We start from the raw sequence: 56,841 nt of genomic DNA, 5'->3' as shown, positions 1-56,841 counted from the left end.
GCGCCTGGCATGCCTGTGCGCACGCCCGGACTCCGTCGAACTGGACGACGGGGCGCTGCTCACCACCGTGGCCTGTGAGCTGTGGCTCCGTAGCCTGGAACACGCATAGCACAGACAGGAGACAGTCATGGGTTTCACGCTGCATGACCACATCTCGATGGTGCCCACCGAATACGGATCGGTCCTGCTCGACGAGCGCACCGGCGCCTACTTCCAGCTGAACCCCACGGGCACGGAAGTAGTGACGGGCCTGATCGAGCAGCACGACGCGGCGCACGTCGCGAGGAAGCTCGTGGCCGAGTACGACATCGGCGAAGAGCAGGCGGCCTACGATGTCGCAGCGCTCATCGCCCAGCTGCGTGAGGCGGAGCTGGTCCGGCCGTGAGCGCCGGAATGACCATGCCCGCCCGAGAGCCGGGCGGTTTATGGCGACGGGCGAAGGTAAGGAGCGCCGTCCTGGCCGGGTTGCTCCTGGCGCTCATGGCCCCGCACCGTATCCGCTCCTTCATGCGGCGGGCGGCGGGCGGAGCCCGGCAGGCGAAGTACGAGACGGTGGAGCGTCATTACCGTGCCGTAGTCGCGGCCAGCCCCCGCTGTGCCGGGTGGCAGGGATGCCTCCCCCGCTCGATCGCGGTGGCGCTCCTGTGCCGGGCTGAGGGCAGGTGGCCGGAGTGGAACGTCGGTGTCCGCCGGACGCCGCCCTTCGCGGCCCATGCCTGGCTCGAAGCGGATGGAAGGGTCGTCGCCGAGCCGGGGACGCCGACGGCCTACGGGGTGCTCATGCACGTGGGGGTTGCTGATGTCTCCTAGCCGGGACAAGGCCAAGCCCGTGGGGATCGCGGCACTCCTTCACCTGCTCCGGCCGCACCGAGGTCTTGTCGCCGGCGCGGTCACTCTGGTGATCGCCGCCTCCGTGCTCGGTCTCGCGCAGCCGGTGCTCGCCGGCCGGATCATCGACCGCGTCCGCACGTCCGAGCCCATCGCCGGTCTTGTGCTGACCCTCGCCGCCCTCTTCGTGGCGCAGACGCTGGTCGACACCGCCGGCCGCTATCTCCTCGAGCGCAGCGGCGAGAGCGTCGTCCTCGGGATACGGCGGCTGCTGGTTCAGCGACTGATCCGCCTGCATCTGCCCGTACTCCACACCCATCGCACCGGAGACCTGATATCCCGCGCCACGGGCGACACCCAGGCACTGCGCGACAGCATCACGCGCAGTCTCGTGGAGATCGCCGTGGGAGCCCTCACCGTCGCGGGCGCGACCGTGCTCATGGCCGCCATCGACCCTGTCCTGTTCCTCGTCGTGCTGGGCGTCTTCGCCGTCGCCGCGCTGGGGGTGGCGGTCGTCCTGGACCGCATCCGACAAGCGGCGGAGCAGTCCCGAACCGCGGTGGGGGTGCTGACCGCGGATCTCGAAAGGAGCCTGTCGGCGATCAGGACCATCCGGATCCACCGGGCGGAGCAAGTGGACACGGACCGGCTCCTGGCATCGGCCGAGGCGGCCTTCGCCGCAGGGATCAGAGGCGCACGGCTCGCCGCCACCGCCCAGCCCGCGATCCAGCTCGCCGCTTCTGGCTCCTTCCTCCTCGTCCTCGTGGTGGGCGGCATGCGCGTGGCCTCCGGGGATCTCCAACTAGGCGACCTGGTCGCTGTACTGCTCTACGCCACCTACCTGGTGATGCCCCTCGGCAACCTGCTGGAAGGTCTCACCACGCTCAAGCGGGCCATGGGAGCACTTCAGCGCGTACAGGAGGCCCTGGACCTGCCCACCGAATCCGACGAAATCACATCGAGCGCGATCGCGGCAGCCGTCCCAGGCGCACCAGCGCTCGCGTTCGCCGACGTCCGCTTCTCCTATGACGACCGTCCCGCGCTGAACGGAGTCAGCTTCGAGCTCGCCCGCGGGTCGAGGACGGCGTTGGTCGGTGCCTCCGGATCCGGCAAGTCGACGATCCTCTCCTTGATCTGCCGGTTCTACGAGCCGGAGAGTGGCACCATCACCTATCTCGGCCACGACGCAGCCACTTTGACCCGCGCCCAATGTCGTCAGCTCGTGTCACTTGTCGAGCAGAGTGCCCCGGTACTCCACGGAACGATCCGGGAGAACCTGTGTATGGGCCGGCCCTCGGACGCGGCCGGCATGGACAGGGTGCTCCGCCAGGTCAACCTTCACGAATGGGTCGAGACCCTGCCCGACGGCGTCGACACCCAGGTGGGTGAGCACGGGTCTCAGCTGTCCGGCGGCGAGCGCCAACGCCTGGCGATCGCACGGGCTCTGCTGACCCGGCCCGCCCTCCTGCTTCTCGACGAGCCGACCTCCAGCCTCGATGCGGAGAACGAAAGGACGGCGATGGCCGGACTGCGCCGCATCCACGGGGACTGCGTCACCGTGTTGATCGTTGCCCACCGCCTCTCGACCGTGCGCGATGCCGACCACATCCTTGTCGTCGACGAGGGAGAGGTGGTCGCCGCAGGCAGCCACCACGAACTGGTACACACCAGCGAGCACTACCGGCTCCTGCTGGGCAGCCAGATCAGGGACGACGACCACGCCGACTTCCCGGGAGTGCAGAAGTGACCGCCGAGCTCGAGTTCGCAGAGGCTGCGAGCGGACTCGCCCCCCATCGCGCTCCGCGCTGCCGCCACTCTGCGGATGGCCGACCACATAGCCGCAGGCCACGACACCGTCCTGTCGCTGGCCGAGCGGACGGGCACCGACCCGGACCTGCTCGGTCGCGTGCTCCGGTTCCTGGCGTGCCGTGGCGTGTTCGCCGAGCCCCGCCCGGGAACGTACGCCCTCACCCCTCTATCCCTCACCCTCCTGGAGGGCCACCCCTCGGGCCTACGCGAATGGCTCGACGCTTCAGGGGCCGGGGCGCGCATGGACGCCGCTGTCGGAGACCTCCTCGGCGCATTGCGCAGCGGCGAGCCCTCCTACCCCAGGCTGCACGGGCGGCCCTTCTACGAGGACCTCGCCCTGCACAGCAGGGGCCCGGCCTTCGACGGTCTGCGCCACACGCACGCCGAGAGCTACGTCGCGGACCTGCTGGCCGCGTATCCCTGGGAGCGCGTCAGGCGCGTGGTCGACGTGGGTGGTGGCACAGGAGTCCTCGTCGAAGCCCTCATGCGCACCCACGCCACCCTGCGCACCGTGCTCGTGGACCTCCCGGGCGCGGTGGCCACCGCCACCGCCCGTATCGCAGCCGCGGGCTTCGGCAATCGTTACACCCCGGTAACCGGCAGCTTCTTCGACCCCCTTCCGGCCGGCGCGGATGTGTACACGCTTGTCAACGTCGTCCACAACTGGAACGACGAACGGGCATCCGCCCTTCTGCGCCGGTGCGCCGATGCCGGCCGAAGGGACTCCACCTTCGTCATCGTGGAGCGACTCGCGGACGACGCCGACCCCCGAGCGATCACCGCCATGGATCTGCGCATGTTCCTGTTCCTCGGCGGAAAGGAACGGACCGCGGCCCAGATCCGCGAGGTCGCAAGCGCAGCCGGCATGGCACACCAGTCGACGATCAAGACCCCATCGGGACTGCATCTACTCGTGTTCCGCAAGAAGCGTTTTGCGGCTCGGGGTCACGGGCGGCGGATGGTGACGTGAGGTCGAGCTGATCGTTCCGGTGGGGCCACGCCGAGTCCGACGAAGGAGCTTCCAGGTGATGACGGCGGGCATTCCCGGTCCACCTCGCACACCGCGTTTCCCGGCTCGTTGGCCGCACCCTCTCCGGGCTGACGTCTGCGCGGTATCGAGCCCGGGGACTGGACGGCGTTCGTGGGCTTCGCCGTCGACGAGGAGCGGTGGGGAGACCTGCTGCATCCACCTCGGACCGCCGAGGGGTTCCGCGCCTGAGCGAAGGAACAGGACGCCGTGAAGTCCGACGGAGACTCCTTCGGGTCGACCATCGAAGCTGCACTCGATGCGCGAAGTCGAGTGAATGCCGCGGCGGGTGGTGCATGTCTCGACCCTTGGCGGCCTCGGGCTGCTGTCCCGGGCCTGGGTGCAGCAAGCGTCTCAGGTCTCAGCGGGGCGGCGGGCCGGTCTGTCTGCCGGGAATCGGATGGCCGTCGACGGGGTTGGTGGGGGACGAGCCGATCATTGGAGAGTCATGCGAGCGATTCAGGTGTACGAAGTGGGCGGTCCCGAGGTGCTGCGGGAGGCCGAGGTGGACCAGCCGCGGCCGGGGCCGGGCGAGGCGGTCGTGGAGGTCGCCGTGTCCGGGGTCAACTTCCTCGACGTCTACCACCGCGAAGGCCGCTACAGCCTTCCGCTGCCGTTCACCCCGGGCGCTGAAGGCGCCGGCACGGTTGTCGAAGTGGGGCCCGGTGTCGCTGACGTCACGGTCGGGGACCGGGTCGGTTGGGTGGAGATTCCCGGCACGTACGCCGAGCGCGCCGTCGTGGACTCCTCCCGGCTGGTGCCGCTGCCCGACGACATCGACTTCGAGACGGCCGCCGCCGTGCTTCTCCAGGGCATGACCGCGCACTATCTCGTCAAGGACGCCTACCCGGTTCAGGAGGGCGACACGGTGCTCGTGCACGCGGCCGCCGGTGGCATGGGGCTGCTTCTGACCCAGCTCATCGCCCATCTCGGCGGCAGGGTGATCGGCACGACGTCGACCACGGCGAAGGCCGAGCTGGCGAAGCGTGCCGGGGCCGCCGAAGTGATCCTTTCCTCCGCGGTCGACGATCTCGCCGCCGAGGTGAGGCGGCTCAACGGCGGTCAGGGACTGCCGGTCGTCTTCGACGGCGTCGGCGCGCACACCTTCGACGCGAGCCTCGCCAGCCTGCGTCCTCGCGGCCATCTCGTGCTCTTCGGCGCGGCAAGTGGTGCCGTGCCGCCGTTCGATCCGATGCGGCTCGCCAGCGGCGGTTCGCTGACCCTGATCCGGCCCAGCCTCGGGGACTTCATCGCCGATCGGTCCGAACTGCTCCGACGGGCCGCCGATGTGTTCGCGTGGGTGCGCTCCAAGGCGCTTGAGGTCACCGTGACGGGCCGCTACGCCTTGTCCGAGGCCGCCCGGGCCCACAGCGATCTGGAGGCTCGACGTACCACCGGCAAGCTGCTCCTCATACCCGATGCGGCCGCCATGGGGCGCCGCGAGGAGACGCAGCGCTGATCGCGGGTGACGAGGGCGGGGATCTTGGTGTATCGGGGTCACACACCGTCAAGATCCCTCGGCCGGTCGGCCGGTCGGCCGGTCGGCCGGTCGCTCGGTCGGCCGGCATGCAGCAGCGAGGCGGGGGCGTGGGGTCGGGTCGCTCATGAGGGGGTGCTCCTTTCCCGGACCGAGGGACTGCGTCACCTCGGAGTTGTATTCCAACGTTTATATGGGTTCTTTCGTGTGTCCTGTCGGGAGGGGGAGAAGCGGCTGCCCGTCAGCCGCTGTGGCGGAACCCCTTGCCTGAGCGGTCGAGCGGGTCGGGCGACAGGCTCAGGAAGCGGGCGCGGAGGGTGTCCCACGCGGCGAGGCGGGTGAAGTCGGGGGTGTCGAGGATCTCTTGGCGGTCGGTGAGGAACGGGTTGGGCAGCAGGACGGTCATCATCTGCTCGTCACGGCCGTTGAACAGGCGGACGCCCCAGCTGACGGGGGAGCCGTCGGAGCCGAGGCCGCGGTAGAGCTCGGCGCGGGAGCAGCGGCGGATGCGGCCGAGTTCGGGGCCGGAGGCGGTGTGTTCGCCGATGCACAGGTGGAAGTGCCAGGCGCCGAAGTCGATGGTGGCGTAGCCGTCGTTCATGGTGATGGCGGTGGGGGCGTTCGGGGCGCCGACCTCCCAGGCGGCGCCTTCGATGAGGGGCCCGAAGTGGATGTGCTGCCAGTGGTCGGTGAAGACGGTGGTGACGAGGTCGAGGAGGGTGGGCTCGTCGACCGGCAGGGGCCAGACGTGCTGGGTGCCGCCGCCGGGGGTCTCGACGACGGTCGGCTCGGTGGTGGTCATGCGGTTTTCTCCTTGAGGTTGAGGACGCAGTCGCCGCAGGTGCCCGCGCCCGGTACGCGGTAGTACAGGCAGCAGCTGTGTCGTTGGTAGGCGAGCGGCTCGGCAGGGGTGGCGTGGTGGGTGGTGCCCGCTCCCGCCAGTGGAGGCCGGTCCAGCAGGGCCCGCACGAGGGGTACGACAGGGAGGACGGTGCGCGGCGTTCCGGCGAGAAGGACGCGGTGGGCCCCGATCAGCGCGGACGCGGCGTTGCCCCGCAGCGTGTGCGGGGACACGCCGGAGACGCGCCGTATCGCGTCGGCCCAGGGCGTCAGGTTCTCGGCGATGACCGTGTGGTGCAGGGCCGGGTGCGGTTCCCGGTCGACCTCTCGCGGGTCGGGGAGCCACAGGTCGAGAGGGCCGGACGGCGGCAGTCGCCACCACAGCCGTTCGGGCGCCAGATCGGGGACCCGGCCGGTGAGCGCGGCGCAGGCCAGGGCGATGGACCAGAGCCGGGACGCGGTGCCCAGGTGCAGGGCGGACGCGGCCACCCGGGGCTGGTCGCCGCCCAGACGCCCGGCGACGACGCGTACGCCGTCCGCGAGCACCTCGGGGTCGGTGTACAGGTCGGTCATCGGGCGAAAGCCCGGGCCGCCGGGGTGGGGGCCGGTGGCCACCGCGAAGTAGGGACCGATCGCGGAGACGCGCGCCAGGGCGCCGGAGGTGACGACCGCGGTCACCATGTCCGCACCGTCCGCGTCAGCTCGTGGAATCCGCGGACGCGGACGACCTGCCCGTCCGGACCGGTGAGGGTGAGCCGCTCGGCTCCGTCCCAGGTCACGGTCCTGCCGGCGGTCGGTCCTGCCGGGGCCGCGACGGCCAGCCCCTCGCGGGCGAGGGCGCGTTCGAGGAGCGGGAACACGTCGGCCGGCGCGTCCACCGTCACGCCGGCGCGTGCCGTGCGCCGCAGGCCGAAGGTGCCGGAGGCCGCGTCGAAGGCGAGATGGTCGGCGTCGAACGCGGCGGCGACGGCACCACTGCGGATCAGGTCCTCGGGCGCCCCGGCGTGGACGCCGGAGTCCCGGTCGACGAGCCAGACCGCGTCGGCCACCCGCAGCGCCAGCTCCAGGTCGTGGGTGCTGACCACGACGGTCAGGCCCTTGTCCCGGGCGAGGTCGCGCAGCAGTACGGTGAGCGCCACCCGCGAGGGGACGTCGAGGAAGGCGGTCGGCTCGTCGAGGAGGACGACCGCGGGCTCCTGGGCGAGGGCTCGGGCGGTCAGGACGCGCTGGCGTTCGCCGTCGGAGAGCTCGGAGGCCGGCCGGTCGGCCAGGTGTCCCGCGCCCACGGCCTTCAGCGACCATGCGACGGCCGCGTGGTCCGCGGCCGTGAGGCGGCCGGTGAATCCGGTGTGCGGGTGGCGGCCGAGCCCGGCCAGTTCCCGTACGGACAGCAGTCCGGCGTCCACGCGGTCGGTCAGGACGACCGCCAGGCGCCGGGCGAGAGCGGCCGGCGGCTGGTGTGCGAGGTCCACCCCGCCGATGTGCACCCGGCCGCCGAGCGGTGGCAGGAGCCCGCACAGGGTGCGCAGCAGCGTGGACTTGCCCGCGCCGTTGGGGCCGAGGAGCACGGTCAGCTCGCCGGCCCGCGCCTCCAGGTCGAGCCCGGACAGCACGGCCCGCGCAGCTCGGTGGCCGCGTCGCGGCGACCGGGTGCGGTAGCCGACGGCGAGTCCCTGCGTGACCAGGCCGCCGGGGCGGTCGGGCCGGCGGGCCGTGTCCGCGACGGGTTCGGTCATCGTGTCGCTCACGAGGCCACTCCTTGTACACCACGACGGCTGCGGATCAGGAACGCGATGACGACGGGGGCGCCGAACAGCGAGGTGACGGCGTTCAGCGGCAGCACGGCATCCGTGCCGGGCGGCTGGCTCAGCAGCGCGCACGCAAGCGCGAGGAACGCCCCGGCGAGCATGGACGCAGGGATGAGCGCCCGGTGGTCCGAGGTCCCCAGCGCCACCCGCGTCAGGTGCGGGACGGCCAGGCCGAGGAAGGCGATCGGCCCGCAGAACGCGGTGGCCGTGCCCGCGAGCAGCGCCGTGCCGAGCAGCGCCAGATCGCGGCTGCGCCGCACGTTCAGGCCCATGGTGCGGGCGTAGTCCTCGCCGAGCAGCAGGGCGTTGAGGCGTTTGGCGGTCAGCAGCGCGGTGAGCAGGCCGGCGCCGATGACGGGCAGCATGACGTGGAGGTCGGGCCAGGTCGTGGCGCCGAAGCTGCCCAGGCCCCACAGGACGAACTGCTGGGCGCGTTCGGGCCGGGCGTAGACGAGCATCACGCCGACCATGGCGGTGGCGGCCGAGCCGATCATGACGCCGATGACGAGCAGGGTGACGGCCGACCGCACCCATCGGGAGAGGAGCAGGACGAGGGCCAGTACGGCGGCGGCGCCGAGCGAGGCGGCGATGACGACGCCCACGCGCCCGAGGCCGGCCAGGTCTCCGGTGAAGCTGCCGGCGACCCCGCCGGTGCCGACCACCACGGCGGCGACGCCCATGCTCGCGCCCGAGCTCACCCCGAGGGAGAACGGGTCGGCCAGCGCGTTGCGGAACAGCGTCTGCATCTGTACGCCTGCCACCGCGAGCGCGGCGCCGACGGCGGCGGCGGTCAGCGCGCGCGGCAGCCGGACCTGTTCGACGATCACGGTCCACCGCGGGTCCTCGGCAGTGCCGCCGAACAGCACCCGCACCACCTCCGCGACCGGCACGGGATGGGAGCCGGTGGCGAGGGCGAGGACGAACAGCAGGGCGGTCCCGGCCGCGAGGGCGAGGACGACCACGAGGCGCCGACGCACCGGCCGCGCAGCGTCCGATGCCGGATCCGGTTCCAGTGCCGGCTCTAGTGCCGGATCCGGTGCCAGTGTCGGTTCCAGTGCCGTTTCCGGTGTCGGTGTCGGTGTCGGTGTCGGTGTCGGAGCCGATGCCGGATCCGGTTCCGGCTCCAGTGCCGTTTCCGGTGCCGTCAGGGGTGTCCTATGTGTCGTCACGCCGTGGGCACCTGCTGGTAGAAGGTGAAGGCGTGGCCCTTGGCCTGGTCCGGGTGCATCAGCGCGAAGAGGTCGGCGAGGACCAGGTCCGGGCGCAGCACACCGCGCTCGAAGTAGTCGTTGCCGCCGCCGGGGCCGAGCGCCTTCTGGTTCGTCCACACCGCTCCGCCGGAGACGGCCTTCAGCTGTCCGTACCGGCTGTCGGCCTTCACGGCGTCGGCGGTGGACTTCCACTGCTGGTCGGCGATCCAGACCGGGGCCTGGCCGGCCTTGGCGTACACGCCCTCGAAGTTCAGCTGCAGGTTGCCGGTGCCCGTCTCGCCGGCCCACGGGTAGGTGCCGCCCGCGTCCTTGATGAGCCGGGCGGCGTAGCTGCCGCCGGCGGGCATGCTCCAGGTGCCCTGGTACATCGTGCCGGGCAGGACCTCGACGGGCTTGCCCGCCTCGGCCGCCCGCGCGCCCTTCTCGGCGACCTTCCGGTAGTCGCCCTCGATGGTGTCGAAGACCTCGCCCGCCTGCCTTTCGGCGCCCGTGAGCGCGGCCATCGCCTTGACCCACTCGGCCCGCCCGAGCGGACTGGCCTCCAGCCACTCGGCGTTGGCGACCACGGCGATGCCGGCCTGACGCAGCTTCGGGTACTGGGGGTCGTCGGTGCCCTGGGTCATCAGCACGTCGGGCTTGGCCCCGATGACGGCTTCGGTGTCGAGGACGCGGTCCTTGGCGTACTCGGCGACCTTGCCGCCCTTCACCCGCTCGATCACCTCGGCGGAGGAGACGGCCGCGGCGCTCGCGACACCGGTCAGCACGTCCAGGGTGCCGGTCTCGGTCAGCAGCGGCAGGTGCGTGGTGGAGGCGGAGTACAGGCTCCTGACGGGTACGGTGACCTGCTGCGCGGACGCCAGCTCGCCGGTCAGCTTCGGCTTCGGCGCACCGCACTTGACCAGTACGTACGACTCGGGCTTCCCCTTGGGGAAGGGCTCCTTGACGGTGAGGACCTGGTAGCTCTTCTCGTACCGGAGCGTGAAGTTCTCGGCGTGCCTCACCGTCGACTTGACCGGGAAGTAGTCCTCGGCCGGGTCGAAGTCCTCGATGCACCCCTCGCCCTCGGCACGCGTCCTGGTGTCGGCTGTGGTGCCGGCGTCGCCGCCGCATGCGGTGAGCGTGAGGGCGACGGCGAGGAAGGCCGCCGCGGCGGCCTGACGGCGTCCGGGCATGACGGATCGTACGGGCAAAGGTGACTCCTGGTGGCGTGCGTGAGCATCCGCGCACGGGCATGACGGTGCGCGGATGTGGCGTACGAGAAGGAACCCGCCGAAGGCGGGGGTGGTCAGGCCCTCGGGGAACGGGCCGGTGCGTCAGGCCGGGCAGGCCGGCTCCGAAGGGACGCGGGCAGCGCGAAGCTGCCACCACACATACGCAGGCACATGGGTGCCACCGCCTCTCCTGGGGAAATCCGCCCCGTACTTCGAGGTGCGACGGCGTGAGTCTCCTGACTCGGGATCACAGCTTCTCCGGCCTTCCCGCCCCGGACGGGGCGGTGGCCATGGGCGGAGTCGCTCCCCCTACACAGTGGCGGTACCGTGCCGGAATCTCACCGGCTTCCTCGTTCCGCCGTCGCTTGACGGTCCGAAGCATCGCAGAACCGACGCCGTCCCGCCAACCCCACCGTCGGCCACGGGACTTCCCAGAGCGACCTCGACGGTGGGGCGGGCGGTGGCCGGGGCGTCCGCGTCGGGCGGCGTGAGCCGGCCACCTCCCTTCGTGCTTCAGGGGGTGAGCACGAGACGGATCGGGTCTCCGGTCTTCTTCTCCAGCCGGGCGACGGCGTCCGCGGCTTCCGCCAGCGGGATGTGGGCGCTGACGGAGGGGCCGAGGTCGATCCGTCCGGCGGCGGCCAGTCCGACGAGCTGCTCCACGTGCTCCGGCTCGGAGCCGTAGTGTCCGCGGATCTGCCGGACGTTGAAGCAGAAGTCGATGCTGTCGGCGACGGTGACCGGCTCCGGGGTGAGGCCGGCGAGCACCAGGACGCCGTTCGGGCCGAGGACGGTGCCGGCCTGGGCGCGGGCCGCTCCGACGCCGGCGAAGTCGAAGGCGACGTCGATGCCCCGGCCTGCCGTGGCCTCGCGCACCGCCTCGGCGAAGTCCGCGGCCATGGGGTCGAGGGCGTGGTCGGCGCCGAACAGGAGGGCGCGCTCGCGGGCGGAGGGCAGCGGGTCGACGGCGATGACGGGGGCGGCTCCGACCAGGCGGGCGAGCCGGATGCCGTGGGCGCCGAGGCCCCCGGCTCCCCAGATGCCGACGGCCTGGGCGGGGCGGACCGCGCCGGTGTCCACGATCGCGGCGTACGGGGTGGAGACGGCGTCGGGGATGATCGCGGCCTGGTCGAACGGGAGGTGGTCCGGGATGGGGAGCAGGGTGTCCTCCCGGGCGAGGGCGTACTGCGCCCAGCCCCCGTCGTAGTCCACTCCCCGGGTCAGGGGTTGGCGGCAGAGCATGTGGCGCAGGCAGTCGCCGCACTCGCCGCACGCCTGCCCGGCCTGGAGCACGACCCGCCGGCCGGGGGTCCAGTCGCCCTTCACGTCGGGACCGACGGTGTGGACGACGCCGGCCACCTCGTGGCCGGGGGTGATGGCGCCGGAGTCCTTGACGGCGTCGACGGGGTGGAAGGGGCTCAGGCTGCCGTCGATCAGATGGATGTCGGAGAGGCAGACGCCGGCCGCCCGCACCTCCACGAGGACCTCGCCCGGGCCGGGAACCGGGATCGGGACCTCCTCGACGACGAAGGTGCGGGTGTCCAGGCGCAGCCGTCCGGCCAGCATGGTGTTCATGCGGAAACCTCGATGTGCTCGGTGGAAGAAGCGCGCACGCAGATGATGCGCTCGACATGGTCGACTGACCATGTCGATTAACCGTGTCCAGTGACGAGGTCGTCTGTCAAGCCGCCTCGGTGGGACGTTCGGAGGGTGGACCGAGTTCCGTCGCATGACTGTGTCGTTCCATACAGTCACTCGACATGTTCACCCGACAAAGTCGCATGTAAGTTGGTGGGCGACTGCTGGAGTGCAACGAAAGGCACGCTCATGACTCAGGTGTCCGTAGGTGCGGCGCGGGCGATCCCCGAGCGCCCCCCGCTGCCCCTCGTAGGCCACGCGTTCAACGTTCCCGCGGGCGCGGACTTCCTGGCCTACCTGCTGAAGGAGTTCAGGGAATTCGGGCCCGTGTACCGGCTGCGGCTCTTCGGGAGGGACACCGTCATGGTCGGCGGCCTGGACCTCGTGACCGAGCTGTCGGACGAGAGCCGCTTCCGCAAGCACGTCCACCAGGACCTGGTCGAGGTCCGTGCCCTGGCCGGGGACGGCTTGTTCACCGCCTACAACCACGAGCCGAACTGGCGCAAGGCGCACGACATCCTGATGCCCGCGTTCTCGCTCGGCTCGATGCGCAGCTACCACGCCCCCATGCTCCAGGTCGCCCGGTCGCTGATCGGCAAGTGGGACCGGCTGGCCGGGGTGCAGTCGGTGGACGTGCCCGACGAGATGACCCGGCTGACCTTCGACACGATCGGCCTGTGCGGCTTCGGCTACGACTTCCAGTCCTTCCGCCGCGACGACCTGCACCCCTTCGTCGAGGCGATGTCCCGGGCCCTCGTCTTCGCCCAGGAGAAGGGCGAGTCCATCCCGGGCTCCGAGATCTTCAAGAGGAAGAAGGTCGAGCAGTTCCGCGCGGACATCGACCTGATGACGGACCTCGTCGACGACGTGATCCGGGAGCGCCGCGCCTCCGGCGACACCGGCACGGACGACCTGATGGGGCTGATGCTGCACACGAAGGACCCCGTCACCGGTGAGCCGCTGGACGACGTCAACATCCGGCACCAGGTGATCACCTTCCTGATCGCCGGCCATGAGACCACCAGCAGCGCGCTCTCCTTCGCCCTGTACTACCTGACCAAACACCCCGAGGTGCTCGCCCGGGCCCAGGCCGAGGTGGACGCCCTGTGGGGCGACACCGCATCCCCGGACCCGCAGTACGGCGACATCGGCAAGCTCACCTACATCCGCCAGGTGCTCAACGAGAGCCTGCGCCTGTGGCCGACGGCGCCCGCGTACGCCGTCGAACCGATCGAGGACACCGTCATCGGCGGCAAGTACCCCGTCCGCAAGGGCGAGTCGCTGATGGTGATCACCTCCGCCCTCCACCGCGACGCGGCCTGGGGGGAGAACGTCGAGCTGTTCGATCCCGAGCGCTTCACGCCCGAGCGGGAGGCGGCCCGCTCGGTCCACGCCTTCAAGCCGTTCGGCAACGGCGAACGGGCCTGCATCGGCCGCCAGTTCGCGCTGCACGAGGCCACCCTGCTGCTCGGCCTGCTGGTGCACCGCTACCGTCTGATCGACCACACCGACTACCAGCTGAAGATCAAGTCGACACTGACCATCAAGCCCGACGGGTTCAGCCTGCGGCTCGCCCGCCGTACCAGCGACGAACGACGCCTGCCCGCCGCGACGGCGGCGGACCCGGCCACGGGCCGCGCCGCGACCGTGACGCGCCGGGCGAGCGGCACCGCGCTGACCCTGCTGCACGGCTCCAACCTCGGAACCTGCGCCGGCATCGCCCGCGACCTCGGCACCGACGGCGAGGAGCACGGCTTCGCCCCGACCGTCGCCTCCCTCGACCAGTACACGGAGAGGCTGGCCGGCTCCAAGGGCCCCGTCGTCATCGTCGCCGCTTCCTACAACGGCCGTCCCACCGACGACGCCGCCGAGTTCGTCGCCTCCCTGGAGGACCTCGCCCCCGGCTCGCTCGCCGGGCTGCGCTACGCCGTCCTCGGTGTCGGCGACCGCAACTGGGCCGCCACCTACCAGCGGATCCCCACCCTGATCGACGAGCGCCTGACCGCCGCCGGCGCCGTCCCGCTCCTGGGACGCGGCAGCGCCGACGCCTCCGGCGACTTCGGCGGAGCGGTCGACCAGTGGACGGAAGAGCTGTGGAAGGCGCTCCTGGAGGAGTACGGCGAGGCGGCAGCCGGTGAAGCGGCCGCCCCCGCCCCCGCACCCGAAGCGGAGGGGGAAGGGCTGTACGAGCTGGAGGACACCTCGGAGTCGGTCCTCGGCGGACTCGCCGCGCGCCACGGCGTCCAGCCGATGGAGGTCCTCGAGGCGTACGAACTCGTCGACACCGACCACGAACTGGGCCGCTCCAAGCGCTTCCTGCGACTCCGGCTGCCCGAGGGCGTCACCTACCGCACCGCCGACCACCTGGCCGTCCTCCCGAGCAACCCCGAGGACCTCGTCCGGCGCGTCGCCGACCGCTTCGGCCTCGACCTGGACCGCACCGTCCGGCTGCGCGCCCGCCGCCGGAGCCGGGGCGCCCTGCCCGTCGACCGGCCGCTGACCCTGCGCCGCCTCCTCACCGACTTCGTCGAGCTCCAGGACGCGGCCACCCGGGAGCAGGTCGCCGTGCTCGCCGAGCACACCGCCTGCCCGCCGGAGAAGCAGCCGCTCACCGCCCTCGCCGGCGCCGATCCCGAGGCCTTCCGGGAGCGGGTGACCGGCGCGGGGCTCAGCGTCCTGGACCTCCTGGAGCGCCACCGCGCGTGCGAGCTGCCCTTCGAGCGCTTCCTGGAACTGCTGCCGGTGCTGCGTCCCCGGCACTACTCGATCTCGTCGTCCGCCGCGGCCCGGCCCGGCGAGGCCGACCTGATGGTGTCGCTGCTCGCCGCGCCCCACCGGTCGGGCGAGGGCACCTTCCGGGGCATCGCCTCGCACTTCCTGCAGACCGTGAACAAGGGTGACGTGATCCAGGCCCGGGTGCTGCCGTGCAGCGAGTCCTTCCGCCTCCCCGAGGACACCTCCGTACCGGTGATCCTGGTCAGCGCGGGCACCGGCCTCGCGCCCTTCCGCGGTGCGGTCCTCGACCGTCACCACAGCGCCTCGACCGGCACCCTGCTCTGCTACTTCGGCTGCGATCACCCGGACGTGGACTACCTCCACCGGGAGGAGTTCGAGGCGGCCGAGGCGGCCGGCGCGGTGAGCATGCGCCCCACCTTCATGCACGCGCCCGAGAACGGCGCCCGCTTCGTCCAGGAGCGCATCGCCCGCGAGAGCGAGGAGGTGTGGTCGGTCCTGGAGGCCGGCGGACGCGTCCACGTCTGCGGCGACGGCCGTCGCATGGCCCCCGCCGTACGGGAAGCGTTCATGGCGATCTACCGCGAGCGCACCGGCGCGAGTGACGAGCGGGCCGTGGCCTGGCTCGCCGCGCTCGTCGGGTCCGGACGCTACGTCGAGGACGTCTGGGCCGGCTGATCCTCACGAGGAGACGGAAACGGTGGTGGGGGCACCTGGGAAGGTGTCCCCACCACCGTTGTCGCGTGGTGTCAGGCCATCGGTACGTCCGGGAGGTCGAGGCTCCCGTCGGCCAGCGCCACGGTCGCGGCCACGAGCGCGCTGAGGCCCGTCCGCTCGGTGGTCTCGTCCGGCAGGCACTGGAGGACCTGCATGGTGAGTCCGTCGAAGCCGGAGAGGAAGAACCGGGCCACCGTCTCCGGGGGCTCGGCCAGTTCCTGCCCCGTCCTCCTGGCCGTCTCCGAGATCACCTGCGCGGTCACCTCTATGACCCGCCGGTAGTGGCTCTGCCGGGCCTCGTTGAGGCCGGGCACGCGCAGGGCGAACATGGTCAGCTCGCTGAGCAGCTGGTGGTGCGACGACGGCTCGCGCACGGTGCCCCACAGGGCACCCGCCAGGGCGCTGAAGGTCTCCTCGAAGCCCGCGTCCTCCGGCGCCGCCCGCCGCACCTGCGCGACCAGCTCGTCGGTGATCTGGTCCATGACCGCGCGGTACAGGTCCTCCTTCGTGCCGAAGGTGTAGTGGACGGTGGCCTGCGCGACACCGAGCTCCGCGGCGATGGCGCGGGTGCTCCCCGCGGCGACGCCTTCCCGGGTCATGAGGTCGATGGCCGCCTTGATCAACTGGGGGCGGCGCTCCGCCGCGGAAACATGAGCCATGCGCCCACTATATCGACTTAGTCGATCGATCAAGTCGGCGTGGAGCAGGCACTACGGCACGTCGGCGGTCGACGCGCCGTCCGCGGGCAGAGCCTGCTCCGCCCAGATGACCTTTCCCTCGCGACCGTGCCGCGTGCCCCAGCGCTGCGCGCACTGGGCCACCAGGAGCAGACCGCGGCCGCCCTCGTCGTAGATCCGGGCGCGGCGCAGGTGCGGGGCGGTGCTGCTGGCGTCCGACACCTCGCAGGTGAGCGTCGACTGGAGGATCAGCCGCAGCTGGATCGGGCTCCTGCCGTAGCGGATCGCGTTCGTCACCAGTTCGCTGACGACCAGCTCCGTGGTGAAGGAAAGATCGTCCAGCCCCCAGGCCGCCAGGACGTCGGAGGCGAAGCGGCGGGCCCCGGACACGGCCGCCGGATCGGACGGGAGGTCCATCGTGGCCACGTGGTCCGGATCGAGGGCACGGGTCCGGGCGACGAGCAGGGCGACGTCGTCGGCGGGGCGGCCGGGCAGCAGCGCGGCCAGCAGCCGGTCGCAGATCTCCTCCGGCGACTCCGGCGCCGAGGCGAGGACCTCGCGCAGCGTGGCGAGTCCGCGGTCCACGTCACGCCCGCGGCCGGCGATCAGCCCGTCGGTGTGCAGGACCAGCAGGCTGTCCTCCGGCAGCTCGAACTCGCCCGTCTCGAAGGGGAGTCCGCCCAGGCCGAGGGGTGGCCCGACGGGCATCTCGGGCAACCCGGCCGGCCTGGCGGCCCCGCCGGAGGCCGCGGGGGTCACCACGGTCGGCGGGACGTGGCCGGCACTGGCCAGGGAGCACCGGCGGGAGACGGGGTCGTAGACCGCGTACAGACAGGTGGCGCTGGTCTCCCTCTCGTCCGGCGACTCCTCGCGCTGCATCCGGATGACCACGTCGTCCAGGTGGGTGAGGAGTTCGTCGGGCATGAGGTCGATGTCGGCGAAGGCGCGGACGGCCGTGCGGAGCCGGCCCATGGTGGCGGCGGCGTGCAGGCCGTGACCGACCACGTCGCCGACGACCAGGGCGACACGGGCCCCGGACAGCGGAATGACGTCGTACCAGTCACCGCCCACACCGGCGCGGGACCCGGCGGGCAGGTAGCGCGAAGCCGTTTCGACGGCAGCCTGTTCCACCGTGCCGCGCGGCAGCAGGGCCCGCTGGAGGGTGAGCGCGGTCGCACGCTCCCGGGTGTACCGGCGGGCGTTGTCGATGGACACCGCCGCCCTGGAGGCGATCTCCTGGGCCAGGAGGAGATCGTCGTCGTCGAAGGGGGCCGAGGTGCGGTGTCGTACGAACTGCACCAGGCCGAGGGTGTCCCCGCGGGCGTGCAGGGGCACGAGGAGGACGGAGTGCAGGCCGAGGTCGCGCAGCACGCGGCCGTGGGACGCGGACGGCGCCACCCACGGGGGCATCTCGGTCCCCGCGATGCGCTCGAGGACGGAGCGTCCGGTGGCCAGCGCGCGCACCGGCTCCGATCCGTCGGGGTAGGCGTGGGCCTCCCCGACGCGGAGCGGGGAATCCGGACAGCCGTCGAGGACGGAGCGCTGGGCGACGCGGCGCTGTGTCCGGGCCTCCGGCGGGCCGGTGCCCGCTTCGTCCAGGGCGGAGTCGAGGAGGTCGACGGCGACGAGGTCGGCGAAGTCCCCGGTGCAGACCTCCGTCAGCTCCTCCGCCGTGCGGGTGATGTCGAGGGTGGTCCCGATGAGCTTGCTGGCCCTGTCGGTGAGGAGGAGCCGGCGCTGCAGCAGACGGTCGCGTTCCTCCTGGTAGGCGGCGACGACCGCCTCCGAGGAGTGGTCCACGTAGTCGAAACCGAGCGTCACCAGCCTCATGGAGGCCTGGTGGATCAGGTGCCAGTCGCCGGTGCGGCGGGCGGCCTCCGTCTGCACCTGTTCGAGCAGGCCGAGGTGGCCGAGCCGGTAGGCGCGCAGGAGCCGGCTCACCGGGATTCCCCGCCGGGCGAAGAGGCGCCCCAGGTCCAGGGCGGTCGGGGGAGCCTCCGGCACGCTCGCGCCGGGGCGGGTCTCCAGGAGGTCCAGCAGCGCGGTGACGTGCTGGATCGTCTCCTCCAGGCTCAGGGCTTCGATGTCCGCGTCCTCCCACAGCTCGGGGAGTTCGCCGTTCAGGCGCCGGAGCAGCAGGCCGGCCAGCTTCGTCACCTGCGGTCGGAGGTGGCGGGCCAGCTGTCCGAGGAACGCGTCGACCTCGGTTCCCATAGGGCGAATGTACGGGAAAGCCATGACGTGCGCTCCTCGGACAGCCGCGGCGGCCCCTGGCCGGTCCGGGTCTCAGAGGCCGAGGTGGTCGCCCAGATCGGCGTAGTCGACCTGCCACAGGCCGGGCGAGCCCGTGGGGTACTGGGAGCGGAAGCCGAGCATGCGCTGGACGCGCGGCGAGAGCGTCCTGGCGAGCTCCCTGTCGACCAGGAAGGGGTACGCCTCCTCGCCGGTGAGGAAGCCCGCGTTGAACGTGAAGGCGAGGCCGCGCCGGTACGCGTCGCCGGTCCGGTTCGCCCCGCCGCCGTGCGCCGTCTTGCCGCTGATGAGGAGGACGTCTCCCGCGTCCATGACCGCCGGAATCGTCTGCTCGGGCGTCCCGCGGTCCTCGAAGTCGCTCCAGTGGTTGCTTCCGGGGATCACGCGGGTGGCGCCGTTCTCCTCCGTGAAGTCGGTCAGGGCGACGAGGAAGTTGATGGTGACTTCCGGCCCGGCGGGCCCCATGCCGATGAACGGGAACCAGTTCTCCAGGTCACGGTGGAGCATCTGCGCCTTGTTGCCGGGGCCGATCTCGATCACCTGGGCGGTGGTCATCCAGTACGTGCCCGACTCCTGGAGGAAGACCCGGTCGCTGATCTCGTGGACCAGGGGGTGGTCGATGACCTCGCCGCGGAACGTGGCGCTGTGCGTCACCAGGTTCGTGAGGCGCTTGGTGTTGCTGCCGTGGAACGCGGCCACGATCTCGTCCTCGTGGGTGGAACCCGGGTCGAGCGCCCGCAGCGGCTGCTCGATCTCGGCGTTGAAGCGGGCGATCTGCTCCTGCGTCAGGAAGCCCTTGACGATGACGCCGCCGTCACGGGTCACGATCGCGAGGATCTCCTCCGCCGGCGTGTCGTTCGCCACGGACGTCAGGGCCCGGGTCGTCTTCTGGGTCGTCATGTGCGTCCTCTTCCTCGATCCGCGTCGCGGTTGACCGGCCGTACGCTCAGCCGCGGGCGTTCCGTCTTCTCGGATCTCGCCGCGCGTCGTCCGCGCGGCCGTCGGGCGGGTGCGATGGTTCCGGGGTTTCCCTGTCGTTCGTGTGGTGGTGGTCTCACTGTCGCGGCCGGGACCGCGGGCGAGAACGGCGGCGGGCACCTGCTTCGCCCGGGCTCGGTGCACGGTGCACCAAGCGGGCCGCGGGCACGGCGGAGCTATCCGCTCGCGACGTTCCTGCCGGAGTCGACGCGCGCTCCGGGGGCGCTGCGGTCGGGAGCCGGTCGCGGCACCGTGTGCCGGTCGCGCGTGATCCGTTCCCAGGGGCGTGCGCTGCCGAGCCATCCGAGGAGGAAGGCCGCCGGTACGGAGACCAGGCCGGGGGTGTGGAGCGGGAACAGGTTGAAGTCCCGCTCCGGCAGCAGCGCGTACGTCGTCCCGGACACGGCGGGGGACGCGAGGGTCAGGAGGGTGCACAGGGACAGCCCTCCGTGGACGAGCCACAGCAGTCCGTGGCGGTTGAAGCCGCTCCAGAGGAGGGAGTAGACGACCGCGGGGAACACGCATGTGGCCGCGAGACTCAGGGAGAACGCGAGGAGGAACTCGATGGGATAGCGGTGCACGGCGGTGGTGAGGAGAAGGCTCACGGCGCAGAGCGCGACGACGGACAGCCGCAGGACCGCCGTTTGGCCGATCCTGATCCGGGCCCGGCCCTTCCGCCCGAGCAGGTCGCGGGTCACGGAGACGGCGGCGGCGAAGGTCACGCTCGCCACGGCCGTGAGCACCGCGAGGAAGGCGACACAGGCGACGAGGGTGATGAGCACGACCCGGCTGGTGGAGTGGTGGGGGAGGACCTCCGACGCCAGGAGGATCGGGGCTCCCTGCCCCTTCACGTCGACCGCTCCGATCGGTCCGCTGCCCACGACCGCGGCCGCGGCGAAGCCGGTCGTGATCAGCAGCAGGTAGAAGAGGCCGGTCAGTCCGACGGCGATGCTCAGTGAGCGCCGGGCGGCGGGCACGTCCCGGCTGGCGCTGACGCGCAGGATCAGATGGGGCATCATCGCGGTGCCGAGGACGAGGACGATGTGGTCACTGAGCGTGTTGAGCGGACCGGAGCCGGTGACGTGCCCCCACAGCCCGGGGCCGAGGTACTCGTCCGGGGACATGCTCTTGTCCACGGCGGCCGACAGCAGAGACGCGGGACTCCAGTCGAACAGGCGCAGCGCCACCAGGATCACCGCGGTGAGCGTCGCCAGGGCCACGGGCACCTTGGCGGCCTGCACGAACGTGGTGCCGCGCAGATCGGCCACTCCGGCGAAGCACATGATGAGGCATCCCATCATCACCGTGCACACCACCTGGGCCGTCTCGGTCGGCATGCCGATCAGGAGAGCGGCGGTGATGCCGCCGGCACGCAGTTGGACCATGAGCAGAGGTACGGCGATGCACAGCGTCACCACCGCGCCGGCGGCCCGCGTTCCCGGTCCCTCGGCACGCAGGGAGAACAGCTCACCGAGGGTGTAGCGCCGGGTCGCGCGAATCCTGGGGGCGAGGAGCAGGAAGACACCGAGCGCGAGGGCGCTGTCGACGGCGGTCGAGACTCCGTCGTAGCCGAAGAGGGCGATCGTTCCCGGCATCGAGACCAGGATGACGACCGTGATCTGTTCGCCGGCCATCGCGACGCCGTTGAGGACGGGCGGGAGGGACCGGCCGGCGACGTGGAGGCGTTCCGGGTCGTCGTCCTGAGTGGCGAGGGTGAAGACCCACAGCAGGCAGAGGCCGATGAAGACGAGGAAGGCGACGATGACCGCGCCCCTCGCGGCGGGACCGATGAGGTCGGGCGAGCCGGCGCTCAGGAGGTACGTCGTCACCTCGCGCCCCCGGCCGTACGAGAGGGGGCGGTCGTCGTCGGCGCCGGTTCGCGGGAGGACACGGCCCGGCTCTCGTACCACCACGTCCCGCCGACGAGGACGACGAGCTGCGTGAGCGCCCATCCCATGGCGAGGGTGAGACGGCCGTACACGGAGGTCTCTCCGAGGCGCGTGGAGCAGGAGAGCAGGATGCCGACGGCGAGCGGCAGCGCGTTGATCGTGACCAGGACCCGTGTGTCGTCGGGTGAGGGCGGGGAGGGAGCGGAGGGCACGGTACCTCTCTGGGGAGAAGGAGGACGGAGACGAGGAGGAACGGCATGCCCGCGACCGCGGCGTGGGAGGGGACAGCCCGGCCGCGGCGGGGTCGGTCGAGACCCGTACCGGTCGCGTCGGGGTGTCAGCGGCGGCGCGCGGTCGCCGTCAGGTCGGCGTATTGTCCGGCCCGCTCCAGCAGACGGGGGACACCCGTTTCGAGCGAGGGGCCGAAGGTCGTGTCGTCCGGGCGCTCGCCACGCCGCCAGCGCGTGTAGATGGCCTCGCAGAAGATCGCCGCCTTCCACAGGGCGAGGGTCTGGTACCAGGGCAGCGGGGTGAGATCGAGGCCCGTGCGGGACCGGTAGCGCTCTGCCATCTGGCGCTGTGTCAGGTAACCGGGCGACCTGGTCACCGTGGTGAGTTCGAGCGGGGTGGTGGGGCGGCCCGCCTCGGACCAGGTGGCGGTGAGGTACCCCAGATCCGCCAGCGGGTCACCGAGCGTCGCCATCTCCCAGTCCAGGATCGCGAGGACCCTGGCAGGCGCCCGCGGAGCGAACATGAGGTTGCCCATGCGGTAGTCGCCGTGGACCACCGAGGCCGCCTGACTCGCCGGCAGGTGCCGGGCGAGCCAGTCGGAGATGCGCTCCACCGCGGGCAGGCTGCGGGTGGTGTTGACCTCCCAGAGCCCGCGGAACCTGTCGACCTGGCGCCGGAGGTACCCTTCGGGCCGGCCCAGGGAGGCGAGCTCTCCCCGGGTCACGTCGATGCCGTGCAGGGCGACGAGGGTGTCGACGACCGCCTCGCTGGTGGCCCGGCGCTCGGCGGCGGGGGAGAGGTGGGCCGGAATCGTGTCCGTGACGACCGTGCCGTCGAGCCGGGACATGAGGTAGAACGGCACGCCCAGGACGTCCTCGTCCGTGCAGACGGCGAGGATCTCCGGCACCGGCACCCCGTGCCCGTGGAGAATCCTCTGGATGCGGGCCTCGCGCACCATGTCGTGCGTCGACTTCGGCAGCGGCGGGCGCGGGCCGCGGCGCAGGACGACGGACTCGCCGCCGCGTTCGATCAGGTAGGTGACGTTGGAATGGCCGTCGCCGATGCGTTGCCACGCGAGCGGACCGCTGCCGATGCCGTGGGCGTCGAGGAAGCCGGTGACCGCGTCGAGGACCAGGAGCGGAGGGCTGCCGAGGCGGCGGGCCCGCTCCCGGCTCGCGACGACCTCCACGCCGTCGGGGACGGTGTGCATCACGCGCCTCCGTCCCGGCCGACGACGGCGTCGCCCCGGTACCGCTCACCGGCCTGGACGGCGGCGTGCCGGCCGGCCGAGGCCCGGCGGGCGATCGCCCACCGGTGGGTCTCGTTGGAGCCGTCGTAGATGCGGAACGGTCGGACCTCGTTCAGGTACTGGGCCAGCGGGAGTCCGTCGGAGACGCCGTCGCCGCCGCAGATCTGGACGGCACGGTCGATCACCCGGAAGATCGCCTCCGAGCAGTGGACCTTGGCGACCGACGACATCGCCGAGCCCGCCTTCGGGTCGCCGTGCAGCAGCGCCGCGGTCTTGGCGATGATCGCGTCGGAGGTCTCGATGTCGATCACGGACTCGGCGATCAGGTGCTGCGCCAGGCCGAGCGAGTCGATCGGACCGCCGAACAACTCCCTCTTCCCGGCCCGGTCGAGAGCGATGTCGTGCGCCCGGCGCGCCAGTCCGAGCCACCGCATGCAGTGGGTGAGACGGGCCGGTCCGAGCCGTACCTGCGCGTAACGGAAGCCGAGCCCGACCTCACCGAGCACCGCCTCGTCGGGGACGAAGCAGTCCTCCAGGTACAGGTGCGGGTGGCCGCCGTCGATGGCGCGGTCGACGGTGTGGATCGCCTCGCCGACCCGGATGCCGGGGTTCGTCAGGTCGACGAGGAACATGGTGGCCCCCTCGGGGGAGCCGCCGACGGCCGGGGTCCGCGCCATCACGATGCAGAACGCGGCACCGACGGCGCCGCTGGTGAAGCGCTTGTGGCCGTCGATGATCCAGCCGCCGTCGGCGCGCACGGCGGTGGTCCGCAGCGCGGCCGGGTCGGATCCCGCGCCGGGGTGGGGCTCGGTCATGCCGAAGCAGGACCGGATCTCGCCCGCGGCCAGGGGCGCGAGGTAGGTCTTCTTCTGCTCCTCGGTCGCGATGAGGTTGAGCATGTGCATGTTCCCCTCGTCGGGGGCCATGCAGTTGAGCGCGCTGGGGCCGATCGGCGAGTATCCGGCCTCCTGGAGGATCGGCGACCAGTGCTCGACGGGCAGTCCCTGGCCGCCGTACTCCTTCGGCACGAGCGGCGCGAAGACGCCGGCGGCCTTCGCCGCCGTCTGCAGCCGGTCGCGGGTTCCCTGGTCGAGGCGTCCGCCGGGTGCGGGCTCGGCGTCGATGACGACCTCGCGGACGAACCGGCGGGTGCGCTCGCGCAACTCCGCGATCTCCGGGGGAAGGTGAGGGTGAGTCATGGTAGTCCTTCGTGGGGTGGGCGCGGTCGTTACGCGGTGCCGCCGGCGACCGTGAGGCCGCCGTCGACGGTGAGCACGTGGCCGGTGACCCAGGAGGAGTCCTCCGAGGCCAGGTACGCCACGGCGGAGGCGATGTCGGAGGGCACGCCCAAGCGCCGCAGGGGGTAGTCCGCGGCGACCTCGGCCTCCCTGCCCTCGTACAGGGCCTCGGCGAACCGCGTCTTCACCACGGCGGGGGCCACGGCGTTGACCCGGATCTCCGGGCCGAGTTCGACGGCCAGGGTCCTGGTCAGGTGGGACACCGCCGCCTTGCTCACCCCGTACAGGCCGATGCCGGGGGCAGGGGTGTCGCCGGTGACGGAGGAGAGGTTCACGACCGTGCCCCGGCGCTCGGTGAAACCGAGCTTCGGGTGGGCCACCGCGTCCTGCACCCAGGCGAGGGTGGCGAGGACGTTGACCTCAAGCACCTTGCGGGCGACGTCGAGGTCCAGGCCGACGACGGGACCGTACGCCGGGTTGATGCCCGCGTTGTTCACGAGGACGTCCAGCCCGCCGAACTCGCGCGCCACGGTGTCGAAGACCTCGCGGCGGTGCCCGGGATCGTCCGCCTTGCCGGCGACGGTGACGACGCTGCCCGGGGGAAACGTGGCGGCGGCCTCTTCGAGGGGTCCGGCCTTGCGGGCCGTGAGGCATACGCGCGCACCTTCGGCGACGAGCCGTTCCGCGACGGCGAGACCGATGCCCCGGCTCGCTCCGGTCACGACGGCGGTGCGGCCCGGGAATCGGCCTCGGCCGGTGTGGTTCTGGTTCATGGATCAGTCCTTCGCTGGGGTAGCCGGCCCGGAGCCGTCGCCGCCGCGGAGCTCGGCCCGCCGGATCTTGCCGCTCTGGGTCTTGGGCAGGTCGGTGAGGAAGTGGATCGCGCGGGGGCACTTGTAGGCGGCCAGCCGGTCACGGGCGAAGGCGATCAGCTCCTCCGCCGTGGCGTTCAGCCCCGCCTTGAGCGAGACGTAGGCGACGACGGTCTCTCCGCGGTACGCGTCCGGCTGCCCGACGACCGCGGCCTCGAGGACCGCCGGGTGTTCGTACAGCGCGTCCTCGACCTCGCGCGGCCAGACCTTGTACCCGGACACGTTGATCTGGTCCTTGAGCCGGTCCACCAGGTAGACCCAGCCCTGCTCGTCGATGACGGCGACGTCGCCGGTACGGAGCCGGCCCTCCGGCATCGTGCGACGCGTGGCCTCGGGCTTGCCCCAGTATCCGGGCACCACCTGCGGCCCGCTCAGTTCGAGCTCGCCCTGCTCCCCGCCGGGCACCGGGACGCCGTGGAGGTCCACGACGCGTGCCGTGACGTGCGGCAGTGGCCTGCCGACGGACAGCGTTCCGCTCGGCAGGTGGACGGGGGCCCTGCTGCCCGGCGGCACCGCGATGACGGCGGACGTCGTCTCGGTCATCCCGTAGCCGTTGTGGAGGTAGACGCCGAACCGCTCCCGGAACCGCTCGACGGTGGCCGGCGGTATCGGCGCGCCGCCCGAGTACAGGGCCTTCGCCGACGCGAAGTGCTCCGGTCCGGCCTGCGGCAGCTCGTAGATCGCGTTGTACGCGGTGATCGAGCCGATCGTGTAGGTCACCCCGTGCTCGGCGAAGGCCTCCAGGGCGACCTCGGGGTGGAACCGGCCGGTGAGGACGAGCGTGGTGTCGGTGAGCAGGGAGAGCGCCGCGTTGACCACCGCCCCGGTGACATGGAACAGCGGTGCCATCGCGAACACGACGTCCCCGTCGCCGACACCCATCCACGAAGCGCAGGTCGCCACCACGCTCAGGACGTTGCCGTGGGTGTTCATGGCGCCCTTCGGCGGCCCCGTCGTTCCCGAGGTGTACGTCAGGAACGCGACGTCGTCGCGGGCTGTTTCGACGGGCGAGGGAGCGCGGCCCTCGAACTCGCCGATCAGCGCCATCAGGTCGCCGTCCGGCGCCGGGGCGTGGCGGCGCGTCGTCGCGAAGACCCGTGGATCGTCGCGGGACTGGTAGTCCAGCGCCGACGTGCTGACCAGCCAGCGCACCGTGCTCCCCGCCAGCGTGCCGAGCGTCTCGTGGACGTCCTCGTCCGCGCAGACGACGCCGACCGCTCCGGAGTCCTCGATGATCCGGCGGAGTTCCCGGCGCCGGTACATGGGGTTGAGTCCCAGTGCCGTCGCCCCCAGCTTCCACAGGGCCAGCAGCACCAGCGTGTACTGCGGAACGTTCTGCAGGTACACCCCGACGCGGTCGCCCCGGCCGGTTCCGCGCGCCTCGAACGCGGCGGCCAGGGCGTCCGACGCCTCGTCCACCTCCCGCGCGGACAGAGCCCCGTCGAAGAAGCGGAGGGCCGTGCCCTCCGGGTTCTTCGCCACGCGTGCCTTCCAGGCGGCCACGAGCGAGCCGGGTGCCGCGTCCGCCCCGGCACCGTAGCCGTCGGGGACCGCATCCGGCCGCCTGCCCTCGTTCACTGTCATCTGCCGTCCTTCCCGCCGTGCCGGCGCGTTCGGTGTGCCGGTCACGCGAGTTCGCGCTTGAGGATCTTTCCGGTGGAGGTCATCGGCAGGGTCCGCACGATCTCCACGACGCGCGGGTACTTGTAGGCGGCCATCCGCTCCCTGCCCCAGGCGACCAGCTCGTCCGGACCGGCCTCGGCGTCGCGGTCGAGGATGACGAACGCCTTGATCTCCTCGCCGTGGCTCTCGTGCGGCACGCCGACGACCGCGGCCAGGCTGACCGCCGGGTGCGTCATCAGGACCTCCTCGATCTCGCGCGGGTACACGTTGAAGCCACCGCGGATGATCAGGTCCTTCGCCCGGTCGACGATGTAGTAGAAGCCGTCCTCGTCCCGGCGGGCCAGGTCGCCGGTGCGGAACCAGCCGTCCCTGACGGCTTCGGCGGTGGCCTCGGGGCGGCCGTGGTAGCCCTTCATGACGTTGTGGCCCCTGACCGCGATCTCCCCGACGGCGCTGCCCGTGCCGTCGTCCTCGACCTCGGACCAGTCGGAGTTGACGAGCTTGACCTCGACGCCCCAGACCGGCACGCCGATGGAGCCGGGCCGGGGCTCTCGTGCCGGATCGCTGAAGGTCACCACCGGCGAGGTCTCGGAGAGGCCGTAGCCCTCCAGGACCTGGACGCCCAGTCGCTCCCTGACCTGCTTGACGAGCTCCGCGGGGAGCGCGGCACCGCCGGAGACGCCGACGCGCAGGTTCCTCGCGATCCGCTCGACGTCGACGTCGTCGGTGAGCGCCTGCAGGAGACCCCACCACATGGTGGGGACGCCCGCGAAGACGGTGATGTCCTCCCGCTGCATCAGGGACACCGTCTGCCGGGCGTCGAACCGTGGCAGCAGCACCAGGGTGCTCGCCGTCGAGAAGCCGGCGTTCATCTGCACGGTCGCGCCGAAGGAGTGGAACAGCGGCAGCACGACCAGATGGGTGTCCTGGGCCGCCCGGTTCTCCAGCAGCCGGTTGCAGGCGAGGGCGTTGAGGACCAGGTTGGCGTGGCTGAGCTCGGCGCCCTTCGCCTGCCCTGTCGTACCGCTCGTGTAGAGCAGCACGGCCGGGTCGTCCCCCGACGTCCCGATGCTGTCGAACGTCGCCGCGGTGTCCCGCAGCGCGGCGCCCAGGGTCTCGACGCCCTCGATGGGGCTCTTCGCCGCGGGGTCGGCGGTGACGAGGAAGAAGTGCTCGCAGTCCGGGGACTCGGTGAACCCGGCGTGTCCCTCCGCGCCCATCGGCAGGCCCTCGCCGCCCTCGAAGCAGAAGTACGCCTTCGCCCCCGAGTCGGCGAGGTGATAGGCGACCTCCCGGCCCTTGAGCAGGATGTTGAGCGGTACGACGACGGCGCCGGCCTTGAGGATCCCGTAGTAGACGATCGGGAACCAGGGCACGTTCGGGCAACTGAGCGCGACCTTGTCGCCGGGCCAGATGCCGCGGTCCACCAGGAGGTTGGCGACCCGGTTGGCGGCGGCGTCGAGCTGGGCGTAGGTGAGACGCGTCGTGCCGAGGACGACGGCGTCCCGGTCCGGGTGCGTGCGGGCGGAGTCCTCGAGCAGGACCGAGAGGTTCAGCATGGTGTCTTCCGGAAAGGTGGACCGGGCCGGGCCGCGGGGGATCGGAACACGCGGCCCGGCTCGGGGCGGGTGGGGTTGTGCACGCGGCTCGACGCGGGACGTCAGAGCTGCCGCAGGAGCCGGTCGAGGGCCTCGGCCGTCGCCTCGACGTCGGCACTGGTGTGTGCCGTGCTGAGGAAGACCTTGCCGGACGGCATGAACAGGAAGCCCTGGCGCAGCATCCCTTCGAGGATCGCCCTCCAGAGCCCGCTCGTTCCATGGAGCCCGGTGGCGCCGCCGGCGGGGACGTACTGGAGGAGCGAGCCGACCCGGTTGAGGCTGCCGAAGTCGGCCGAGGAACCGAGAACGGCACCGACGAGGGCTTCGAACTCGCTGGAGATCTCCTCGAGTTGCTCGTGGACCGCGGGATCGGCCAGCACGCGCATCGTCGCCGCGACGGCGGCCAGGGCGATCGGGTTGGCGTTGAAGGTTCCGGCGTGCACGACGCCCGACGTCACCTGGTCGACCAGATCGGCCCGGCCGACGACGGCGCTCTGGGTGAAGCCGCCGGCCATCGCCTTCCCGAAGACGGACAGGTCGGGCAGGACGCCGTACTTCTCGGCCGCCCCGCCCCGGGCGATCCGGAACCCGGCGATCACCTCGTCGAAGACGAGGACCACGCCGTGCCGGTCGCAGAGGGTCCGCAGCGTCGACAGGAAGAGCGGTGAGGGCGTTTCGACGCCGGCGTTGCTCATCACCGGGTCGACGAGCACGGCCGCGATGTCGCGCTCGACGGCCTCGCCCAGCAGCCGCTCGGCCAGCCGTACGTCGTTGAAGCGCGCCACGACCAGGTCGTCGAGCACGCTGGCCGACTGCCCCGGCCCGCCGGGGGTGGCGGGGCGGTCGCAGTCGTCCTCGGACATCCCGGCGTACACGGTGTCGTGCCAGCCGTGGTAGCTCTTCGCGAACTTGAGGACGCGGCGCCGGCCGGTGGCGGCGCGCGCGAGGCGCAGCGCCACCTGCACCGCCTCGGTCCCGGTGTTGCTCCACAGCAGTCGCTCGCCGTGCGGCACCGCTTCGAGGACCGCTTCGGCCGCCAGGTACTCCAGCGGGTGGCCGGTGCCGACGACCTGCATCCTCGTCGCGACCTCGGAGACCGCCGAAAGGACGCGCGGGTCACCGTGGCCGAGGACGAGCGGCCCCCAGGCCATCACGTAGTCGACGTAGCGGTCGCCGTCCAGGTCCCAGACGTGTGCGCCCCGCGCCTCGCGCACGAAGAGCGGATGGGGCGGCATCGCGGCGCGCAGGCCCGACCCCACACCCCCGCCGACGCTGCGGCGGGCTCGCTCGAAGGCCGAGCGTGATGATTCCAGGGCCATGAGATCGCCCCTGCCTTTCAGTACGTGATCACCGAGCGGATGCCGATGCCGCGCTTCATCTGGTCGAACGCCTCGTTGACGTCCCGCAGACGGATCACGCTCGTCACCAGGGAGTCCAGGTCGATGCGTTGGTTCATGTAGTGGTCGATCAGCAGCGGGAAGTCGGAAGCCGGCTTGCTGGAGCCGTAGTTCGAGCCGATGAGCGAGAGCTCCTGATCGGACATGACGAAGGGATCGATGGAGACCTTCAGGCCGTCCGCCACCTGCCCGGCGACCACCGCCGTGCCGCCCCGGGCCAGGACCTCGTAGGCCGCCTCGATGGTGCGGGGCAGCCCGATGGCCTCGATGGCGATCTCCACACCGCGTCCGTCGGTGAGCTGCCGCACCCGGTCCGCGAAGTCCTCGCGGCCGTTGTTGATCAGGTCGGTCGCGCCGAAGACGCGCGCCTGCTCCAGCTTCTCGTCGGAGACGTCCGCGGCGATGATCTTCCGCGCGCCGGCGAGCCGGGCCCCCTGGATCGCGTTCAGGCCGACGCCGCCGCAGCCGAGGACCAGCACGGTGTCGCTCGGCCGCACGCCGGCGGTGTTGACGGCCGCGCCGACCCCGGTCGTGACGGCGCAGCCGACCAGAGCCGCCTGCGGGAACGGTGCGTCGTCCCGGACGGCGATCGCGCCCGATTCGGGCACGAGGGTGTACTGGCCGAACGTTCCGAGGCCCGCGAAGCTGAGGACGTCGTCCCCGTCGGCGGACGTGATCCGGGACCGGCCGTCGAACGACAGGTGGTTCGCCGAGTGCTCGCTCACCATGTCGCAGAGGACGGGCCTGCCGCTGACGCAGTAGCGGCAGCGGCGACAGGAAGGCGTCCAGGACAGCACGACGTGGTCGCCCTTCCTCAGCGTCGTGACGCCTTCGCCGACGCTCTCGACGATCCCGGCTCCCTCGTGGCCGAGGATCATGGGCGAAGGGGCCTCCCATTCGCCCAGGAGGACGTGGAGGTCGCTGTGGCACACCCCGCTCGCCTGGAGCCGTACGAGCACCTCGCCGGGCGGCGGCGTCGAGGGGATCGTCACTCTCTCGATGGTCAGCGGTTCGTTTGGCGTCCTGAAGACGGCGGCGTCGAATGCGATGGTCATGAAAGGTTTCCTTCCGTGCTCCGGGGCGATCACGTCCGAGCGGTGCGGATGAGCTTCTTGTTGGCGAACTCGTCGATTCCCGCCCGGCCCAGCTCGCGGCCGAAACCGGACAACTTGACCCCGCCGAAGGGCAGTTCCGCGCCTTCGAGGCCGACGCCGTTGACGAAGACCATGCCCGCCTCGATCCGGTCGGCGACGCGCAGCGCCTGCTCGGGATCCGTCGTGAACACGTAGGAGCCCAGCCCGTACGGGGTGCCGTTCGCCAGCTCGACGGCCTCGTCCTCGGATCCGGCCCGGAAGACGGTCGCGACGGGACCGAAGAGCTCCTCGGCGGCCGACGGCGACGCCGGCGAGACGCCCGTCAGCACGCCGGGCGGGAAGTACGCCCCTTCGCGCCGCCGCGCGGAGACGAACGTCGCCCCGTCGCCGACGGCTCGCTCGACCTGTTCCTCGAGGTACTCGGCGGCGGCGACCGAGGAGAGCGGCGCCATGCCGTCGGTCAGCGCGAGCACCTGCTCGGTGAACTTGTCGAGGAAGGCGTCGTGGACGTCCTCGGCGATGATGAAGCGCTTCCCGGCGTTGCACGCCTGACCGGCGTTCTCGAACCGGGCCTCGACCGCCGCCTGGACCGTGGCGTCGAGGTCGTCGGTGGACAGCACGATGAAGGGGTCCGAGCCGCCCAGTTCGAGCACCACCTTCTTGAGGTTGCGCCCGGCCTGCTCGGCGACCTGCGCGCCGGCCCGCTCCGAACCGGTGAAGGAGACGCCCTGCACGCGGGGGTCCGCGATGGCGCGGCCGATCTGCTCGCCGGTGGCGTGGACGTTGACGTAACAGCCCGGGGGGAGGCCCGCGTCCGTGAACAGCTGCTGGAGGGCCGCGGACGACTCCGGACACTGCGACGCGTGCTTGAGCACGATGGTGTTGCCCAGCGCGAGGTTGGGCGCGGCGAACCGGGCCACCTGGTAGTACGGGTAGTTCCAGGGCATGATCCCCAGCAGCACGCCGACCGGCTGGCGGCGGACGAAAGCGGTGCCCTCCCCCTCCGGAAGCCCGATCGGCTCGTCGGTGAGGAACGTCTCCGCGTTCTCGGCGTAGTACCGGTAGATCGAGGCGCTGAACTCGACCTCTCCGACGGCCTCCTCCACCGGCTTGCCCATCTCCCGGTGGATGATCTCGGCGAGCTGCCGGCCGCGCTCCTCGTGCAGGGTGGCGACGGCGTGCAACAGCCGGGCGCGCTCCGCCACGGAGGTCCGCCGGGACCAGTGCGCGTAGGCCTCCGCCGCCGCGTCGAGTGCCGCGTCGACGACCTCGTCCGTCGCGGTGGGGTACTCCTTGACCAGCTTGCCGGTGGCGGGGTCCACCACCGCGTAGACGTGCCTCTTCGCCATGCTGACTCCTTCTTCGTGGTCGGGGTTCATGCGAGGGTGCTGCTCGTGCGGGCTGGGTGGTTCGCGTCCGGGGCCGCGTCGCGGTCGTGCAGTGCGCGGTAGGCGCGGAAGTAGACGAATCCCTGGGTGCCCCAGGTCGCCAGCGCGGCGGTGTAGAAGATCGTGCGGTTCGCGTCGTCGAACGGCAGGGGGAAGAAGTCGTACGTGATCGCGATGGCGGTTCCGGCGGCCGTGACCAGTCCGGTCCAGATCGCCGGCCACTTCGCGCCCGCACTCCAGAGCCGCTTGACGAAGTACCCGAGGAAGACCGTCGTGAGGAGATTGACGACGACGTAGAACACGGCGACCCAGAACGCGATGCCGCCGGTGTGGAGGTCCGCGCCGTGGTACTGCCGGAGGAACAGGCCGGCCACGGTCGCGGCCCCGAACACGCCCACGTCGACGCCGACGCTCGGCTTGTAGCGGTGGGTGACCTGCATCAGGCCCATGATCAGGATGAGCGTGATGCCGATCGACCGGGAGAACGCGTCGAAGAAGTACGCCAGGTCGTACAGGACGCTGCCGCTGTCGCCACCGAGCAGCGACCAGAGCAGGAAGTTGCTGCCCGACGTGGCGACGACCATCCACTCCAGGCCCAGGAGGTAGTTGCCGTACCGGCGGATGAACTTCCCTCCGTAGAAGTAGCCGGCGAAGATCATCCACAGATCGGCCAGCAGGAACAGCGCCTCCCTCATCGAGACACCCCCGCCCGGACGTCGTGGGACAGGAGACCGAGGACGCGCTCGGCGGTGCGCTGGCCCGCCAGGACCGCGCCGTTCATGGTGCCGGCCCATTCGCCGGCGGTCTCGGTGCCTGCCCAGTGGACGCGCCCGTGGGGCGCGGTCAGTGCCTTGCCGTAGCTCACGGTCGCGTGGGGGCCGGCGGCAGGGTGGGGGCCGCCCGGGGCGAAAGGTTCCGATCCCCAGCAGTGGTCCACGTAGTCGATCGGGTTGCGGGCCTGCGGACCGTAGAGGTCGACGAGCTGACGGACGACCAGGTCGCGTCGGGTCCCGGGGGCGAAGCCGTCGAAGACGCGGGGGTCGCAGAAGGCCATCAGGACGCCCGGTCCGCCGGGGCCGGGCGACACGTCGAAGGTGATGAACACGGTCCCGGTGTCGGTCACCGCCTCGCCGGAGAGTCCGTCGACCCGCCAGAACGGCTTCTCGTACGCCACGAACGCCTTGCTCAGCGCGCCCATGCGCCAGGTCCGGGTGAGCCCTTCGGCCTGCTCGGGCAGAGCGGGCTCGAAGGCGATGGCCGCGCGGTGCGCCGGCGCTGCCGTGACGATCGCGTACCCGGCGCGGATCTCGCCGGAGTCGGTGTGGACGGTGACGCCGTCGTCGTCCTGCGTGACGCGGCGCACCGGCGTGTCCAGGCGCACCCGGTCGCCGAGCCGCTCCGCCAGCCGCTTGGCGATCTCCTGGGTGGTCTCGACGAACCGGTCCTCGTTCGCTCCGCCCTCGACGTCCAGCATGTGGTCGAGCCCGCCCGCTGCCCGGATGTAGCGCAGTACGTGCAGCAGGGAGACGTCTCCGGGTGCGCAGCCCCACTGCACCTTGCTCACGATGGTCATCAGCGCGCGGGTGCTGGGCAGCGCGTTCTTCCGGTCGAGCCACTCGCCGAACGAGATGGCGTCGAGCCGGCCGGCCCCGGGCGTGTCCCACGGGGCGTCCATGTCGATGGTCGCGACCAGCTTGTTCACGGCCGTCTGCATGCGGGCCATGTCGACCAGGGTCGCGGGGGAGACCTTGGGGATGGTGCCGCTGTAGGTGCGGCGGCGGCCGGCCATCCACAGCACGTTGCGGCCCTGGTCGAACTGGCCGGTCGTGGTGCACCCCATGCGGTTCGCGAGGTCCCGGATGGCGGTGTGGCGCCGGGCCACCCAGGTCGCTCCGAGGTCGACCTTCACGCCGGCCACCTCGCCGGAGAACGAGCGGCCTCCGACCCGGTCGCGGCCTTCCACGACCAGGACGGACCGTCCCGTGCTCACCAGTCGCTCGGCGGCGCTCAGACCGGCGAAGCCGGCACCCACGACCACGACGTCGACCGTGGTGTCCCCGGAGCCGGGCTTACGAGATCCGGACATGGTTTCCTCCTTCGCCCACGCGGTTCGCGTGCTGCGCGATGTACTCGGTGACGGGGCCGACGAGGGCCTCGGGGATGTGGTGGCCCATGCCGGGAATGACCACGTGCTGGGCCGAGCGGATCGCCCGTACGGTCGCGGCGCCGCCGCTCGGGTCGACCAGCAGGTCCCGGTCTCCGTTGATGACGAGCGTCGGGGCCGTGATCGTGCGCAACTGGCTCGTCCGGTCTCCGGAGCGCTGGATCGCCTGGATCTGGCGCGCCACGCCGGCCGCGGGGTCGCCGGCGCTGCGGTCCCAGCCGCGCGCCGCGATGGCCGCCTCGGCCACGTCGTCGATGGGGTATCCCGTTCCCGCGACGTGCCGGGTGAGCCGCAGGTGGGCGCGGACCGTCGCGGTTCTGGTCCTCGCCGGCGGGGCGGCGAGGAGCCGGATCGTCGACAGCGCCGGCCGGCCCACCTTCTTCGCCCCGGTGGTCGAGTAGAGGGAGGTCAGCGACAGCACGCGCTCGGGCGCCGTGGCCGCGATCGTCTGCGCGATCATCCCGCCCATCGACCGCCCCACCAGGTGCACCCGGGGAATCCCGAGATGGTCGAGCACACCGACGGCGTCCTGGGCCATGTCGGCCAGCGCGTACGCGTCGCCGCGCGGACGCGCGGCGATCTGGCGCCAGAGCGCGGGAGGGGGTGCGGAGACGAACGTCGACTGGCCGACGTCCCGGTTGTCGATCGCGACGACCCGGAAGCCGCGGGCGACGAGCGAGCCGGAGAACGAGTCGGTCCAGAAGGTGAGGTCCTCGCCCAATCCGGCGACGAGCAGGATGGCGGGGTCGGCCTCGTCGCCGAAGTCCCGGAAGCAGATCGTCACCCCGGACGGCAGGGCCGCGAACCGGTCGACGCCCTCGGCGCCGCTCGTCTCAGGCATGGGTGGTCCGCCTCGCACCGGGCGTCCGCGCGGCCGCCCGACGGGTGCCGAACTCGAGGTGCTCGTCGGCCACCGGGCCGCGCAGCGCCCTGGCGTCCTCGGGGTAGGACATCGCCATCCGCCAGGGCTTCTCGGGGCCCTGCTTGGGCATGAGCTTCTCGGCGCGTTTGGCGTACCCGGCCTGAAGGTCCATGACCGGCCTGCGCTGCGTCCCCGACGGCGCGACCGGGACCACCGTGTCGTACCCCCGGGCGTCCATGTGCCGGACCAGATCGATGAAGTAACGGCACATCAGGCTCACCTTGAGCGTCCAGGACGAGGTGGTGTAGCCGATCGCCATCGCCCAGTTCGGCATGCCGCTCAACAGCATGCCGCGGTAGCAGAGCGCGTCCGCGAGGTCGACCTGGCGTCCGTCGACGATGATGGGCATGCCGTCGAAGAGCCGCAGGTTCAGCCCCGTCGCGGTGACGATGATGTCGGCTTCCAGTTCCTCGCCCGAGGCGAGGACGATGCCGCGCTTGCTGAACCGCGCCACGGCGTCGGTGACGACGGAGGCCCTGCCTTCCTTGATCGCGTCGAAGAAGTCGCCGTTCGGTGCCACGCACAGCCGCTGGTCCCACGGGTCGTACGGCGGGTTGAAGTGCTTGTCGACGTCGAATCCCTTGGGAAGGCGCTTGACGTTCTCGCGCCGGATGAAGGCCCGTCCTGCCTTGGGGAAGGTCCGCAGGCCCTTCACGACGGCGTGCTCGGTCCAGATGTTCTTGAACCGCGTCACGGCGTACCCGCGCTCTTCTCCGAGCAGCTTCGTGAGCGCCAGGGCGACCTTGTCGACCCGGGGGAGCGGCATGACGTACGTGGGAGTGCGCTGCAGCATCGTGACGTGGCGGGCGGCGCCCGCCCCGGTGGTCATGGCCGGCACCAGCGTGATCGCGGTCGCGCCACTGCCGATGACCACGACCTTCTTGTCGCGGTAGTCGAGCCCCTCGGGCCAGTGCTGCGGGTGGACGATCCGGCCCTCGAAGTCGTCCCGCCCCGGGAACTCCGGGGAGAACCCCTCGTCGTACCGGTAGTAGCCGGTGGCGGCGAAGACCCATCCGGCGTGGACCGTTTTGGTCCGGACCGCTCCCGTGGCGGGGTCCGGCGTCTCGACGGTGAGGGTCCACCGCGAGTCCGCCGTGGACCACTCGGAGCGGACGACCCGGTGGCGGAGCCTGAGGACGCGCTCCAGGCGGTTCTCCTCGACGGTCTCGTGGAGGTACTCCTTGATGAGGGGAGCGTCCGCGATCGCGGCTTCGTGGCGCCAGGGCTTGAACGCGTATCCGAACGTGTGGAGGTCGGAGTCCGAGCGGATGCCGGGATAGCGGAACAGGTCCCAGGTCCCCCCGATGTCGTCGCGCGCTTCCAGCACGGCGAGCGACTTGTCGGGGAGCTCCCGGCTGAAATAGGTGGCCGCGCCGATGCCGGAGATCCCGGCTCCGATGATCACCACGTCGAACTCCTCGACGGCGTCCAACACCTCAGCTGTCATGGCGTTTCCTCGCTGTTCCTGTGGCGGTTACCTCACTGTCGCGAGCCGCGACCGCCTGCGAGAACGACAGCGGGCACCTGCTTCGCCCGGGCCCGGTGCACGATGCACAGGCCGACCGCACCGCTGCGCCCGTACGGTGGCCGACGCCCGCGCCGCGACCCGCGGCCGGGGCTGGGACCGCGTCCGAGACCGCGGCCGAGACGGACATCTCGGCCGGGGCCGGGGCCGCGTCCGCGACCTCGGCCGTGTCCGAGACCGACATCTCGGCCGGGGCCGGGGCCGGGACCGCGTCCGAGACCGCGGCCGGGCCGGGGCCGCGACCTCGGCCGCGACCACGGTCGGGCTCTTCGTAGGGCGGAGCGACTGGCGGGGGTCGTGGGGCGCCGGTCTTGCCGCAGCCATTGCGGCGGCGGGGCCGGAGTGGTAGAGCTTTGGCCCCGGGTTTAGTCGCACTAAACACCTCGTTGCGGTCGAGCGGAAGCGACGGGCAGCCCGGGTCCCCCTCGCGGCCGCGCCTTCCCGGCCCCGAGCCGGAGGGACGGAAGCCGGATCTCCTCGCCCCGCCGCGCGAAAGCCGCTCCGGTTCGTCGCGCGGGGGCGCACCGCCCCGCGCACTCCCTCATCCACCCAGCACGAGCCGGCACCGGCCCGTGAGCCGAAAGGTGGTCCAGATGACCGACCTCTCCCAGACAGGGCACGTCGAAGCACCCGGCGGTGCAGCGGGATCGGGCAACCCGCTCGACCGCGGGCTCGGCGTCTCGCAGATCGTGTTCATGGTCGTCGCCGCGGCGGCGCCGCTCGGGCTGGTGGCCGGCGGGGTGCCGCTCGCCTTCGCCGTGAGCGGCAGCCCGGGCATGCCGCTGTACTTCGCGCTGTCCACCGTGATGCTGCTGGTCTTCGCCGTGGGCTTCACGCTGATGGCCGGACGGGTACGCAACGCGGGCGCCTTCTACGCCTACGTCCAGGCGGGACTGGGCCGCATACCCGGTCTCTCGGCCGCGACCCTCGCGCTCTTCTCGTACACGCTGCTCCTCGTCGGGGTGAACGCCTACGTCGGCGTCGCGACGAGCAACGTCCTCGAGCGGTACGCCGACGTCGGCACCCCGTGGTGGTCGTGGGCGCTCGTCTCGCTCGGCGTCATCGCCTTCCTCGGCCACCGCGACATCGAGCTGAGTGCCAAGGTGCTCGGTGCCGTGCTCGTACTGGAATCCCTGCTGCTCCTGGTCATGGACGCAGGCATCGTGGGCCACGGCGGCGCCCATGGCCTCACGGCCGAGCCGCTGGCGCCCTCGATCGTGGGGACCGGCTCCCTGGGCCTCGGTGTCATGTTCGCCATCTTCGGGTTCATCGGCTTCGAGGCGACGGCCGTGTTCCGCAACGAGGCGAAGGACCCCGACGCCACGGTCCCACGGGCGACGTACGTCGCGATCCTGGTGATCGGGGTCTTCTACTCGTTCACCGTGTGGGCGATCGTGGTGGGTGCCGGCGTCGACGCGGTGGTCGGAGCCGCGCGGACCGACCCCGAGGGCCTGGTCCTCGGGCTGGCGCAGAGCTACGTGGGGTCCGTCTGGGCCGACGCCATGCAACTCCTCCTGATCACCAGCCAGTTCGCCTGTGTCCTGGCCTTCCACAACGTCGTGACGCGCTACCAGTTCGCACTGGCCCGGGCCGGAGCGCTCCCGGCAGCGCTGGGCGTCGTCCACCCCCGGCACCGCGCGCCGTCAGCCTCCTCGGCGGTCGCCTCGGCGGTCGCGTTCGTCACCACGCTCGTCGTCGCCGCGCTCGGCCTGGACCCCATCGGGGACCTCTACGCCTGGTTCTCCGGTGCCGCCACCCTCGGCATCGTCCTGCTGATGGCGGCCACCAGCCTCGCGGTGATCGGCTTCTTCCGGCGCGCCGACGAGCGGCAGCCGGTGTGGCGCACGGTCGTGGCCCCGGCCGTGGCCTTCCTCGGCCTGGCCTGTGTGGTCTGCATGATGGTCGCCAACTTCCCGCTCCTCGTCGGCACCACCACGGGCGCCTGGGTGATCGGCGGTCTCGTCGCCCTCTCGGCCGTGGCCGGCGCGGTGCAGGCCCTCGTCCTGCGGGCGCGCCGGCCCGCCCACTACGAACGCCTGTAGGCCGTTCCTTTCGGATCCGGGTCGGACAGGCCGCACCAGACGCCACGGACCCGGCCAAGATCCGGAAGGGACGGCTGAGCACGGCCTGGGGCGTGTGTCGAAAGGAGCGTCGTCTGCCCGCCGGGCAGACGGGACGTGCGACACACGCCTTCCTAGGCGGGCCTTCGCGCCGCGCGTGGCAGGGGAGGCGACAGGACCCACAGGACCTCGCTCACCGTCGTACCCGGATTGTCGAACTGGTGGAGCGTCCGCCCGGAGAACGACGTGGACGCCCCGGCCGACAGCATCCGGGTCTCGCCTCCGACGATCAGGCGGGTCGAGCCGCTCAGTGCCATCGCGAAGATCGTGCCGGTGTCGAGCCGATAGGGGCCCCCGGTGCCCCCGCCCGGTTCGATCACGGAACGGAAGACCTGGAACGCCGTGGTGTCGGCCGGCGTGAGCAGGTACTCGGCCACGCCCTCGCCGCCCATGTCGATGCGACTTCCGCCCTCCACGACCTGCTCCTCCGGGTGGGCGAACAGCTCGCCGACACCGATCCGCAGCACCTCGCAGACGCGCAACAGCGTCGGGACGGACACGTTGGTGAGACCGCGCTCCAGCTGACTCAGGAAGCCCTTGGTGACGTCCGCCTGGTGCGCGACCTCCGTCAACGACAGCCCGCGGCTGAGCCTGATCGCCCGCAGTTGCGCGCCTGTGGACGCTTCGAGGACGGGGGACTTCCCGGCAGCGCCGCCTGCTTCCCCGTTGTTCTCGATGGACATCGTGTGCTCACCGCCCGTGCAGAGTCGAGGTCGTGTCCCCATCGGGCGACAGGCCGCCTCGGGCGGGCCCCCTCCGTGACACGAGGCTAAGGCATGCGCGTCACGGTGGCCGAAGCCCCTCCAGGGGGTGGCGACGCCGTACCTCTTGCAGCACCACCGGCGGCGTGGTAGATCTTCCGCCGGTTTAGTCGCACTAAACACCACACCCTTGGAGCTCCATGCACCCGGTTGTCTCCCGAGGCCCTGCCGTGCCCGCCGCCCGCTTTCGCGGGCGGGCCGACGACCCCCGCCGTGGCCGTCCGTCCTGTCACCGGGGGGTCCTGCGGCTGCCTGTGACACCGCATGTCGGGAGCGTCCGCCTCCCAGGATCAGGGGGACACTGAACGCATGGAAGAGCTGTGGCCCGCGCCCTCCCGCGAGGTCGCCGAAGCGATCAGGTCACTGTGTCAGCGCCTGCTGACCGAAACGGACGCCCTGATCGACGCCTTCGCCAAGCCCTCTCTCGTCGCCCAGAACGATCCCGCCCTCCTCGCGGACGCCTCGCTGGTCGAGGAGGATCGCGCGCTCAACCGCTCCGACCTCGTCCAATGGCTGACCGCGAACGTCCAGCAACCGGGACGGAGGGTGGAGCCCTACGTCGGCCCGAGGACCACGGCGTACATCAACGACCTCGTCTCCCGGGGCATCGCGCCCGACTTCGCCGTCGCCTGGCGCGTGGCGCTGGGGATCGGCTGGCGGCGATGGCTCGAGGAATGCGTGGCGGAATGCACCGACCCCGGTCTTCTCGTCGGGGTCCTCGACGTGACGGCGCAGTCGATGGTGCAGTACGCCCTCGACTCGGTGGCGGCCCTGCGCCAAGCCGGCCTCGCCGCGGCGATGGGCAACACGGATGCCGAGGGGATCGCGATGATCCAGCTGATCGCGAGCGGGGCGCCGATGCCGGAAGACCTCGCCGAGGGGCGCCTGCGCTACCGGATGGCGCGGTGGCACGTGGGCCTCGTGCTGTGGATCGACGACCCCCGGCAGGCCGATGCCCTGAACGAGGCGATCTCGGCCGTGCGCTCCGCCGCCGGCGGCCGGAGCGCCCTGGTGGCGCGTGCCAGTGCCACGTCGCAGTGGATCTGGCTCTCGGGAGAGGCCGTCCCGGACCTTCACCACGTGGAGAAGGCCCTCGCGGCGACCGACCCCGTTCGCGCGGCGGTGGGAAGACCGGGACGCGGACTCGAAGGATTCCGGTCCAGCCACCAGGACGCCCTCGCCGCACAGGCGCTGGTCGTCCGGCTCGGGTCCGACCGGCGCCTCACCGCCTACGCCGACGTCGAGCTGATCGACGCGCTCACGAAGGACCGTTCCGGCGCGCGCAGGTTCGTCATCAACACCCTCGGGCCGTTGACCGAGGCCGACACGGCGCTACGGCAGGCCCTGCTCACCTACGTGCAGTGCGGCTTCAACACCACCCGGGCGGCCGCCAACCTCTACGCGCACCGCAACACCGTCGAACGGAGGGTCTCCCGCGCCAACGAGCTCTCGGCCGTCAAGGTGGAGGACAACCCGACCCACGTGGCGGCGGCGCTCCTGCTCCTGGACCTCGCGCCCGACATCGTGACGACCCCTCCGGGCTGAGCCCGCCCCACGCGGTTCCGGCGTACGCGCTCCCTGACCCGGGGAAGAGCCGGTCACGGTCGGGACGGTCACGCGGCCGCCGCCTTGGTGAGCAGCGCGCCCATCGCGGCGAGGACGGCCGGCTCGACCCGGTAGTAGACCCACGTGCCGCGCCGCTCGGAGGAGAGCAGCCCGGCCTCCTTCAGCTTCTTCAGGTGGTGCGAGACGGTCGGCTGGGAGACGCCGACATCGGAGATGTCGCACACGCACGCCTCGCCGCCCTCGTGCGAGGCGACCGCGGAGAACAGTCGCAGCCGGACCGGATCGCCCAGCGCCTTGAACATCTTCGCGGTCCGCTCGGCCTCGTCGGCGGTCAGGGGGCGCTCGGCCAGCGGCGGGCAGCAGGGCTCGACCTCGGGCTGGATCAGCGGCAGCGCAGCGACATTCGGCATATGTCTATGTTGACACATGTCGAACCAGCGGCCCAGTGCCGCTTCGTCCGGGGTGCGGCCCGGGGTCTGTAGATTTGATGAATGTCTATGTTGACGAGTGTCGATACAGGTGTCATGCTGGCTGCACAAGCCATCGACAGACGTCGAAGCAAAGAGGGGAATCGTCGTGAACGCCACCGCCACCGACCAGCTGCCCATCCTCGTGATCGGAGCGGGCCCCGCCGGCCTGGCCGCCGCCGCCCACCTCGTCGACCGCGGCCTCGAACCCCTCGTCCTGGAAGCCGGTGACCGGGCGGGTGCCGCAGTGCGCGAGTGGTCACACGTGCGACTCTTCTCGACCTGGGGCGAGCTCACCGACCCGGCCGCCGAGAAGCTCCTCGCGCCGACCGGCTGGGTGAAGCCCGACGCGAAGACGTATCCGACCGGCGGTGACTGGGCGGAGACGTACCTCCAGCCGCTGGCCGGCGTTCTCGGCGACAAGGTCCGCTTCGGCGCGACGGTCACCGGCGTCTCCCGCGCCGGCCGCGACCGGATCGTCGACGCCGACCGCGAGACCCAGCCGTTCGTCGTCCACGTCACCCACGCCGAAGGCTGCGAGGAGCGGATCCTCGCCCGCGCGGTGATCGACGCATCCGGCACCTGGGCGACCCCCAGCCCGGCCGGCGCCTCCGGCCTGTCGGCCCTCGGCGAGAAGGCCGCCGCCGACCGCGTCACCTACCGCGTCCCCGACCTCCAGGACCCGGCCGTCCGTGCCCGATACGCGGGCAAGCGCACCGCCGTCATCGGCTCCGGCGCCTCCGCCTTCACCGCGCTCGCCTCGCTCGCCGGGCTGGCCGCCGCCGAGGACGGCGCGGGCACGAAGGCGGTCTGGATCCTGCGCCGCGGCATCTCCGGCTCCACCTTCGGCGGCGGCACCGCCGACCAGCTCCCCGCCCGCGGCGCCCTCGGCCTCGCAGCCAAGGCCGCCGTCGACGAGGGCCACGCCGACGCCGTCACCGGCTTCCGGACCGAGGCGATCGAGCGGGACGGCGAGCGCCTGGTCCTGGTGGCCGAGGACGGCCGCCGCCTCGACCCGGTCGACGAGGTCATCGTCCTCACCGGCTTCCGTCCCGACCTGTCCTTCCTCGGCGAACTCCGCCTCGGACTCGACGAGCGCCTCCAGGCCCCGGTGGCACTCGCCCCCCTGATCGACCCCAACCAGCACTCCTGCGGCACCGTCTACCCGCACGGCGTGAACGAGCTCTCCCACCCGGAGAAGGGCGTCTACCTGGTCGGCATGAAGTCCTACGGCCGCGCCCCGACCTTCCTCGCCCTCACCGGCTACGAGCAGGTCCGCTCCGTCGTCGCCGCGATCGCCGGCGACCACGAGTCCGCGCAACGCGTCGAGCTCGTCCTTCCGGAGACCGGAGTGTGCGGCGGTGCCGGCCTGTTCGACCAGCCCGACACCGAGCAGGCGGGGGACGGCGGCGGCTGCTGCGCCCCCGCTCCCGCGCTCATCCAGCTCGGCACGACGACCCAGGCGCCCTCCTGCGGCTCGTGACCGACCTCGGCACCCGCCTGGACGGGGCCGCGACCGGAACGGGGGGCCGGTCGCGGCCCCGCGCCGTGCTGCCCGCACTCTGCCCGACCCGGATCACCGGCTGCGCGATCGTCTTGAGAGCGAAGTCCCTCTCGGCGAACGCGACTTGCCTTCGAGCGCACTCGAAGGCCTAGCGTCGGGTCCATGACCACGACGAACCAGACGAAGACATGGATCATCACCGGCGCGAGTTCGGGCCTCGGCCTCGCGCTCGCCGAGGCGGCGCTCGCGGCCGGCGAGCACGTGGTCGGAACCGCGCGGCGGGCCGACCGTTTCGACGGGCTCAAGGCACGGTACGGGAATCGGCTCCTCGCCGTCGAGCACGACGTGCGCGACACGGCGGGAGCGGCCGCGGTCGTGCGGCGGGCGCTGGACGTGTTCGGGCGCGTCGACGTGCTCGTCAACAACGCCGGTGCCGGACAGGTGGGCGCCGCCGAAGAGATCACGGATGCCGCGCTGCGGGCCATGCTCGAGCAGCACCTGTTCGGCCCGGCCGCCTATGTGCGTGCGGTCCTGCCCCACATGCGGGAGCGTCGCTCGGGCGCGATCGTGCAGATGAGCAGCCAGGGAGGGCGGATGTCCTTCCCCGCCGTCGGCAGCTACTCGGCCGGGAAGTTCGCCCTCGAGGGCTGGTCGGAAGCCCTCGCCGGCGAGGTCGCACCGTTCGGCATCCGCGTCCTCATCGCCGAGCCCAGTCGCTTCCGCACCGCGTTCAACGCCGCCGACGTCCTCAACACGGCGCAGCAGAGCTCCTCGTACGACGAGGTCATCGGTACCGTGCGCGCCAACATGGCCGAGGCCGACGGCATCCAGGAGGGAGACCCGGCACGCGCCGCCCGGGTGATCCGCGACGTGCTCGACACCCCCGACGCGCCGCTCCGGCTCCCGCTCGGTGCCGAGGCGGTTCGCAATCTGACCCGCGTCTACCGCGCTGCGCTCGACGACGTCGAGAAGTGGGCGTCGGTGAGCGCGTCCGCGGACTTCCCGGGCATGCCGCCCGCGGTGCGCGCGTTCTGATCGCCGTGCGCCGTGTGCCGCGGGCCGGGGCCGCCCGGCCCGGCGACGCCACCGCTCCGGTGCTACGCGCGGAAGTCCGGCCTCGTGCGCCCCGCTCGCCACCTCTCGGGGAGGCCGCGGGCACTCCCCGTTCGACCTGCCGAAGGGTGACGCCCGCCCCGTCGGCTCCACCCGCTGGGGTGAGGCCGCCGGGACGGAATGCCGGCGATCGTCGTCCGGACGGCGGCGGGCGCGACGACGAGGAGCCACGGTGCGTCCCGGCAGCGTCATGGCGGGTCGGGACGGTGGTCATGACGGGTCGGGATGGTGGTCATATCGGGTCGGGATGGGGGAGCCGCTCCGGCCGCCCCCATCGTCCCGGCGTCGCTTCCCGTGACCCCAGGTCAGGCCGCGCGCGCCTCGCGCCGGTAACCACCCGGGGCCTGCCCGTACTCGCGTTTGAAGGCTTTGGCGAAGGCGTACTCGGAGCCGTAGCCGGTGCGTGCGGCGATCGCGGACAGCGGGTCCTCGGACTCTCGGAGGATCCGTGCGGCGGTCGTCATGCGCCAGCGGGTCAGGTACGCCATGGGCGGCTCGCCGACCAGGTCGTTGAACCGGCGGGCGAACGCCGCGCGGGAGAGGCCCGCGCGGGCGGCCAGCGACTCCACGGTCCACGGGGCACCCGGCTCCGCGTGGATCGCCGCCAGGACCGGCGCGACCGCCGTGTCACCGAGCGCGGCCGCCCAGCCCCTGGCCCGCGCGGCCGGACCCTGCTCCAGCCAGGCGCGCAGGATGTAGAGGAGCAGCGAGTCGATCAGCGCCGGCACGATGCCGGCCGAGCCCGGCCGCGGCTGCTCCAGCTCCGCGCGCAACAGCTGGATCGCGGAGGAGAGTTCGGGATGCCGGACGGGGTTCGCGGGGAGATGGATGATCTCCGGCAACTGTCGTACGAGGGGGTGCGGACGGGCCTGGTCGAGGTGGTAGTTCCCGCACAGCAGGTTGGTGCGGGCGCCGGCGCCGCCGATGGTGACCGTGCCGAGCGGGGAGCCCGGACTGAACTGGGACTCCCGCTCGACCTCGGCCGGGGTGTCGGGGTGGTCGGCCAGGATGTGCCCGCGGCCGTTCCGCAGGAAGACCACGTCGCCCGGTCCCAGCGGGAGGGACGGCTGCTGCGCCGCGTCCTCCAGCGGGACGAGCCAGCACGTGCCCGACAGCACCACGTGGAAACCCGCACCGGCCACGGGGGGCAGCCTCAGTCCGAACGGCGCACGTCCGGTGGTCCGGACGGAGACCGGTCGGCCGGTCCGCATCGAGGACAGCACCTCGGTGAGGATGTCCAACTCCCGCTCCTCTCCCTCGTCTTCCGGTATTCCACCGCACTCCGACCCGCCCCGCTCAGGCCACCGTCAGGACGACCTTGCCGCGGGTGCGGCCCGAACCGACCAGTTCGTGGGCCTTGGCCGCCTCCTCGAGCGGGAGCGTCGCGGAGACGTGCGGGCGGATGCGGCCTGCGTCGATCAGGGCCGCGATCGCCTCCAGGGAGGCGTAGTCCGGTTCGACCGAGATCCCGGCGAAGTGGCGGCCCTCGGCCTCGACGCGGGCGGCGAGCTCGGTGTTCCAGTGCTCCATGATGCTGACCAGGGTGCCGCCGGGCTTGAGGACGCCGAGCGCGCGCTCGCCCTCGGAGCTGGAGTCGAAGACGACGTCGACGTCCTTGACCGCTTCGGTGTAGTCGGTGGTGCGGTAGTCGACGATCTCGTCCGCCCCGAGTTCACGGACGAAATCGTGGTTGGCGGCGCTCGCCAGGGCTATGACGTGGGCCCCGCGCGCCTTGGCGATCTGGACCGCGAAGTGGCCGACGCCACCGGCCGCCCGGTGGACCAGCACCCGCTGCCCTTCGGCGACTCGGGCGGCGTCGACCAGGCCCTGCCAGGCGGTGAGGGCGGCGAGCGGCACGGCGGCGGCCTGCACGTGGTCGAGCGTCGCGGGCTTGCGGGCCACCTGGCGCGAGGGCACGGCCACGTAGTCGGCGTAGCCGGTGGCGGCTCGCGGGAAGAACGGCAGCCCGAAGACCTCGTCGCCGGCCTTGAAGCGAGCACCCGGTCCGGCTTCCTCGACGACACCGGAGATGTCCCAGCCCACACCGAACGGCGGCTCGCCGAGCAGCGGGTAGGCACCGGAGCGCACCGCCACGTCGACCGGGTTGACGCCGCTCGCGTGCACCCGGACCAGGACCTCGCCGCCGAGCGGGGCGGGCTTGTCCCTCTCGGCGAGCTCCAGGACCTCGGGGCCGCCGAAGGACTTCTGGATGACAGCACGCATGTCGAACTCCCTTTCACATGGGGGGAATCGGGGCGAGCGCCCCGCTCTGCCTCCACATTAATGAAGATCGAACGAGCCGTTGAATATCCTCCCGTCTTGGAAAGATGTCCGAGCGTCCACCGCGCCGAGACGGACAGCCGAGAGGAGGCCCGCGGCGCCTCGGTCCGGCCCCTCGTGCCGTCCTGTACATGCCACAGCCGCCGGGACCGTCGCGCCCCGCGCACCGCCCTCCAGCTGACGGGCGTGCCCCGGGCGAAAAGGGGCGAGAGGGGACGGAGGAAGGCATGGTGTGAGCCAGGACGGGGGCGGGCACCCGCAAGGCCGGGCAGCACTCGGCGGCGACGTACGGAGGCGGAATGGACGGGTCGGTGGACCGGATCGCACGACCGTGGGGCAGCCGTACGCCGTACGACCGCGGCCGTCCGTGGCCTGCCCGCGTGGACACCTATCTGGCGGACGGTGTCGCGCCGGAGTCGGTGGACAGGTGGGTGCAGGCCGCCTCGATCCTGCATTCCGACGGTGACGCCATGGACATCGCGGTCAAGGAGGGCCGGATCGTCGGCGTGCGGGGACGGGCGGTCGACCGCGTCAATCACGGTCGCCTCGGCCCCAAGGACCTCTTCGGCTGGCAGGCCAACGCCGCCCGGGACCGGCTCACACGGCCCCTGGTCCGAGTGGACGGACGGCTCGTGGAGACGGACTGGGAGACCGCGATGGAGCGGATCGTCGCCCGTTCCCGGCAGCTGCTGGAGGAGCGCGGGCCCGGGGCGATCGGGTTCTACACCTCCGGGCAGCTCTTCCTGGAGGAGTACTACACCCTCGCGGTGCTGGCCCGGGCCGGGATCGGCACCCACCACCTGGACGGGAACACGCGGCTCTGCACGTCGACGGCGGCCGAGGCACTGAAGGAGTCGTTCGGCTGCGACGGACAGCCGGGAAGCTACGACGACATCGACCACGCGGACGTCATCGCCCTGTTCGGACACAACCTCGCCGAGACTCAGCCGGTGCAGTGGATGCGGATCCTGGACCGGCTGGAGGGCGGCGACCCGCCCCGCCTGGTGTGTGTGGACCCCCGCCCGACCCGGGTGGCGCGCAGGGCCTCCGTCCATCTCGCTCCGCGCGTGGGGACGAACGTCGCCCTGCTGAACGCCCTCCTGTACGAGGTCATCCGCACCGGCCGCGTCGACACCGGCTACGTCGAGGCCCACACCGTCGGCTTCGACGAGCTGAAGGCCCGCCTCGCCTCCTGCACGCCCGAGTGGGCCGCGGACGTCTGCGACGTGCCCGCCGCCCGCATCCAGGAGGCGGCGGAGATCCTGGGGGCGGCGGAGCGGCTGCTGTCGACCGTCCTGCAGGGCGTCTACCAGTCCCACCAGGCGACCGCGGCGGCCGTGCAGGTGAACAACCTGCACCTGATCCGCGGCATGCTGGGCCGCCCCGGCGCCGGGGTCCTGCAGATGAACGGGCAGCCCACCGCCCAGAACACCCGGGAGTGCGGCGCGAACGGTGACCTGCCGGGCTTCAGGAACTGGCAGAACGACGAGCACGTCGCCGACCTGGCCCGGGTGTGGAACGTCGACCCGAAGACGATCCCGCACTACGGCCCGCCCACCCACGCGATGCAGATGTTCCGCTACGCCGAGCAGGGGTCCCTGCGCATGCTGTGGATCAGCGGCACCAACCCGGCCGTCTCCCTGCCGGAGCTCTCCCGCATCCGTGCGATCCTCGCCCAGGACCGCCTCTTCGTGATCGCCCAGGACCTGTTCCTCACCGAGACCGCCCGGCTCGCCGACGTCGTCCTGCCCGCGGCGACCTGGGGAGAGAAGACCGGCACCTTCACCAACGCGGACAGGACCGTCCACCTCTCCGACAAGGCCGTCGAACCGCCCGGCGAAGCCAGGCCGGACCTCGACATCTTCCTGGACTACGCCCGGCGCATGGACTTCCGCGACAAGGACGGCGCCCCGCTCGTCGGCTGGCACGATCCGGAGTCCGCCTTCGAGGCGTGGAAACGCTGCAGCGCGGGCCGGCCGTGCGACTACACGGGCCTGAGCCACGCGAAGCTGCGCGGCGGCACCGGCGTCCAGTGGCCCTGCAACGACCGGGCACCCGAAGGCACACCGCGCCTGTACGGGGAGGGCATCACCTGGGCGCACCCGGACGTGTGCGAGTCCTACGGGAAGGACCTCGTCACCGGGGCGACCGTCGAAGCCGTCGAGTACCGCTCGCTCAACCCCGACGGCAGAGCCGTCCTGAAGGCCGCCGAGTACCTGCCGCCCCACGAGGAGCCCGGCGGCGAGTACCCCTTCCAGCTCACCACCGGCCGCACCCTCTACCACTTCCACACCCGCACCAAGACCGGCCGCGCGCCCCAGCTGAACGCCGCGGCCCCCGACGTGTGGGTCGAGGCGTCCGCCGGGGACGCCCGCGCCCTCGACGCCCGCGAAGGAGACCTCATGGAGGTGTCGACCCCGCGGGGCCTCCTCCGGGCCCGGCTCAGGATCACCGACATCCGGCCGGGACTCCTCTTCGTACCGTTCCACTACGGCTACTGGGACACCCCGGCCGGCCACGCCCCCGACGCCACCACACCGGGCCGCGCCGCGAACGAGACCACCGTGACCGACTGGGACCCCGTCTCCAAGCAGCCGCTCTTCAAGACCGCCGCGGCCGCCCTTCGCCTCGTCGAACGGTCCGACGGCACCACGTCCCGCGCGCCCACGACCACCGCGTCCGCCCCGCACCGCACCGGCGACGCGCCCGCCACCGAGGGAGGCGCCGCGGCCATGGTGTCCGAGACCGCCGATCCGGCCTGGAACGACGGCGGAAGGAGCGACGCGTGAACGGCGTCGAGCTCGTCCTGCGTGCGATCCACCACGGCGAACAGGAGCTCGCCGACGACCTGCTGGCGGTCGCCGGGCGTCACTCCGCCGACCACGAGGTCCACCACGTGGCGACCGACCTCGCGGCCTGGTCGCGCGAGCACGTCGAGCGCGTGACCGGGACCGCCCGCCACCGCGGCCTGGACCTCGCCGAGCCGCACCAGGACGACTCCTCACCGGGACTCCTGGCGGCGCTGAAGGAGAACGCCGCCGAAGCCCCGGGCCGCCGCCCGGAGCCCGGCCTGCTGCTCCTGCGCGACCTGCGCGACCTGCACCTGAAAGCCGCGGAGAACTCCCTGTACTGGGAGATGCTCGCCCAGCTCGCCCAGGCGACCCGCGACGACGAGGCCCTCGAGCTCGCGTCGGCCTGCCACCCCCGGACCCTGCGACAGGTCCGCTGGACCAACACCATGATCAAAACCCTCTGCCCGCAAACGCTCTCGAGCCTGTGAACCGCGGCGACGCGCCCCAGGCCGTCATCGACCTGTCCGCCGCCCACATCCGGGACGCCTCCTCCGCCGCCCTCGACGCCATCGAGACCACGTACGCGCAGCGCGGCACGACCGTCGAGATCATCGGACTCGACGACCCCCGCGCCGACCTCCACGGCGAGCCCACCGGCGAGCCGGTCCGATCGCCGGCGCGGCGTCTGCCCGCGCGTCCGGCGGTCACGCGCTCGCCGGCGGCGTCGACGCCGCCCGTACAGGAGCGCGCAGAGCGAGCTCCGCCCATACGGTCTTCCCGCCCGGTGGGTACGGCTCCGTGCCCCAGTGGTCGGTGAGCGCGGCGACGAGGAGGAGGCCCCGTCCGGCATCGGGGTCGTCCGTGCGGTGCGTCGGGACGGGGGAGGGGCGGCGCTCGCCGCGCGCGTCGGTGACCGCGATCCTGAGGACGCCGATCGCCGGGTCCAGCGTGAGCGTGACGCGGAAGTCCCGCCCCCGGACCCGGCCGTGCAGGACCGCGTTCGCCGCGAGTTCGGCCACGACCTGCTCGGCGCGCTCCGTCACGCCGGGTGACACCTCCCAGTCCCGCAACTGCCCGGCGGCGAGCAGCCGGGCCAGTCGGGCGCCCCGGCGCGTGGACGACAGGAGCTGGGCGAACGTGCGTACGGGGAGCGCGGATCGGGGAGCGGTGGTCGTCATGGCTCCCACGGTCCCGCAGCCGTCAGGGCGCGAACCATACATCAACCCCGTACGCTGCGTCAGCGTACGGGCACAATCGGTGGACAGTACGCGGTCGTTGTCGTCACGCTGAGTGCTGCCGGGCCGAGGGGATGCGGCCGGCGCTCACCATGCATCTGTACGTACGGACCTGGAGGTGGCCGCGGATGACGACGAACGGCGGCGCGGGTGACAACGACGACCTGCCGGCGGTCTGCGAGGCGGAACGGGAGCCCGATCCTTCGGACAGTCTGCGAACCTTCGGGGCCGTCGTCCAGGCCCTGCGCGAACACGCGGGGCTCAGCAGGGTCCAGTTCGGCGAACTCGTCCGCTTCTCCAAACACACCGTGGAATCGGTCGAGTTGGGGCGTCGCATGCCGGACGAGTCGTTCGTGGACCGGGCCGAGGGCGCGACCGGCAACACGGGTGCCCTGAGGAAGGCGGCACCGTTCCTGAGCCGCGGGGAGGCGGGCCTGGCGGCCTGGTTCCGGCAGTGGGCCAGGCTGGAGAAGGTGGCGGTGAGCCTGTGCACGTACGAGTGCCGGCTGGTGCCGGGCATGCTGCAGTCGGAGGCGTACGCGCGGGCGGTGTTCGAGAACGGCATTCCGCTGTTGTCCGACGAGCAGCTGGAGACACAGGTCGAAGCCCGGATGAAGCGTCAACGGGTGCTGTACGAGCGGGTGCACGTGCCGTTCAGCTTCATCGTGGAGGAGCACGTGTTCCGCCGGCGCCTGGGCGGTGCCGGGGTGATGCGGGGCCTGATCGACCATGTGCTGACGCTGAGCGCCTTGCGGAACGTGACGCTGCAAATCGTGTCGATGGACGCGGACGCGCACGGGTGTCTGGACGGGCCGATGTGGCTCCTGGAGACGCCGAAGGGGCAGCGGGTCGCGTACTCCGAAGGCCAGCAGAACGGGCGTCTGATCGCCGACGTGAAAGAGGTGAGTCTGCTTCAGCAGCGCTATGACAGACTGCGCTCGCAGGCCCTGAACGCCAAGGACTCGCGGGGTCTGTTGGAGCGACTCCGAGGAGAACTATGAGGACGACGGAACTGACCTGGTTCAAGTCCAGCTACAGCGGCACCCAGGGCGACAACTGCGTCGAGGTCGCCATGACCGCGCAGGCCGTGCGCGTACGCGACTCCAAGGACGTCACGCGCCCTGACGTCGCGGTCGGCCGCGAGGGCTGGTCGCGTTTCGTGGAGTTCGCGGCGGAGATCTGAACCGGTTCGAACCGAACCATCCAGAGGCCCCGGCGGTCAGGTCCCACGCCGACCGCCGGGACGCCCGACCGCCGGCACGCCCGCATGCCGGGAAACGCCCGCATGCCGGACGCCCGTCGCCGGGGACGCCCGTACGCCGGGCTCGGCGCCGTAGAGGAGGGTCTCCAGGCCGCGGGTCGCCGTCCCGGCCGGGACGGCCGGGGCAAGCCAGCTCGCTCTTGTGGGTTTCTCCAGCTCTCCTCGCATCCGCGATGGAGGGTCCCACGACGTTGTTGCAGATGCAGGCGATCGGTGCCTACCGTGTCGCATATGCAGTCCTACACCATCGGTCAGGCCGCGCGTCTGCTGGGCGTCAGTCCCGACACCGCGCGGCGCTGGGCCGACGCCGGGAGGGTCGAGACCCGGCGTGACGAGAGCGGGCGGCGCGTCATCGACGGGACGTCGCTGGCCGCGTTCTCCGTCGAGCTCGCACAGAGCGAGGACGGCGACGACGACGTGTCGTACACGTCGGCGCGCAACGCGTTCCCGGGCATCGTCACCGCGATCAAGCTCGGCGACGTCGCCGCCCAGGTCACGATCCAGGCCGGGCCCCACCGCCTGGTCTCCCTCCTCACCCGGGAGGCCGTGGAGGAGCTGGGACTGGAAGTCGGCATGCAGGCCACCGCCCGCGTGAAGTCGACCAACGTGCACATCGACCGCACCTGACGCGCACCCCTTCGGCCGCTGGCGCGACCGGCCCGACCCGCAGTTTCCTTGCCCCAGGAGTCCCGATCGCCATGCCGTTCACCTCCGCCGCACGCCGTGCCGCCGCCGTTCTCACCGCCGCCCTGCTCGTACCGCTCTCCGCCTGCTCGTCGAACGACGGCACCGGGAAGGACGCCGGCGGCTCCCCGGCCGCCGGATCCGGGAGCGGCGCACCCGCCGCGCGGCTCACCGTCCTCGCCGCCGCCTCGCTCACCGACGTGTTCACGACCGCCGGCGCCGCCTACGAGAAGACCCACCCCGGCACGAAGCTCACCTTCTCCTTCGCCGGCTCCCAGGAGCTCGTCGCCCAGGTCTCCCAGGGTGCGCCCGCGGACGTCCTGGTCACCGCCGACACCCAGAGCATGGACAAGGTGAGGGCCGACACCGGCACTCCCGCGATCATCGCGAAGAACCGGCTCGTCATCGCCACCGGCGAGGGGAACCCGTTCGAGGTCGACGAGCTGAAGGACCTCGCCGACACCGAGCTGAAGGTCGTCCTCGCGGCGCCCCAGGTGCCGGCCGGCACGTACAGCAGGCAGATCCTCGACAAGCAGAAGATCGCGCTGAAGCCGGTCTCCCAGGAGCCCAGCGTGCGGGCCGTGCTCAGCAAGGTCGAGCTCGGCGAGGCCGACGCCGGACTCGTCTACCGGACCGACGCCGAGAGCGCCAAGGACAAGGTCGACGCCGTCGAGATCCCCGACGACCAGAACGCGATCGCCCAGTACCCGGCCGCCACCCTCAACGACTCCGAGAACGCCGAGGCCGCCGCCGCGTTCGTCGCCTGGCTGTCCTCGCCCGAGGGCCGGAAGATCCTCCTGGACGCCGGCTTCCAGAAGCCGTGACCGTTCACCTCGGACCGACCAGCCTCCTCGCACCGACCGACATCGTCTGATCGACCAGCCTCCTCCGATCGACCAGCCTCCTCCGATCGACCAGCTCCTCGGATCGACCAGCCTCAGGATCAGCCATGAAGCGAGCAGCGCCAGGCCTCGACGGCAGCCGCACCGGAAAGCGCGCGGGACGCCGTACGGGGAACCCCGGCGGAAGCCCCGCCGGAGACCGCACGGCGCGGCGGCGGCCGCCCCTCCTGCTCGCCCTGCCGGCCCTCGCGGCCGTGGCGTTCCTGGCGCTTCCCCTCGTCGGCATCCTGGCGCGGACCGAGTGGGGCGAACTCGGGGGCCACCTGAGCTCGCCCGGCACCGTCCAGGCCCTGAAGCTCTCGCTCCTCGTCTCCTTCTGGGCGCTCGGTCTGTCGCTGCTGCTCGGCGTCCCGCTGGCGTGGCTGCTGGCCCGGGTGCCGTTCCCCGGCAAGGCCTTCGTGCGCTCGCTCGTCCTGCTGCCCATGGTCCTGCCGCCCACCGTCGGCGGCGTCGCCCTGCTCCTCGCCTTCGGGCGGCGCGGGCTGCTCGGCCCGTGGCTGCAGGACACCTTCGGCATCACCCTGCCGTTCCACACCTCCGGTGCCGTCCTCGCCGCGACCTTCGTCGCCATGCCCTTCCTCGTGATCAGCCTGGAGGGCGCGCTCGGCGGACTCCGGCCGCGCTACGAGGAGACGGCGGCCTCGCTCGGCGCCTCGCCCGTCAGGGTGTTCCTCACCGTCACCCTGCCCATGGTCATGCCCGGCGTCGTCGCGGGCGCGGCCCTCACCTGGGCGCGGGCGCTCGGCGAGTTCGGCGCGACGATCACCTTCGCCGGCAATCTCCCCGGCACCACCCAGACCCTGCCGCTCCAGGTCTACCTGCTGCTCCAGGACGAGCCGGAGGCCGCCACCTCCGTCTCGCTCCTGCTCCTCGTCATCGCCATGGCGGTCCTGATCGCCCTGCGCGGGCGGTGGACCGGCGGCCCGCCCGCCCGGGAACGCCGTACGGCCCGCGAGACCGGAGAGGACCCGGTCACCCCCGCACCGGTCCCCGCCGCCACGCTCTCGCGCCCGGCAGACGAACAGTGGGCCCTGCACGCCCGCGTCACCGGCTTCACCCGGCTCACCCTCGACGCCGGACCCGGCACCACCATCGCCGTCGTCGGCCCCAACGGCGCGGGCAAGACCACCCTCCTGCGTGCCCTCCTCGGCCTCACGCCCCGCGCCCACGCGGACCTCACCGTCGGCGGGACCGACGTCACCGGACTGCCCCCGCACCGCCGCCGGGTCGCCTGGGTGCCGCAGGACGGCGCCCTCTTCCCGCACATGACCGCCCTCGCCAACACCGCGTACGGGCTACGAGCCCAGGGCGTCCCGCGGGCCGAGGCCCGCCGCGCGGCCCAGGCCTGGCTCGACCGCCTCGGCGTCGGCCACCTGGGACACCGCAAGCCGGCCCAGCTCTCCGGCGGCCAGGCCCAGCGCGTCGCGCTCGCCCGGGCGCTCGCCGCACGGCCCCGGCTGCTGGTCCTCGACGAACCGCTCGCCGCGCTCGACCAGACCACCCGCGCCCACGTACGGCACACCCTGCGCACCCACCTCGCCGGGTTCGGCGGCGTCTGCCTGATCGTCACCCACGACCCGGTGGAAGCCGTCTCGCTCGCCGACCGCGTCCTCGTGCTCGACGCGGGCCGCGCCATCCAGGACGCCGCACCGGCCGAGGTCACCCGCCACCCCCGCTCCCCGTGGGTGGCCCGCATGCTCGGCCGCAACGCCTGGCCCGGCACGGCCACGCCGGACGGCCTCGCCCTGGACGGCGGAGGCACCCTCGTCGCCGCCGAGGTTCCGCCGCCCGGCACGGCCGCGCTCGCGATCGTCGCGCCCGAGGCGGTGTCCGTGCACCGCGAGCGGCCCGCGGGCAGCCCCCGCAACGTCTGGTCCGGCACCGTACGCGAGATCACCGGCAGCGGCAGCCGGCTGCGGCTCCTGATCACCTCCGACCTCGTCCCCGACCTCGTCGCCGAGATCACCCCCCAGGCCGCCGCCGAACTCGGCCTGGCCGACGGAGTGCCCGTCTGGACGAGCGTCAAGGCGACCGAGGCGACGGTCGTCGCGCTCTGACCTGACGCCAGGTGAGGCGGCCTGACGGCCGTGCCCCTCGGGGCGACGCACGGCCGGTGTCGGCGGCGGCGTCCCCGTCCCCTTCCTGAGAGCTCAGGCCTTGGTGAGGAGGCCGCGGCGGCGGAGGACGGCGCGTTCGAGGGGGCTGAAGAGGAGGAGGTCGATGGCGATGCCGACGAGGAGGATGAGGATGATGGCGAGGAAGATGCCGGGCATGTCGAAGTTGTTGCGGCCGTTTTCGAGGAGTTGGCCGAGGCCGAGGCCGAGGTCGGGGGAGGAGGCGATGATCTCGGCGGCCATGAGGGAGCGCCAGGAGAAGGCCCAGCCTTGTTTGAGGCCGGCGAGGTAGCCGGGGAGGGCGGCGGGCATGACGATGTGCCAGGCGCCTTTGAGGCCGGTGGCGCCGAGGGTGCGTCCGGCGCGGAGGAAGAGGGGTGGGACCTGGTCGACTCCGGCGACGAGGCCGTTGGCGATGGAGGGGACGGCGCCGAGGAGGATGACGGCGAACATCATGCTGTCGTTCAGGCCGAGCCAGAGGACGGCGGGTGCGACCCAGGCGACGGAGGGCAGGGATTGCAGGCCGGAGAGGATCGGTCCGATGGCGGTGCGTATGACGGTGATGCGGGCGACGAGGAGTCCGAGGGGGGTGCCGAGGGCGAGGGCGAGGAGGAAGCCGAGCAGGGCTCGGGAGACGCTGGTCCACAGGACGCTGTGGAGGGTGCCTTCGAGCCACATGGTGGTGAGGCTGTTCCAGACGGCGCCGGGTGAGGGGAGTTTGCCTTCGTCGGTGGCTTTCAGGGTGACGAGGAGTTGCCATGCGGCTACGACGAGGATGATGGCGAGGAGTGGGGGGAGGACTTTTTTGAGGAGGGTTTGGTGGGTGGGGGTGCGGTGGGTCTGGATGGTGTCGAGGGCGTCGAGGCCTGCTTCGAGGCCGGCGAGGTCGTCGGTCTTGGTGGTGGTGGGGGTGGTGTCAGTGCTGGCCATGGCGGCGGATCTCCCCACGGAGTTGTTCGGTGATCTCGAGGGACAGTTCCGCGACGGCGGCGTCTTCGATGCGGCGTGGGTGGGGGATGTCGATGGTCCACTGGTGGGCGATGCGGCCGGGTCGTGAGGAGAGCAGGACGACGCGTTGGGCGAGGCGGACGGCTTCGCGGACGTTGTGGGTGACGAAGAGGACGGAGAGGCGGGTTTCGCGCCAGATGCGGGTGAGTTCGTCGTGGAGGACGTCGCGGGTGATGGCGTCGAGTGCGGCGAAGGGTTCGTCCATGAGGAGGAGTGAGGAGTTCTGGGCGAGGGCGCGGGCCATGGCGACGCGTTGGCGCATGCCTCCGGACAGTTCGTGGACGCGTTTGTGGTAGGAGCCGGTGAGGCGGACGAGTTCGAGGAGGCGGTCGGCTTCGGGGCGGCGCAGGGGTTTGGGGAGGCCGCGGAGTTTGAGGGCGAGTTCGATGTTCTTTCCGGCGGTGAGCCAGGGGAACAGGGCGTGTTCCTGGAACATCAGGGCGGGGCGGCCGGTGGTGGTGATGGTGCCGGTGGTGGGGCGGTCGAGTCCGGCGACGAGGTTGAGCAGGGTGGACTTGCCGCAGCCCGAGGCTCCCAGGAGGGTGACGAACTCGCCGGGGGCGACGTCGAGGCTGATGTCGTCGAGGACGAGCTGCCCGCCGGCGGGACCGCCGAAGGACTTCGAGACGTGCTCGAT

48 protein-coding genes and 1 riboswitch (1 of these 49 only partly in view) are annotated in these 56,841 nt (G+C 71.9%); of the genes, 18 read left to right on the top strand and 30 right to left on the bottom strand.

The window, feature by feature from the left end; genetic code table 11:
* The 6 genes from ESG85_RS10290 to ESG85_RS10265 all read left to right on the top strand — a co-directional run.
* Positions 1 to 109: the 3' portion of an asparagine synthase-related protein gene (locus ESG85_RS10290; RefSeq protein WP_164986215.1), read on the top strand. 1,508 nt of this gene lie to the left of the window's left edge; the window shows 109 of its 1,617 coding nt (coding positions 1,509–1,617); its start codon lies off the left edge, out of view; the stop codon is at positions 107 to 109.
* 18 nt (positions 110 to 127) lie between these two features.
* Positions 128 to 385, top strand: coding sequence for a lasso peptide biosynthesis PqqD family chaperone (locus tag ESG85_RS10285; protein ID WP_128977760.1), 258 nt, complete (start codon positions 128 to 130; stop codon positions 383 to 385).
* A gap of 8 nt (positions 386 to 393) precedes the next feature.
* A complete protein-coding gene (locus ESG85_RS10280) occupies positions 394 to 810 on the top strand; it encodes a lasso peptide biosynthesis B2 protein (protein ID WP_128977766.1) in 417 nt (138 codons plus the stop codon).
* 88 nt (positions 811 to 898) lie between these two features.
* Entirely contained in the window at positions 899 to 2,575 is a 1,677-nt protein-coding gene (locus ESG85_RS10275) for an ABC transporter ATP-binding protein (protein WP_164986214.1), read from the top strand.
* Between the two features lie 24 nt (positions 2,576 to 2,599).
* Positions 2,600 to 3,607, top strand: coding sequence for a methyltransferase (locus ESG85_RS10270; RefSeq protein WP_425471202.1), 1,008 nt, complete (start codon positions 2,600 to 2,602; stop codon positions 3,605 to 3,607).
* A gap of 457 nt (positions 3,608 to 4,064) precedes the next feature.
* A complete protein-coding gene (locus ESG85_RS10265; RefSeq protein WP_425471200.1) occupies positions 4,065 to 5,123 on the top strand; it encodes a quinone oxidoreductase family protein in 1,059 nt (352 codons plus the stop codon).
* Between the two features lie 259 nt (positions 5,124 to 5,382).
* Here ESG85_RS10265 and ESG85_RS10260 read toward each other — a convergent pair whose 3' ends face one another.
* The 6 genes from ESG85_RS10260 to ESG85_RS10235 all read right to left on the bottom strand — a co-directional run bounded on the left by ESG85_RS10260 (position 5,383) and on the right by ESG85_RS10235 (position 11,786).
* On the bottom strand, positions 5,383 to 5,943 hold the full coding sequence (locus tag ESG85_RS10260) for a DUF7676 family protein (RefSeq protein ID WP_128977757.1): 561 nt from the start codon (positions 5,941 to 5,943) through the stop codon (positions 5,383 to 5,385).
* Entirely contained in the window at positions 5,940 to 6,662 is a 723-nt protein-coding gene (locus ESG85_RS36570; RefSeq protein ID WP_128977756.1) for a (2Fe-2S)-binding protein, read from the bottom strand. Before ESG85_RS36570 ends, ESG85_RS10260 begins: the two co-directional genes overlap by 4 nt.
* Positions 6,656 to 7,717: an ABC transporter ATP-binding protein gene (locus tag ESG85_RS10250; RefSeq protein WP_128977764.1), complete on the bottom strand. Its 1,062-nt coding sequence runs from the start codon at positions 7,715 to 7,717 to the stop codon at positions 6,656 to 6,658. Before ESG85_RS10250 ends, ESG85_RS36570 begins: the two co-directional genes overlap by 7 nt.
* A gap of 8 nt (positions 7,718 to 7,725) precedes the next feature.
* Complete coding sequence (locus tag ESG85_RS10245) at positions 7,726 to 8,766, bottom strand: FecCD family ABC transporter permease (RefSeq protein ID WP_246094917.1); 1,041 nt, start codon at positions 8,764 to 8,766, stop codon at positions 7,726 to 7,728.
* A gap of 188 nt (positions 8,767 to 8,954) precedes the next feature.
* Complete coding sequence (locus tag ESG85_RS10240; protein WP_128977755.1) at positions 8,955 to 10,172, bottom strand: ABC transporter substrate-binding protein; 1,218 nt, start codon at positions 10,170 to 10,172, stop codon at positions 8,955 to 8,957.
* Positions 10,173 to 10,418: 246 nt separating this feature from the next.
* Positions 10,419 to 10,604, bottom strand: a riboswitch (cobalamin riboswitch).
* A gap of 120 nt (positions 10,605 to 10,724) precedes the next feature.
* Positions 10,725 to 11,786 (bottom strand): zinc-binding dehydrogenase, encoded by a 1,062-nt coding sequence (locus ESG85_RS10235; protein ID WP_128977754.1) that lies wholly within the window; start codon positions 11,784 to 11,786, stop codon positions 10,725 to 10,727.
* A gap of 252 nt (positions 11,787 to 12,038) precedes the next feature.
* On the opposite strand from ESG85_RS10235, the gene ESG85_RS10230 reads away from it, so the two are divergent.
* Positions 12,039 to 15,260, top strand: a complete 3,222-nt coding sequence (locus tag ESG85_RS10230; protein WP_128977753.1) for a bifunctional cytochrome P450/NADPH--P450 reductase — start codon at positions 12,039 to 12,041, stop codon at positions 15,258 to 15,260.
* Between the two features lie 71 nt (positions 15,261 to 15,331).
* Here the strand turns inward: ESG85_RS10230 and ESG85_RS10225 are convergent, their stop codons facing one another.
* From ESG85_RS10225 to ESG85_RS10150, 17 genes are all read right to left on the bottom strand, one after another.
* Entirely contained in the window at positions 15,332 to 15,958 is a 627-nt protein-coding gene (locus tag ESG85_RS10225; protein WP_128977752.1) for a TetR/AcrR family transcriptional regulator, read from the bottom strand.
* Positions 15,959 to 16,009: 51 nt separating this feature from the next.
* Positions 16,010 to 18,214, bottom strand: coding sequence for an ATP-binding SpoIIE family protein phosphatase (locus ESG85_RS10220; RefSeq protein ID WP_128977751.1), 2,205 nt, complete (start codon positions 18,212 to 18,214; stop codon positions 16,010 to 16,012).
* 48 nt (positions 18,215 to 18,262) lie between these two features.
* Complete coding sequence (locus ESG85_RS10215) at positions 18,263 to 19,129, bottom strand: phytanoyl-CoA dioxygenase family protein (protein WP_128977750.1); 867 nt, start codon at positions 19,127 to 19,129, stop codon at positions 18,263 to 18,265.
* 254 nt (positions 19,130 to 19,383) lie between these two features.
* The gene (locus ESG85_RS10210; RefSeq protein ID WP_246094916.1) at positions 19,384 to 21,036 is read right to left on the bottom strand and encodes a sodium:solute symporter family transporter; all 1,653 of its coding nucleotides are present in this window, start codon (positions 21,034 to 21,036) and stop codon (positions 19,384 to 19,386) included.
* On the bottom strand, positions 21,033 to 21,308 hold the full coding sequence (locus tag ESG85_RS35835; RefSeq protein WP_246094915.1) for a hypothetical protein: 276 nt from the start codon (positions 21,306 to 21,308) through the stop codon (positions 21,033 to 21,035). The genes ESG85_RS10210 and ESG85_RS35835 overlap by 4 nt, the downstream gene beginning before the upstream one ends.
* Positions 21,309 to 21,433: 125 nt before the next feature.
* On the bottom strand, positions 21,434 to 22,537 hold the full coding sequence (locus tag ESG85_RS10205; protein ID WP_246094914.1) for a phosphotransferase family protein: 1,104 nt from the start codon (positions 22,535 to 22,537) through the stop codon (positions 21,434 to 21,436).
* Positions 22,537 to 23,775 (bottom strand): acyl-CoA dehydrogenase family protein, encoded by a 1,239-nt coding sequence (locus tag ESG85_RS10200; protein WP_128977747.1) that lies wholly within the window; start codon positions 23,773 to 23,775, stop codon positions 22,537 to 22,539. The genes ESG85_RS10205 and ESG85_RS10200 overlap by 1 nt, the downstream gene beginning before the upstream one ends.
* Before the next feature lie 29 nt (positions 23,776 to 23,804).
* Positions 23,805 to 24,587: an SDR family oxidoreductase gene (locus tag ESG85_RS10195; RefSeq protein ID WP_128977746.1), complete on the bottom strand. Its 783-nt coding sequence runs from the start codon at positions 24,585 to 24,587 to the stop codon at positions 23,805 to 23,807.
* Positions 24,588 to 24,590: 3 nt separating this feature from the next.
* Positions 24,591 to 26,270, bottom strand: a complete 1,680-nt coding sequence (locus ESG85_RS10190) for a class I adenylate-forming enzyme family protein (RefSeq protein ID WP_128977745.1) — start codon at positions 26,268 to 26,270, stop codon at positions 24,591 to 24,593.
* A gap of 41 nt (positions 26,271 to 26,311) precedes the next feature.
* Complete coding sequence (locus tag ESG85_RS10185) at positions 26,312 to 27,868, bottom strand: long-chain-fatty-acid--CoA ligase (RefSeq protein ID WP_128977744.1); 1,557 nt, start codon at positions 27,866 to 27,868, stop codon at positions 26,312 to 26,314.
* A gap of 101 nt (positions 27,869 to 27,969) precedes the next feature.
* Positions 27,970 to 29,226, bottom strand: coding sequence for an aspartate aminotransferase family protein (locus tag ESG85_RS10180; protein ID WP_128977743.1), 1,257 nt, complete (start codon positions 29,224 to 29,226; stop codon positions 27,970 to 27,972).
* A gap of 17 nt (positions 29,227 to 29,243) precedes the next feature.
* Positions 29,244 to 30,359, bottom strand: a complete 1,116-nt coding sequence (locus ESG85_RS10175) for a Zn-dependent alcohol dehydrogenase (RefSeq protein WP_128977742.1) — start codon at positions 30,357 to 30,359, stop codon at positions 29,244 to 29,246.
* Positions 30,360 to 30,388: 29 nt separating this feature from the next.
* Entirely contained in the window at positions 30,389 to 31,747 is a 1,359-nt protein-coding gene (locus ESG85_RS10170; protein WP_128977741.1) for an NAD-dependent succinate-semialdehyde dehydrogenase, read from the bottom strand.
* Between the two features lie 26 nt (positions 31,748 to 31,773).
* On the bottom strand, positions 31,774 to 32,481 hold the full coding sequence (locus tag ESG85_RS10165) for a transporter (RefSeq protein ID WP_128977740.1): 708 nt from the start codon (positions 32,479 to 32,481) through the stop codon (positions 31,774 to 31,776).
* Positions 32,478 to 33,872, bottom strand: a complete 1,395-nt coding sequence (locus ESG85_RS10160) for a flavin monoamine oxidase family protein (RefSeq protein ID WP_128977739.1) — start codon at positions 33,870 to 33,872, stop codon at positions 32,478 to 32,480. The genes ESG85_RS10165 and ESG85_RS10160 overlap by 4 nt, the downstream gene beginning before the upstream one ends.
* Positions 33,856 to 34,791 (bottom strand): alpha/beta fold hydrolase, encoded by a 936-nt coding sequence (locus ESG85_RS10155; RefSeq protein WP_128977738.1) that lies wholly within the window; start codon positions 34,789 to 34,791, stop codon positions 33,856 to 33,858. Before ESG85_RS10155 ends, ESG85_RS10160 begins: the two co-directional genes overlap by 17 nt.
* Positions 34,784 to 36,319, bottom strand: a complete 1,536-nt coding sequence (locus ESG85_RS10150; protein WP_128977737.1) for a flavin-containing monooxygenase — start codon at positions 36,317 to 36,319, stop codon at positions 34,784 to 34,786. The genes ESG85_RS10155 and ESG85_RS10150 overlap by 8 nt, the downstream gene beginning before the upstream one ends.
* Before the next feature lie 671 nt (positions 36,320 to 36,990).
* Between ESG85_RS10150 and ESG85_RS10140 the strand changes: the two genes are divergently transcribed.
* Positions 36,991 to 38,439: an APC family permease gene (locus ESG85_RS10140; protein ID WP_128977736.1), complete on the top strand. Its 1,449-nt coding sequence runs from the start codon at positions 36,991 to 36,993 to the stop codon at positions 38,437 to 38,439.
* Between the two features lie 152 nt (positions 38,440 to 38,591).
* Here ESG85_RS10140 and ESG85_RS10135 read toward each other — a convergent pair whose 3' ends face one another.
* Entirely contained in the window at positions 38,592 to 39,200 is a 609-nt protein-coding gene (locus tag ESG85_RS10135) for a helix-turn-helix domain-containing protein (RefSeq protein WP_128977735.1), read from the bottom strand.
* A gap of 387 nt (positions 39,201 to 39,587) precedes the next feature.
* Between ESG85_RS10135 and ESG85_RS10130 the strand changes: the two genes are divergently transcribed.
* Positions 39,588 to 40,823, top strand: a complete 1,236-nt coding sequence (locus tag ESG85_RS10130) for a PucR family transcriptional regulator (RefSeq protein WP_128977734.1) — start codon at positions 39,588 to 39,590, stop codon at positions 40,821 to 40,823.
* A 68-nt stretch (positions 40,824 to 40,891) separates the two neighbouring features.
* On the opposite strand, the gene ESG85_RS10125 is transcribed toward ESG85_RS10130, so the two are convergent.
* Positions 40,892 to 41,254 (bottom strand): ArsR/SmtB family transcription factor, encoded by a 363-nt coding sequence (locus tag ESG85_RS10125; protein WP_128977733.1) that lies wholly within the window; start codon positions 41,252 to 41,254, stop codon positions 40,892 to 40,894.
* Between the two features lie 166 nt (positions 41,255 to 41,420).
* Here ESG85_RS10125 and ESG85_RS35460 point away from each other — a divergent pair, with 166 nt between their 5' ends.
* Both ESG85_RS35460 and ESG85_RS10100 read left to right on the top strand, forming a co-directional pair.
* Positions 41,421 to 42,794, top strand: coding sequence for an NAD(P)-binding domain-containing protein (locus ESG85_RS35460; RefSeq protein WP_219825173.1), 1,374 nt, complete (start codon positions 41,421 to 41,423; stop codon positions 42,792 to 42,794).
* Between the two features lie 183 nt (positions 42,795 to 42,977).
* The gene (locus ESG85_RS10100; RefSeq protein WP_128977730.1) at positions 42,978 to 43,850 is read left to right on the top strand and encodes an SDR family NAD(P)-dependent oxidoreductase; all 873 of its coding nucleotides are present in this window, start codon (positions 42,978 to 42,980) and stop codon (positions 43,848 to 43,850) included.
* 383 nt (positions 43,851 to 44,233) lie between these two features.
* Here the strand turns inward: ESG85_RS10100 and ESG85_RS10095 are convergent, their stop codons facing one another.
* Positions 44,234 to 45,169: an AraC family transcriptional regulator gene (locus ESG85_RS10095; protein WP_128977729.1), complete on the bottom strand. Its 936-nt coding sequence runs from the start codon at positions 45,167 to 45,169 to the stop codon at positions 44,234 to 44,236.
* A gap of 55 nt (positions 45,170 to 45,224) precedes the next feature.
* A complete protein-coding gene (locus ESG85_RS10090; protein WP_128977728.1) occupies positions 45,225 to 46,151 on the bottom strand; it encodes an NADP-dependent oxidoreductase in 927 nt (308 codons plus the stop codon).
* 356 nt (positions 46,152 to 46,507) lie between these two features.
* Here ESG85_RS10090 and ESG85_RS10085 point away from each other — a divergent pair, with 356 nt between their 5' ends.
* Positions 46,508 to 48,997: a molybdopterin oxidoreductase family protein gene (locus ESG85_RS10085; RefSeq protein WP_128977727.1), complete on the top strand. Its 2,490-nt coding sequence runs from the start codon at positions 46,508 to 46,510 to the stop codon at positions 48,995 to 48,997.
* A complete protein-coding gene (locus ESG85_RS10080; RefSeq protein WP_128977726.1) occupies positions 48,994 to 49,488 on the top strand; it encodes a hypothetical protein in 495 nt (164 codons plus the stop codon). The genes ESG85_RS10085 and ESG85_RS10080 overlap by 4 nt, the downstream gene beginning before the upstream one ends.
* A gap of 216 nt (positions 49,489 to 49,704) precedes the next feature.
* Here the strand turns inward: ESG85_RS10080 and ESG85_RS10075 are convergent, their stop codons facing one another.
* On the bottom strand, positions 49,705 to 50,178 hold the full coding sequence (locus ESG85_RS10075; protein ID WP_128977725.1) for an ATP-binding protein: 474 nt from the start codon (positions 50,176 to 50,178) through the stop codon (positions 49,705 to 49,707).
* Positions 50,179 to 50,363: 185 nt separating this feature from the next.
* Between ESG85_RS10075 and ESG85_RS10070 the strand changes: the two genes are divergently transcribed.
* The 5 genes from ESG85_RS10070 (at position 50,364) to ESG85_RS10050 (ending at position 55,139) form a co-directional block, all read left to right on the top strand.
* Positions 50,364 to 51,236, top strand: coding sequence for a helix-turn-helix domain-containing protein (locus ESG85_RS10070; protein ID WP_128977724.1), 873 nt, complete (start codon positions 50,364 to 50,366; stop codon positions 51,234 to 51,236).
* Positions 51,233 to 51,418 (top strand): DUF397 domain-containing protein, encoded by a 186-nt coding sequence (locus ESG85_RS10065; protein WP_128977723.1) that lies wholly within the window; start codon positions 51,233 to 51,235, stop codon positions 51,416 to 51,418. Before ESG85_RS10070 ends, ESG85_RS10065 begins: the two co-directional genes overlap by 4 nt.
* Before the next feature lie 309 nt (positions 51,419 to 51,727).
* Positions 51,728 to 52,123, top strand: a complete 396-nt coding sequence (locus tag ESG85_RS10060; protein ID WP_128977722.1) for a TOBE domain-containing protein — start codon at positions 51,728 to 51,730, stop codon at positions 52,121 to 52,123.
* Positions 52,124 to 52,194: 71 nt separating this feature from the next.
* A complete protein-coding gene (modA, locus tag ESG85_RS10055; RefSeq protein WP_181019003.1) occupies positions 52,195 to 53,004 on the top strand; it encodes a molybdate ABC transporter substrate-binding protein in 810 nt (269 codons plus the stop codon).
* 125 nt (positions 53,005 to 53,129) lie between these two features.
* Positions 53,130 to 55,139: an ABC transporter permease gene (locus tag ESG85_RS10050; protein WP_128977720.1), complete on the top strand. Its 2,010-nt coding sequence runs from the start codon at positions 53,130 to 53,132 to the stop codon at positions 55,137 to 55,139.
* A 93-nt stretch (positions 55,140 to 55,232) separates the two neighbouring features.
* Here ESG85_RS10050 and ESG85_RS10045 read toward each other — a convergent pair whose 3' ends face one another.
* Both ESG85_RS10045 and ESG85_RS10040 read right to left on the bottom strand, forming a co-directional pair.
* On the bottom strand, positions 55,233 to 56,126 hold the full coding sequence (locus tag ESG85_RS10045) for an ABC transporter permease (protein ID WP_128977719.1): 894 nt from the start codon (positions 56,124 to 56,126) through the stop codon (positions 55,233 to 55,235).
* On the bottom strand, positions 56,113 to 56,841 hold a 729-nt coding region (locus tag ESG85_RS10040), incomplete at its 5' end, for an ABC transporter ATP-binding protein (RefSeq protein ID WP_164986213.1). The genes ESG85_RS10040 and ESG85_RS10045, both read right to left, overlap by 14 nt.

The sequence above is a fragment of the Streptomyces roseicoloratus genome (assembly GCF_004117935.1).
Classification (GTDB): Bacteria; Actinomycetota; Actinomycetes; order Streptomycetales; family Streptomycetaceae; genus Streptomyces; species Streptomyces roseicoloratus.
The sequence above is the reverse complement of the archived record's forward strand: the minus strand, read 5'-3'. Positions and strand labels throughout refer to the sequence as shown.

What these genes read in the sequence shown, in the direction of transcription:
- ESG85_RS10285 (WP_128977760.1), top strand. Translation starts at nt 128, where the DNA reads ATGGGTTTCACGCTGCATGACCACATCTCGATGGTGCCCACCGAATAC.
- ESG85_RS10280 (WP_128977766.1), top strand. Translation starts at nt 394, where the DNA reads ATGACCATGCCCGCCCGAGAGCCGGGCGGTTTATGGCGACGGGCGAAG.
- ESG85_RS10265 (WP_425471200.1), top strand. Translation starts at nt 4,065, where the DNA reads ATGGCCGTCGACGGGGTTGGTGGGGGACGAGCCGATCATTGGAGAGTC.
- ESG85_RS10260 (WP_128977757.1), bottom strand. Translation starts at nt 5,943, where the DNA reads ATGACCACCACCGAGCCGACCGTCGTCGAGACCCCCGGCGGCGGCACC.
- ESG85_RS36570 (WP_128977756.1), bottom strand. Translation starts at nt 6,662, where the DNA reads ATGGTGACCGCGGTCGTCACCTCCGGCGCCCTGGCGCGCGTCTCCGCG.
- ESG85_RS10250 (WP_128977764.1), bottom strand. Translation starts at nt 7,717, where the DNA reads ATGACCGAACCCGTCGCGGACACGGCCCGCCGGCCCGACCGCCCCGGC.
- ESG85_RS10240 (WP_128977755.1), bottom strand. Translation starts at nt 10,172, where the DNA reads ATGCCCGGACGCCGTCAGGCCGCCGCGGCGGCCTTCCTCGCCGTCGCC.
- ESG85_RS10235 (WP_128977754.1), bottom strand. Translation starts at nt 11,786, where the DNA reads ATGAACACCATGCTGGCCGGACGGCTGCGCCTGGACACCCGCACCTTC.
- ESG85_RS10230 (WP_128977753.1), top strand. Translation starts at nt 12,039, where the DNA reads ATGACTCAGGTGTCCGTAGGTGCGGCGCGGGCGATCCCCGAGCGCCCC.
- ESG85_RS10225 (WP_128977752.1), bottom strand. Translation starts at nt 15,958, where the DNA reads ATGGCTCATGTTTCCGCGGCGGAGCGCCGCCCCCAGTTGATCAAGGCG.
- ESG85_RS10220 (WP_128977751.1), bottom strand. Translation starts at nt 18,214, where the DNA reads ATGGCTTTCCCGTACATTCGCCCTATGGGAACCGAGGTCGACGCGTTC.
- ESG85_RS10215 (WP_128977750.1), bottom strand. Translation starts at nt 19,129, where the DNA reads ATGACGACCCAGAAGACGACCCGGGCCCTGACGTCCGTGGCGAACGAC.
- ESG85_RS10205 (WP_246094914.1), bottom strand. Translation starts at nt 22,537, where the DNA reads ATGCACACCGTCCCCGACGGCGTGGAGGTCGTCGCGAGCCGGGAGCGG.
- ESG85_RS10200 (WP_128977747.1), bottom strand. Translation starts at nt 23,775, where the DNA reads ATGACTCACCCTCACCTTCCCCCGGAGATCGCGGAGTTGCGCGAGCGC.
- ESG85_RS10195 (WP_128977746.1), bottom strand. Translation starts at nt 24,587, where the DNA reads ATGAACCAGAACCACACCGGCCGAGGCCGATTCCCGGGCCGCACCGCC.
- ESG85_RS10190 (WP_128977745.1), bottom strand. Translation starts at nt 26,270, where the DNA reads ATGACAGTGAACGAGGGCAGGCGGCCGGATGCGGTCCCCGACGGCTAC.
- ESG85_RS10185 (WP_128977744.1), bottom strand. Translation starts at nt 27,868, where the DNA reads ATGCTGAACCTCTCGGTCCTGCTCGAGGACTCCGCCCGCACGCACCCG.
- ESG85_RS10180 (WP_128977743.1), bottom strand. Translation starts at nt 29,226, where the DNA reads ATGGCCCTGGAATCATCACGCTCGGCCTTCGAGCGAGCCCGCCGCAGC.
- ESG85_RS10175 (WP_128977742.1), bottom strand. Translation starts at nt 30,359, where the DNA reads ATGACCATCGCATTCGACGCCGCCGTCTTCAGGACGCCAAACGAACCG.
- ESG85_RS10170 (WP_128977741.1), bottom strand. Translation starts at nt 31,747, where the DNA reads ATGGCGAAGAGGCACGTCTACGCGGTGGTGGACCCCGCCACCGGCAAG.
- ESG85_RS10165 (WP_128977740.1), bottom strand. Translation starts at nt 32,481, where the DNA reads ATGAGGGAGGCGCTGTTCCTGCTGGCCGATCTGTGGATGATCTTCGCC.
- ESG85_RS10160 (WP_128977739.1), bottom strand. Translation starts at nt 33,872, where the DNA reads ATGTCCGGATCTCGTAAGCCCGGCTCCGGGGACACCACGGTCGACGTC.
- ESG85_RS10155 (WP_128977738.1), bottom strand. Translation starts at nt 34,791, where the DNA reads ATGCCTGAGACGAGCGGCGCCGAGGGCGTCGACCGGTTCGCGGCCCTG.
- ESG85_RS10150 (WP_128977737.1), bottom strand. Translation starts at nt 36,319, where the DNA reads ATGACAGCTGAGGTGTTGGACGCCGTCGAGGAGTTCGACGTGGTGATC.
- ESG85_RS10140 (WP_128977736.1), top strand. Translation starts at nt 36,991, where the DNA reads ATGACCGACCTCTCCCAGACAGGGCACGTCGAAGCACCCGGCGGTGCA.
- ESG85_RS10135 (WP_128977735.1), bottom strand. Translation starts at nt 39,200, where the DNA reads ATGTCCATCGAGAACAACGGGGAAGCAGGCGGCGCTGCCGGGAAGTCC.
- ESG85_RS10130 (WP_128977734.1), top strand. Translation starts at nt 39,588, where the DNA reads ATGGAAGAGCTGTGGCCCGCGCCCTCCCGCGAGGTCGCCGAAGCGATC.
- ESG85_RS10125 (WP_128977733.1), bottom strand. Translation starts at nt 41,254, where the DNA reads ATGCCGAATGTCGCTGCGCTGCCGCTGATCCAGCCCGAGGTCGAGCCC.
- ESG85_RS10100 (WP_128977730.1), top strand. Translation starts at nt 42,978, where the DNA reads ATGACCACGACGAACCAGACGAAGACATGGATCATCACCGGCGCGAGT.
- ESG85_RS10090 (WP_128977728.1), bottom strand. Translation starts at nt 46,151, where the DNA reads ATGCGTGCTGTCATCCAGAAGTCCTTCGGCGGCCCCGAGGTCCTGGAG.
- ESG85_RS10085 (WP_128977727.1), top strand. Translation starts at nt 46,508, where the DNA reads ATGGACGGGTCGGTGGACCGGATCGCACGACCGTGGGGCAGCCGTACG.
- ESG85_RS10075 (WP_128977725.1), bottom strand. Translation starts at nt 50,178, where the DNA reads ATGACGACCACCGCTCCCCGATCCGCGCTCCCCGTACGCACGTTCGCC.
- ESG85_RS10070 (WP_128977724.1), top strand. Translation starts at nt 50,364, where the DNA reads ATGACGACGAACGGCGGCGCGGGTGACAACGACGACCTGCCGGCGGTC.
- ESG85_RS10065 (WP_128977723.1), top strand. Translation starts at nt 51,233, where the DNA reads ATGAGGACGACGGAACTGACCTGGTTCAAGTCCAGCTACAGCGGCACC.
- ESG85_RS10060 (WP_128977722.1), top strand. Translation starts at nt 51,728, where the DNA reads ATGCAGTCCTACACCATCGGTCAGGCCGCGCGTCTGCTGGGCGTCAGT.
- modA (WP_181019003.1), top strand. Translation starts at nt 52,195, where the DNA reads ATGCCGTTCACCTCCGCCGCACGCCGTGCCGCCGCCGTTCTCACCGCC.
- ESG85_RS10050 (WP_128977720.1), top strand. Translation starts at nt 53,130, where the DNA reads ATGAAGCGAGCAGCGCCAGGCCTCGACGGCAGCCGCACCGGAAAGCGC.
- ESG85_RS10045 (WP_128977719.1), bottom strand. Translation starts at nt 56,126, where the DNA reads ATGGCCAGCACTGACACCACCCCCACCACCACCAAGACCGACGACCTC.